This is a genomic window from Phaeodactylibacter xiamenensis (assembly GCF_965229835.1).
GTDB classification, from domain to species: Bacteria; Bacteroidota; Bacteroidia; order Chitinophagales; family Saprospiraceae; genus Phaeodactylibacter; species Phaeodactylibacter xiamenensis.
The window spans coordinates 3458955-3516625 of record NZ_OZ245931.1 but is presented as its reverse complement, the minus strand read 5'-3'; the positions used below and the strand labels follow the sequence as shown (position 1 = coordinate 3516625).

The following is a 57671-nucleotide window of genomic DNA, read 5'->3' as shown; positions in this document are numbered from 1 at the left end:
CATCGCTCTGCCATACATTCTTGAACTTCCCTTTCAGCCCGAAATAGATGACCGTATAGTTGGTACCTGCCAGGAACATGAAGAAAATGATGGGGTATTGCACCTGCGGCAGGTCGTAATAAGCCATGCTGGCATTCTTGGTAGAGAAGCCGCCGGTCGCCATCGTAGTGAGAGCATGGTTGATGGCTTCATAGAAATCGAGGCCAGCAATCAGTAGTACAATGCACAAGAGCCCGGTCAGACCCACATAAATCTGCCACAGCCGCTTGGCCGTTTCCCGTATGCGGGGGTGAAGTTTGTCGGAGGTTGGGCCGGGCGCTTCTGCTACAAATAGCTCAATACCACCGATTCCAAGCAGCGGGAAGATAGCCACTGTAAGCACGATGATCCCCATGCCCCCAATCCATTGCGTTAAGCTGCGCCAGAATAAAATACCCTTAGGTACTGACTCAATATCAGTGAGGACAGACGCACCGGTGGTGGTCATGCCTGAGACCGTTTCAAAGAACGCTCCGATCACGTCAGGGATCACCCCGCTGAGCAGGTAGGGCAGCATCCCAAAGGTGACCATGGCCAGCCAGCCCAGGGCAACGATCAGATAGCCCTCTCTTTTTTTGATATTAGTCGTGCCGGGTATAGGGATAAGCCAAAGAGCCCCTCCTGTAATAATACTGATCAGACCGCTGTTGAGCAGTGCCCAGAAGTCCCCGCTTTCGTAGTAGAGCGAAAAGGGAATACCGAACAGCATCATGCCCCCGATGAGCATGAGAAGTACGGCAATAACGCGGGCGATAGGTCTGAAATTAATCATGAGCAGCGGCTGTTGGTGCTGAGCTTAGTGGAATAACTGTTCAAGTTTGTCAATAGCCTCGGGCAACGCAAACACAATAACCTTGTCGTTGAGCTGCAATTGGAACTCCCCATCCGGGATAAGGGCTTCTTCTCCCCGGATGACCCCGCCGATGAGCGCAGTATCCGGGAAGTGCAGGTCTTTCAATGGTTTGCGGGTGGTCTTATTCGATTTATGGATAAGGTATTCGATGACCTCAGCATCCACACCGTGCAGGCTGGTAATGGCTTCTACTTTGCCTTTGCGGATAAACCGGAAAATATTATTGGCTGCAATCAGTTTTTTATTGATAAGCGTATCTACGCCAATGTTTTGGGAAATATGGATGTACTCTTTGTTCTCTACCTGAGCGATGGTTTTGTACACGCCGTGGTTCTTAGCGGTAAGACTGGCAATAATATTGGTCTCAGAGTTGCTGCTCAATGCGACAAAAGCATCCATGTTGTTTAGCCCTTCTTCCACCAAAAGGTCAATATTGCTGGCATCGCCGTTAATGATGAGGCTGTTGTTGAGCTGTTCGGCCAGGACTTTACAGCGCTCCTTATCGCTTTCGATCACCGTGATATTGTACTCGTTCTCCAGCTGTTTCGCAGTGGCCAGCCCCAGAGGGGTGCCACCAAGGATCATAACGTTTTTGACCTTGTACTTCTGTTTGCCGATCAGATTATTGAGTTTCTCCATGTTTTTCTTCTTGGTGATAAAGTAAACATGGTCACCTCTTCTGAGAATGGTTTTGCCCCTTGGGATGATGGTCCGGTGGCCCCGCAGGATAGCGATAGGACGAAGGTTGAGGTCCGTGTCCTGCTCGTCATCAATATTGAACAGTTGCTGGTTGACCAGCGGGCTGTATTCGTCCAGGGTAACGCCAATAAGGTTGATTTTGCCATCCTCAAATGCGAAGTGGTCTGTAAAGGAACACTCCCGGATCAGGCGCCGGATTTCCTCCCCTGCCAGCAGTACCGGAGAGATGAGAGAGTCTACACCCAATTCCCGGAAGGTCTCCCTTTGAGAGTCTTCAAGGTATTCGTGATTGCTCACCCGTGCGATGGTCTGACGTGCACCCATCTTCTTGGCCAGGATAGCAGTGACAAGGTTGGTTTTTTCAGAAGTCGTGACTGCCAGTACCAGGCGGGCTCGGTTGACATCGGCCTGCCGGAGGATGTCAATGGAGGAGGCGTCGCCGCGCAGGGTCATGACATCGAGGTGGGTGGCTGCATAGTCGAGCACCTCCTGATTGGTGTCAATGAGGACGATATCCTGCTTTTCAAAGGACAGCAGCTCGGCCAGGTGGAAACCTATGTCGCCGGCTCCTGCGATTACAATCTTCATGATTAGAACTTTTCAAAATCGAGGGCAGTTGTTTGTACAACGAGCCTTTCCAAGCTGCAAATATAGGCAGGGTAGTGGAAAGTAAGATTACTTTGGGTTTTAAATGCTGGTCTCTATGAGAATCTTGATGGTTTGTTTGGGAAATATCTGCCGTTCCCCACTGGCACAGGGGATTTTGGAACGTAAAGTGGCGGCCCAGGGTTTAGATTGGGAAATTGACTCCGCCGGTACCGGCTCCTGGCACATCGGCGAAAAGCCAGACCCTCGCTCGGTTTACACGGCGGGGCAGCACGGGCTTGATATCTCCGCACAGCGTGCCCGGCAGTTCGGCCGGCAGGACCTGAAAGACTTCGACCTCATCCTGGCGATGGACCAGTCGAATTACCGGGATATCCTCCGTTTAGCTCAATCGCCGGCCGAAGCAAAAAAAGTTAAAAAAATACTGGACTACACTTCTGATGAAAACGGCGGAGACGTGCCTGACCCCTATTGGGATGACGATGGCTTTGAGAAAGTGTATCAAATGCTGGATCAGGCTTGTGATGCCCTGATCGAGGCTCACCGGTAGGTAGGAAATGGGGGGATTCCGGCGAATACTGCCTTGCTGTATGCCAATCAAAAACGGCTGGTAGATGCGTTAAGCCTGTACCAGCCGTTTCTTTTTCCAGACAGGTGGGAAAGGATGCCTTTACCGGGCTTTAGCTGTCAGGTCAATGACAAGGGCCACTTCATCCTTAATGATGTTGTCCTTGACCACGCCAAGAGCGGATGCACCGTACATGACTTCCCACTGTGTACGATCGATGACAAACTGGGGCGTAATTGCCTTGATCATGCCGTCTTCCATACTGATGTTGGCAGGAATAGTTACGCTTTTGGTAATGCCCTTCATCATCAGGTTGCCTGTGATGGTATGAGTGGCATCTGGTTTATCCGGAGCTGGTTCTACCTGGGCGATTTCAAAGGTAGCAGTAGGGTGGGCGCCAACGTTGAAGAAATCATCACTCTTCAGGTGCCCTTCCAGGTCCTGGCGCTTCTCCGGGTTCTCTATATCCGTATCCGTAATGGTATTCATGTCTATCACAAACTTGCCGCCTGTCAGGTTCCCTCCCTCGACGTTGAGCTGGCCTTCTTTCAGTTGGATATAGCCTGTGTGTGAATTGCCCACGAGTTTGCCGCCTGTCCAGTTGATTTTGCTGGCTTCAGTATCTACACTGTATGCCATTCCTGAAGTATTTTCAGAGGTAGTGGTTTCCACCTTTTCCTGCGCTTCTACTTTTTCGCCTTCAGGCGTTTGTCCGCAGGATACGAATACTGCGCTCAGCAACAGTGCTGCGCCGTAAAGGAGCATTGCCTTTTTCATAATAGAGGTTTAAAGTGTTGAACAATTATAAAAGGAAAGGTCAGTTGTCTGAAATAGGTTTTAGTGGCGGGCTTTTATTTTTTCTCCACTGGCCTGCAGCGTTTCCAGGAAAGACATCGTTTGATCAAGACTCTTCAGTATTTCTATATTTTCGGACCGCTCCACTTTCTGGGCCACTACCTGATACCCGGAAAGGAGAATGCGGCAATCCTTAAAGTTTTCTGCAAGCCGGTCCACATATTGCTGCAAAGGCTCTCTGGAGAAAGTCTCCGTGATCATCGTGAAAATGAAGTCCGGCTGGTAAATAGTGCAGGCGTCCTTGAGATCGGCAAGGGTAATGTCCTGTCCGATATAAGCAACGTGGTTGCCTCTGGATTTTAGCAGATAGTGCATGAACAGCATGCTAAGCTCCTGCTTCTCACCTTCCGGTAAATAGATGAGGAACCGCTTCACATCCTTGCCACTAACCAAAGTCTCATTGTCAATAGCAACAACGATTTTCTGCCGGATCAGGTAACTCATGAAATTCTCCTGCACCGGGTTGATAGAGCCGGTAAGCCATAAAACACTGAGCTTATCCAGGAAAGGGTAAATAATCTCAAGCATGGTCCGCTCAAAACCAAGTTGCTGGATATTGGTACTAATGATCCGGTCAAATTTGTACTCGTCCATTTCAATCATCGAAATGGTGAGCGCATCGAGCTGAGTGCCATACTCAAAATTGATTTCAGAAATAGCAGCTACTTTCTCTGCAATCTCCTCACGGCTCATCTCCGCTATTTTGGAGATTTTGATACCGTTTTTGTTAAGCAGCGCAATATTCAGGATGAATTTCAAATCATCGTCCAAATAATACCGGATATTTGTTTTAGTCCGTTTTGGCTTGATGATATCATAGCGTTGCTCCCACACCCGCAAGGTATGCGCCTTGATGCCCGAAAGCTTTTCTAAATCTTTTATAGAATAAACGGCCACGCTATAATTTCTTTTAAATCAGTGTCTTAAGCTGCTGCAGAAGCTGTGGTTTACAGACCCTCCTGGTGAACAAAAATCCTAACATTAAACAAGATAAAAGGTTTAAATAAAATCATTTTCAATGAATTCCTGCTGCTTTGGCAGGCAGGTGACGTGAAGAGGCTTAAGGGTATTGGAATTTTTGCTTAATTTTAGCACTCCTATAACAGGGCAAGAAATATGGTGGTTGAAGGTGCCGCGAAGGCGGGCTAAAACCATATTGCATAGCTGCTATAAGACTTATCAAAAGTTAAAAAGAAAACTATATGAAGCGGAGTTTTACCCTGCGCCCCTTTTGGTTCATCCTGTTGCCGTTTTTGTTAGGCAGCAGCACCCTGAACGCCCAAACATCCTGTGAATATACGCTCAATCTATTCGATAGCTTCGGTGATGGCTGGAATGGCGGCTTCCTTGATGTAACGATCGGGAATACCACCACCACCTACACCCTTGATAATTTCAATGATGACGGTAGTTTCAACTCCTTTGCGCTGACCGTAACGGAAGGAGATACGATTATACTGGACTTCACAGTTGGCGGGTTCGGTCCGGAGGTTTCCTATAACCTCGTCGACGCCGAGTTTACTGTTATTTTTGAGGATGGTCTGGTTGGTGCCCCTTTGTCTGGTGTTGCCTTTACTGCCAGTGCGGTGTGCCCTTCCTGCCCGCCGCCGCCTACCGGGGGGATTGATATTGAGAATATCCGCGCCTTTCGTGCCGATGTCTCTTTGATCCCTTCTGACCCGGAAGGCTCCACGATCATTGAGCTTGGCGAAGCGGGCTTTATGCCGGGCATGGGCACTTTCAAAACTATATCCGGGGCTTCCACAACTCTTTTCAACCTTTCGGAAAATACCGGTTACGAAGTATACCTGTCCGCTGCATGTGCGAATGGTGATACAAGCATTACAATTGGCCCCTACCCTTTTTTCACTCCATTTGCGAATGACGTGGGGGTAGTGGAATTGCTTGACCCGGTTACCGCTTGCAACCTGGGGATAGCAGACAGCATTACTTTAGCCATTTCCAATTTTGGAGGTGCGCCTCAGACACTCATCCCTTACAACTTTGCCGTCAATGGCATTCCCGGCGGCGTGAATATGCCCACGGATGGCCTCTTCACTGGTGTGATTGGGACGGATAGTACGGATATCGCTCAGTTTGATGCACCTTATGACCTGTCCGAGCCCGGCGAGTACTTATTTGAAATCTGGACGGACCTGGAAGGTGATAGCGTACGTACAAATGATACCACCCGTGTCCTTATTGTCAATATTCCGGAGGTAACGACTTACCCTTACTACCAAACTTTTGAAGAGTGGGGCGGTGGATGGACCGTTGAACAGAATGGCACCGGCGAGGCTACCTGGGAATACGGCGTGCCGGCTGGTACGCTGATCAATAGTGCTGTAAGCGGCGAAAATGCCTGGGTGACCAACCTGGATGGAGACTACAATAACAGCGAGATTTCCTATCTGATTTCTCCCTGCCTTGATTTCAGTTCGCTGGATGAAGACCCCCGCATCGCCTTCTTTATGAATTTCGAGTCAGAGTCTTGCTGCGATGAGCTTTGGCTGGAAGTTTCCACTGATGATGGCGAGACCTGGTCTAAAGTCGGTGTGGCAGGTACTGGTGTGAACTGGTACAATGATACGTTCAACAACTGGTGGGATGGCACTGCTGGATTTGAGGGATGGGCGTATGTACAAAATATCCTCGCAAATACTGCGGGAGAAGCTGATGTAAAGGTGCGTTTCGTTTTCTCTTCTGATGGTTCTGTTCCGCGTGAGGGGATTGGGCTCGACAATATCCTGATCGGGCCAACAATTGCAGATGATATGGCCGCTTCCGGTATCACAACGCTGGAAGATGTAGCCTGCGGTAGCCCTGACGATCAGGTGACGTTCACCATCCGGAATGTGGGTGATGAACCTCAGCAAAATATTCCGGTAGCCTACTCCGTGAACGGCGGCCCTGTGGTGATGGAAACCACTGGCTTGCCTATCGTTTTCCCGGGGGATCAGTTTGTTTATACTTTCGAACAAACCTTCGACTCTTCCGTGCCGGGCATCTACGAAGTCCGCGCCTGGGCCATGCTCGACGGTGACGGCTTCCTGGCCAATGACACGACTATGTACCGTTTCCAAACGGCTTCTCAACTGCCTTACAAACAGGACTTTGAAGCAGGAGGTGTGCCGGATGACTGGGAGGTTAGCCCAAGTGTAACGGTTTCTAACGGGCACAATAACGCTTCCTTCGCCATCCATGCCAATATCTGGTCCTTCAATGATTCTATCTCCTTGGAAATGCCGGTCCTGGGGCCCGTGGAAGCTGGTGACACCCTCCGCTTTGATTACCGGTACGTTGAATATTTCGCAGGTACAGAGCCAACAGTGCTCACAGATATGGACAGCCTTAAGGTAGGCGTCTCTACAGACTGTGGAGAAACCTATACAACTGTTTTTACGGTTTCTGACTCTCTGCATGTTCCATCCGTAGATATGACAACCGTGACGCTTCCACTGGAAGAATATGCCGGGGAGTATATCCGCGTTCGCTTCCAGGGTATCTGGGGTGAAGGTGACTACTGGCTGGATATCGACAACATCAATATCCGCCGTTGTAGTGGTATTACCATTGATTCCATCATCACTGGTGCCAGTGCAGCGGATATGACAGATGGCAGCATAGCTGTCCTGCCAACAAGCTCCGAAGGCCCTTACATCTACGAGTGGAGCACCGGCGATTCGACCCGGGTGGTTTCTGACCTGGGCGTTGGCGAATACACCGTAACGATTACAGATGGGTTTGGCTGTCAGGACGTCAAAACATTCGCAGTGGATGTAATGGTCGGTACGATTGAACTGGACAACATCGGCAGCGTCAACCTGGCGCCTAATCCGACCTCCGGGCAGAGTACCCTGACCGTAGCCTTCAAGCAGCCGGTAGATGCGCGCATTCAGGTGCTGAATACCATGGGGCAACTGCTTTATGAAACTGTAGACCAGCAGGTGACAGAGGGGACCTACCCCATTGACCTGAGCCGCTACAACAGCGGTATGTACTGGGTGCGTATTTTCGCCAACGGGCAGGTCAAAACGGCTAAGCTGATCAAAGCCGGGCTGTAGTTTTAGTCCCTGATGAAATGTAACGGGGCGTTTCTGCTGAATGAGGCAGGAACGCCCCGTTGTTGTTAAAAAATAAACTATTTAAGCCCCCAAACGTATCAATCCTTAGCAAATCAAAACTTCAACCTGCTGCCCCGCGGCAGCGGGGCATGTCACCGCTTATGAAAATAGGGATTGTCTGTTACCCCACCTACGGAGGAAGTGGCGTTGTCGCTACAGAGCTTGGCCTTGGGCTTGCCCGCAAGGGGCACGAAGTCCACTTCATCACCTACAAACGCCCTGCACGCCTGTCGGCATTCCACGAAAATGTAGTTTTCCACGAGGTCGCTACAGAAGACTATCCGCTGTTTGAGTATACCCCCTATGATACCTCGCTGGCCAGTAAGCTGGTGGATGTGGTGAAGTTTGCCCACCTGGACTTGCTGCACGTCCACTACGCCATTCCGCACGCAGCAGTGGCTTATATGGCCAAAAAAATTCTGCTCACCGAAGGCAAGTACATCCCAGTGATCACTACCCTGCATGGTACTGATATTACCCTGGTGGGCAATAACAACGCTTTCGCGCCGGTGGTGGCTTTCTCCATCAATAAATCAGATGGTGTCACTGCGGTGTCTGAAAGCCTCAAGCAACAAACCTATGAGTACTTCGATATCCATAACGATATCAGAGTGATCAATAACTTCATTGACTTTGAGCGCTTCCGAAAGGTCAACAAAGACCACTTTAAAAAGGCAATTGCGCCAAACGGAGAGCGGATTCTGGTGCATGTGTCCAACTTCCGAAAGGTAAAACGCGTAGAGGATGTACTCAAGGTATTCGCTAAAGTCTACAAGGAAATACCTTCCAAGCTGCTGCTTATTGGTGACGGCCCGGAGCGGCACAACCTCGAAGAGCTCTGCCGCAAGATGGAGCTTTGCCATGAAACCCGCTTCCTGGGAAAGCAGGACGCCGTGGAAGAGCTGCTGGCGATTGCGGACCTGTTTATCATGCCTTCGGGCAGTGAGAGTTTCGGTCTGGCTGCACTTGAGGCCATGGCTTGTGAAGTCCCTGTCATTTCTTCTGATGTAGGAGGCCTGCCGGAAGTGAATATTCATGGTAAAACCGGTTACCTTAGCCCGGTTGGTGATGTGGAGGATATGGCCCGTAATGCCCTTAGCATACTCCAGGATGATAAAAAACTACAGACCTTCCGTCGCCACGCTTTGGCACAGGCCAAACGTTTTGATATCGATAATATCCTCCCGCAATACGAAGCTTACTACGAAGAAATTGTCAAGACAGCTGTTTACTAAGGGGTGCCGGGCAACAAACCCGGCAGCGGATCATCTCAATTGATGACCATAATCTTAGCCACTGCTGCATCTGGCCGGGCGTTCAGGCTGGTATTGCGGGCATTGCTGCTACTAAATACCAGGTATACACCGGTTTGTACCCGCCGCCCGTTGTAGTCCCTGCCATTCCAGACCGCCTGCCCGCCCAGGGCATTGGTCTCAAAAACCAGCTTGCCCGTCACGTCTGTAATTTTCACTACCGCATCCCGGGCCAGCCCGTTGATGGCGATCGGGCCCTCATAGTCCTCTCGTACCGGATTGGGGTAAACCAGAATGTCCGAGCGGTGCACCCGGCCCCCTTCCACCGCATCGCTTTGGTAGGAGATAATGCCCTTTGCCGTACCGATAAAGACCTCTCCGGTTTGCTGATCTACGGCAATGTCTACAATATTGTTGTCGAAAAGTGGGCTGTTGGCTACCGTAAACCGGTCGACTTGTTCCTCACCAGAGGGAGAAAGCAGGAAAACACCATTCTGTGTCCCTATCCACTTCCGGTTAGCCCCGTCAACGGCTATATCGATTACATTTTCGGTCTCCAGAAGGCGGGCGCCAAAGCCATCCTGCTCAACGATACGCCTTGTACCAATACAGGACTCATCGAAGGCACTGCTGCCGCATTCAAAAATCACAACGCCTTCTGTCGTGCCCACCCAGATATCCCCGTCTATATCAGCAGTCACGCAATTGACATCATTACTGGGCAATTCGCTGTTGTTAGCGGTGAAGACGCGGCACCGGTCATCATTGGGGTCTTCCATATCGCCTTCATCAAAGAGGAGGAGGCCGGCACTGCTGCTGCCGAGGCGTATCCATTTGTACCCACTGCCATCTATGGCAATATCAAGCACTGAGTTTTGGGAACAACCGGGCTGAAAGCTCCGCCATTCCCCACCAGGCATCAATACGGACAGTGGGGCAGGAGCCGAGTTGTTGCTTACCCAGAGGTTATTGTCTTCGTCAAACGCAAGCCCGCCCACGCGCACGCGAATATCTTGCTGGGCAATTTGCAGAGTGGAATTATCCGTGTTGTAGGCGGTGATCTCGTCAGAAGCAGGATCGACTTCCACCAGGCCTTCGATGTAGCTGCCCATGTAGACTTTACTGTTCCCCGGGTTGATGGCAGAGGTGACAAAAACCTGAATGTCATCATCAGAACTGTTGAGGTCATCCCCCTTGAGTTCGTCCCTCAGATCCCGGTTGTATACCGTCCATTGCCCGTTGATAAGAGACGCAAATCCATCCCGGATAAAGATTGGGCCCAGGGTTTGGTCAAGTCCCCCGGAGGCCATCCAGAGCTGTCCGTTGGCAATGGACATATTCCAGACGGCTTCTGAAAAGGGCGAATTAAAGTTCAGGGATTCGCAGAAGCCTTGTTCAAAGTTTTCGGCGTAGCGAAAATCAGAACCAACGGCTTCATTACCGTACCAAAGCCGCCCCCGCTCATCTTCTATGGCATAATTGGGTGTGAAAATGCAGTTGAATGGCAAAGGGCCCGTCCGCCCGTCCGGATGCAAATAGACCACCCGCCCCGGGCGGAAGCCTACCAGCAGCAGCGTGCCCTCGTGAGACATGAACTGCAGCGTACTGCCTGTTTCGGCATAAAAGTATTCCAACTGCTGATTTTCATACCGAAAGGCCGTGTCATTAACGCCCACATAAAGCGCGCCCTCAAATGTCTCGAAACCCTGCGCGCTGTAGTCCATTGGGAAGCCCTCCGAAGGGCCCAGCAAGTCCCAGTTGCCAAAGTCATCCGGGTTGACGTTGTTGGTGGAAATGCGGTAGATGCCTTCTTCTGTAGCGGCGTAGAGGTCTTCTTCAAAAACATGCACGCTGCTGACTTCCACCCCTGTTAGTGTGGTGGACCGGAATTCCGTATTTAGAATGTCCAGCTCCGATACCCCGTAGGTGGCTGCCAGATAGACGATACTGTCATTGAGAATGTGCATATCATTGATCCGCTTCTCTCCGGAGAAGTTCTGGAAGTTTCGGATTTGATTGAGGGTCACCACCTCTCCGTCTTCGTAAAGGAGATCGATCACCGCATTTTGATAAACGATGATCAAAATGTTGCTGAACGAATTGTAACGAATGAACTCCACACCGGCATTGCTCAGCCCATCCACGGTGGAGAGAAAGTCAACAGCAAAGTCAGTCTTGTCTACAGAAAGCACAGATAATTCGGTGGAGAAGTAGATTTTTTCGGCACTCTGGGTAACATATTGCCCGGTCTGATAGGGTAGGTGGCTCCTCCACTGACCAATGGGCAGCGGGTTTTGGCTATGAGCAAATGTGCAAGTCAAACAAAGACCAAACGTCCACAGTAGAAATTGGCGCATCACATTGATGTTTATTGGTTTTCCGGCCTGTCTCGCCGTAAAAAAGCGGAAAAAGCTTCTTTTTACTGAAAAAGTCAATAAGGACTACAACAACTGACGTTGCATGAAGCCTTATATTGTACCTCGCCGCTAATTTAAGTAAACAATAGAAAGGAGCTGTTCAAACTATCAAGGGCTTCCATACCTTTAATAGAAGGGCTACCGGAAACAAATACGCACAATTGTGAAACCAACGTAGTACCCCTGATTTTTAAAACTAAACCAATCCTGAATCATGAAAATCATCATTCCCATGGCAGGCCGCGGATCCCGCCTGCGCCCACACACCCTTACCATCCCCAAGCCCTTGTTGCCGGTAAGCGGTAAGCCTATTGTACAGCGTATCGTGGAAGACCTGGCCGAAGCACTGGACGAACCGGTGGAAGAAGTCGCATTTGTCATTGGCGACTTCGGCGCAGAAGCGGAAGCGCAGTTGCAGGAAATTGCTGCTAAAGTTGGCGCCAAATGCTCCATTTACACACAGGATATCCCTCACGGGCCGGGCCATGCGATACTGTGTGCCAAGCCGAGCCTGAGCGGCAACTGTATTGTAGCTTTTGCGGATACGCTCTTCAAGGCCAACTTTTCCTTCGATCCTAAAGAGGACGGTATCATTTGGTGCCAGAAAGTTGAGGACCCTTCCTCATTCGGAGTCGTAAAGACCGACGAAAATAATGTTATTACGGAGTTTGTGGAAAAGTCGCCCACCTTTGTTTCTGACCTGGCGATTGTCGGGCTGTACTACGTGCGGGACGGTGAGCGCCTTCGTGACACCCTTCAGCATATGGTGGACAACGACATTCGGGACAAAGGGGAATTTCAGATTACCACGGCCCTGGAGCTGCTCAAAAATAACGGCGTGAAGTTTCGCTCGGCTCAGATTGAGGAATGGCTGGACTGTGGCAATAAGGACAACGTGGTGGCTACCAACCGCCGTATGCTGCAGCTCAAGCAGGATAAGGAAAAATTGGTTGCCGACAGCGTAACGCTGGATAATGCCGTTATTATCCCGCCTTGTTTTATCGGAGAAAATACAGTAATTCGCAACAGTGTTGTAGGGCCTCATGTATCTTTGGGCCACAATTCAACGGTGGAACAATCCGTTATCAGTGATGCAGTCATACAGAATGACACCGTAGTCCGCCACGCCAACCTCAGCCATTCCATGCTGGGCAACAAAGTCGACTACGAGGGGAATAAGTCAGAAATTAGTATCGGCGACTATTCCGAATACAAGTAACAGAACGCTATGAGGAAAAAAATCCTAAAGGAAGGGACCGCAAACAGAATTGGATTGGCTGGCCTTTTCGGGCTGATCGTCCTGATGTTGCTGAGTACTGCTCCGGGGCTTATGGCTCAGGTAGACCGGGTAGATGAAGAAGCCGTCAAAATACAGGAGCTGTTTATCGATGCGAGCCGGGAGAAGCTTCTGGGCAACTATGATGAAGCGATTAGTATGCTGGAGAATATTTTGCGTAAGGATCGTGAAAATGCTACTGCTGCTTTTGAAATGGCTCGCATTTATGAAGCCCAAAGCGACCGCGACAAGAGCCTGAAATACGCCAAAGATGCTACCGAATGGGATGCAGATAACATTTGGTACCACAAATTTCTGGCCGATTTGCAACAGCAGGCCGGACAATTTGAAGAGGCTGCTGCAACCTACGAGCGCGTGGTGGAGCTGGAGCCCAACGACGAGCAAAGCTACTATCGCCTCGCCTTCCTTTTGGTCAAAGCCAACGAGATTAAGGACGCCCTGAAGGTCTATGACGACCTGGAAACCCGCCTGGGGCTTAACGAGGAAGTCATCCGCCGCAAGCATACTTTATACCTGAGCCAACGGCAGGATAAAAAAGCGGCGGAAGAACTCCTGCGCCTCATTGAGGCTTTTCCGGACAACGTGCAGTACCGGCATCTGCTGGCGGGGTTTTACGAGCAAATTGGGGAGGGCCAAAAAGCACGCTCGGTCTATAGCGATATCCTCAATATTGACCCGGACAACGCCAAAGCCAAAATGGCACTCGCTGGGCAGTCCGGCCAGGAAACAGACGAAATCCGCTTTCTTAATCAATTAAAGGAACCTTTTTACAGCCCGGATACAGATATTGATGTCAAAATCAGGAAAATCATACCTTTCATTCAGAAAGTAGCGGACACCGGAGATCAAAGCCTGGCTGATGCGTTGCTGGAGCTTACTGATATCCTGGAGGAAGTCCATCCCGGCAGTGCAAAAGCGTCCTCAGCAGCGGGCGATTTGCTCTATCATTCGGGCCGTAAGGCAGAAGCCCTGCCCAAGTACCTGCAAACGATAGAAGAAGACAACGCCAACTTCATGGTTTGGGAGCAAATCATGCAACTCTACGAAGAAACTTTTCAGTTTGAAGCCCTAAGGGGTTTTAGCGAGCGCGCCATGGACTACTACCCCAATCAGCCTCTTGTGTACTATATGAATGCGCTGGCGGACTATCATCTGGGCAATCATGATGCTGCTCTTTCCACCTTGCAGCAGGCAGGTTTTATGGCCGGGGGGAATGTCAGGGCGATGGTGCTGATCTACTCTTTGCAAGGCTTACTGTATCAGGCCACCGGTGATACAGGCGCTGCTGACGAAGCATTTGGCAAAGCGCTGGCTACCGATGATACCGCACCACCTGCATTGTCCCGTTATGCCTATGCCCTGGCACAGCGGGAGGAACGCCTAAAGGATGCTGAACAAATGGCCCGAAAAGCCAACGAGCTGTTGCCCGGTCAGGCCGCTTTCCAAATGCAGCTTGGGTGGGTACTTTACAAACGGGGCGACTATCAGGAAGCTCGCGCATGGTTGCAGCGTGCCGCAGAAAACGAGGGGAGTGCCAGCCCGGTCATCCTGGAACACCTGGGCGATACCCTCTATCAACTTGGTAAAGTCGAAGAGGCCGTAGCAAACTGGAAGAAAGCACGGGCTGCTGGCGCCGGTTCTTCCGCGCTGGAACAGAAAATTGAGCAGCGAAAGCTGGTAGAGTAACCCAAACCACTCTCGCCCCGTCGGTATTCATAAAGCCGTAAGCCGGCTTTTTTTCATCAACAAACGCTAACATGAAGTATACTTCTTATGCCATTTTGCTGCTGGCTGTCCTCTCGCTAAACAGTTGCGCTTCTATCCGAAAATCCAAAGGCGTTGCCGATAAAGATATGACGGCATCCGGTCTGCTAAAGCGCATGGAAAAACAACGCTTATCGCCGGATTGGTTTGAGAGCCGCCTGCGTTTAGATTATGCTGATGAAGACATGTCGGTGTCTGCCAGTGCTACAATTCGCATGAAAAAGGACAGCCTCCTCTGGTTAAGTGTGAAAAAGCTGGGCTTTGAGGTTGCCCGGGTGCAGGTTACCCCCGACTCCGTCTACGTAGTGGACCGCTTCAACAAGGAATATACCATAGAGGGGCTGGCTTATCTGGCGGAGTCCTACGGCCTGCCGGCAGGGAGCTTATCCGAACTTCAGGATTTTATACTTGGTAACCCAGTCTTTTTTGGCGGCGATGAACTGGGTATCGAGCCGCTGGGGCCTACTTATCGCCTTAGGGGCGGGAGCGACGAAATGTCGGCTGAGTACCTGATCGGCACTTCTGACTTTTTGCTAAAAAAAATGGTATTTAAGGACTTGCGCAACGAGCAGGAAATGAGCGCCTTACTGGAAGGATACGAGGAGCTGGAAGGGGAACAGAAATTTCCCTATATTCGTAACCTTATGCTGGAAAGCAAGTATTCGGGTCAGGCGAATGTGACCTTGCAGTTCAGCAACATAGAACTAAATGTCCCAAAACCAATTAAATTTGATATCCCATCCAGATATACACGGGCCAAATAAACTGATGCACAGGCTGCCTTTCAGGTGTGGCATATTACTCGCCCTGGTACTGCTTTGCCTTCCGGTGCTGCTTAGCGGGCAAAACCGGGAAGAGCTGGAGCGTAAGCGGGAGCGCCTGCTGCAGGAAATAAAGGCCACCGAAACGGCCCTCAACAATACCAAAAAGGATAAGGAAGCAACCCTTGAGCAATACATTGCTATAAGGACCCAGATCCGCAACCGGCAGGAACTGGTCCGTACCCTGGAGCAGGAGCTGAAGCAGGTAGATGCCAGTATTCGCCGGTCTGAGGTGGTGCTTCTGGCGCTGCAGGGCGATATTGAACGCCTCAAGAAAGAGTATGCCCACACTATGCGGGTCGCCTACCGGCACAAGCTTAGTCAGAGTATGCTCGTCTTTCTGTTCTCAGCCGAGAGTTTCAACGATGCCTTCAGCCGCTGGCAGTATATTCGGCAGTACGACCGCTTCCGCAAAAAGCAGGCGGTCAACATCATCGAAACCCAGGAGATGCTCACTGAGCGCACGGCACAACTCGAAGCCCGGCGGGTAGAACAACAGCAGCTGCTGGCGGCACAACAACGGCAGACGGATCTGTTGCAGGAAGAATTCCAGGAAAAAAACCGCCTTCTGAAGAAACTTAAAACCAGTGAACAGCAGTTAATGGCTAAACTGGACGAGCAACAGGCTGCGCATGAAGGGCTCAATCAGGCGATCGAGGAAATCATTGTCGCCGAGATGTCCCGAAAACGGCGGGAAGCCCGGGAGCGTGTTCCGGCTGGTGCCACCTCAACAGCGCCGGAGGCCCCGGCTGCCACAGTGGAAGCCGCTGCAACGCTTTCCCGTAATTTTAGCAATCAGCGCGGGCGTTTACCGTGGCCCGTCCGGTCTGGCCAGGTAAGTAAATCCTTTGGCAACGCAATCGTCATGGAGGATACCGGGCTAAAGCTGCCTAATAATGGCATTGAAATACAGGCTCAAAACGGAGCGGATATTTTCCCGGTCTTCGAAGGGGAAGTGACACACATCACCTTCGTACCCGTATATCAAAATGCTATATTGGTTAACCACGGGGATTTCTTCACGTTGTACTACCGTATTGAAGAAGTGCTTGTGGAGAAAGGGCAGCCCGTTGGGCCCAATCAGCCGATAGGCCGCCTGGCAGAAGATAACAATACGGTGCATTTCGAAATTTGGAAGGGCACTCAGAAGCTAAATCCGGAAACCTGGTTACAAAACCGGTAAACTCAAAGTACAGGCAATACCCTGTACCCATTATTCACGACAAAGATTTTATGGCACACGACTGGACAATAGGTACAAAAGACAAGAAAGGTTTAAAGCAGAATAAAGAGTATGCCATTTTGGTAGGCGTAGTCCGTCAGCTGCAAACCGAAGAAGAGGTAGAGGAGTACCTGGACGAGCTGGAATTCCTGGCCCTTACTGCTGGTGCGAAAACCAGAAAGCGTTATATTCAAAAACTCAGCCAACCCGATAAGCGGACCTTTGTAGGTAAGGGTAAGCTGGAAGAAATCAAAGAATACATTGACGCTCACGAGGAGGTCAGCATGGTTATTTTTGATGATGACCTTTCCGGTAAGCAGGTGAATATACTCGAGGAGTTTCTCAAACTGAAAATTGTAGACCGCAGTACCCTCATTCTGGATATTTTCGCCAGCCGTGCGCAAACGGCTCAGGCTAAAACACAGGTGGAGCTGGCGCAGCTACAGTACCTCCTGCCCCGGTTGAGGGGGCTTTGGACCCACCTTGAGCGGCAGCGTGGTGGTATCGGTATGCGGGGCCCGGGTGAAAAGGAGATCGAGACGGACCGCCGTATTGTGCGGGATAAAATCTCCCTGCTTAAGAAGAAGCTGGAGAAAATTGATCAGCAAAATCAGACTCAACGCAAACAGCGCGGGGAAATGATTCGCGTAGCCCTGGTCGGTTACACCAACGTAGGCAAGTCGACCCTCATGAATCTGCTGAGCAAGTCAGAGGTGTTTGCCGAAAATAAGCTCTTCGCTACGTTGGATACTACGGTCCGGAAAGTGGTCATTGACCGTATGCCTTTTCTGCTTTCTGACACCGTTGGGTTTATCCGGAAGCTTCCGCACCATTTGGTGGAAAGCTTTAAATCTACCCTGGATGAGGTGCGGGAGAGTGATATCCTCCTTCATGTTGTAGATGTAGCGCACCCACTGCATGAAGATCATATCCGTACCGTAAACAGCACCCTGAAAGACCTGCAGGCCGTTGATAAACCCACCCTGCTGGTCTTTAACAAAATTGACTTGTACCGGGAGCGCAATTACGATGATTTGCTGACGGAAGAGGGCAAGCGCGAGATTGAAGAAGGACTGCTCGGTAACCTGCGCTACATGTTTGACCAGGAATGTATGTTCGTTTCTGCTGCTACCGGTGAGCATATTGATGAACTCCGCAAAAAGCTTCAGCAGATGGTGCACGAACAGTATATGATACGGTACCCCTATAGGGCCAAGCAGTGGTAGATGCCGCTGTTTTGGTGCCAAACTGCAACATTCTAACTCAGGCAGTCGTAAAAAGCGAAGTGTAGCTGGTTTTAGTTTCAGCTCAGCAATATGCACACAACCTGGGTAAACAGGAAGAAACTAAGGGGCCTGGAGCCCATAGCGAAACTTGTTTGTCCCCCCATAATCCCAGTCAGACTATGAGAAGAGAAATGCAAAAACTTACCGCATTGGCCATTGGGCTGATGCTTGTTTACTGTTCCGCCTCGGGCCAGGGGCGCTATGTACGGCTACATGGGCATATTTTAAGCAGTATGCCCGGTGCTGAGTCAACGCCTTTCCACCTTGATGCCTATAAAATTTCCGGAGACGGGCAGCGGCAGCTTGTCCGGCTGAGCCGGTTTGCCGGGCCGGACTATCATTTATACCTCGAAACCGGCTCTGATCACGAAGTTCTGATTCAAATGGCGGATCATCCTTCATATTCGGTACATATCCCAGCCATTCACCCGGCTCCGGGGACTACCGGTCAGTTGGTGATGGAAAAGAACTTCTTAGTACCAACGGCTGAGGAGGCCAGCATGCCGGCCATTGCCAGCAGCGCCCCACCGCCTCCTGGCCTGCCGGAACCGAAGATCCATCCAATACTTATTGAGGCAGAGCCCCCGGGCTTGTTGCTGGTTTGGGGCGATACTAATGCAGTAACGGTGCCGGTTCCCAACGAGCTGGTCCGGCCTTTAGAGATCGCCTTTGAGGAGGAGGGCTTAAATACAGGCTTGGGTTATCCGGTTGAGGCGGGTCTGCCCAGGCATCAAACATCTAACTCGGTTCCCCCGCCCACCTTGTCTGAGGAACCGGTCTCATCGGTTTTTATCGAAGAGGAAAGGCTATCCTCAGCGGACTACGGCCCTTCAGTAGCGCATTCGTCGGGGGAATTGGCAGATACCAGCCAGGATTTTCAGGTTGTTGCAACTATTAAAATCGCGACCGATAGAGACGCCCCTGAACACCCAGGCATGCTGCAGCATATTACTGATGCAGGTCTGCCCCCCGCACCACGGCGGGTCCGCCTTCGTAACCCTGCCAATATGGTAGCGGGGCTAGTGGGGCATCAGCAGGGGCAGTGCATTGCCCGCTTACCGGAAGGACAGGAAATACAGGTGATAGAGTATACCACACCAGATTGGTGGATGGTCGCCCATGGCTCCGTGATTGGGTGGGTGAAGGCGCAATACCTGGAGTAGGGCAGAGCTGTTGGTGCAATTAGAGATTCGAAGTAATCAGGAGGTCCAAATCTGTAGACTTGATCGAGAAGCGTTCTCCCAGGTAGCTGTTGGTTAGGCAACCTTTGTAGGTGTAGACACCGTGGCGTAGCCCATGGTTATTGAAAAGCAAATGTTCAATACTGCCTGTACTGCCCGCTTTAAGAAGAATAGGCGTCAGGATATTACTTACAGCCACCGATGCAGTCCGGGATACCCTGGAAGCAATATTAGGCACGCAGTAGTGAATGACTTCGTGCTTGCTAAAAGTAGGGTGGTCAAAGGTCGTCACCTCAGAAGTAGCGAAGCACCCGCCCTGATCAATGCTCACATCGATAATAACGGCTCCGGGTTTCATGTTCATCACCATTTCTTCACTCACAACGATGGGCGTGCGGCCCGATTTAGAGTGCATGGCTCCGATGGCCACATCGGCATAGATGAGTTCTGCTTCCAGATAGTGCGGGTTGATAGCAGAGGTATATAGAGGGCGGCCTACCTGGTTTTGCAGGCGCTTCAGTTTGTAGATGTTGTTGTCAAAAATGCGGACTTCCGCACCTAGTCCCAGAGCCGTTCGCGTAGCGTACTCGGCCACGATACCAGCACCCAGGATGACCACCTTAGCGCTGGGTACACCAGAAATACCGCCGAGCAAGACCCCTTTGCCGCCACTCGTTGTAGCCATCAGCTCCGCTGCCGTCAACATAGCACTAATACCGGCCATCTCGCTCATGATACGCACGATCGGGAAGGTATCAGACTCATCCTTGATATACTCCATTGCGAGCGCAATGACCCGTTTTTGCCGGAGCTTATTGATGTAGTCTGCATTGATAATGGGAAGCTGAAGGGGCGAAATCAGGATTTGATTGGGGTGCATAAGCTCAATCTCTGCCTGCGTGGGGGGAGCTACCTTAATGATAACATCAGCTTTATAAACCTGCTCAGCACTATAGGCAATATCAGCGCCCGTTTCGGAATAGTCGTGGTCAGAATAGCTGGACTCCTGACCTGCCCCTGATTCTACAACCACGCGGTGCCCATGCCCGATAAGCGTTGCAACCGAAGAAGGGACAAGGGCTACCCGGTTCTCCTGCATAGTGATTTCCTTTGGGATACCAATATAGAGTTTATTGGGCTTGTTGCTGACCTGCAGCATTTCTGCCTGAGGCATAAACTGCTGTTCGGTGAACTCCTTAGGAATAGGGATCTTCTTCTTTTGCTTATCGCTCATAAAAGGCTTGGCTTTCCTGAGAGACGGAAACAAAACAAGTGGATCCATTTTTGAGTTTGTGTCCCGGTTTGACCGGGATCATAAGCAACTGACAACCTTAGAGTTGCGTTGAGATGTCACAAAAGCTTTAAGAAAAAATGGATCCGCTTGTTTCCGTCAAACTACTTATAGCTTACAAAAATATAATTTTCCGGCTGGAATCAGACCCTATCTCAAGCTTTATTCGGAAAGTATCTTCCGGGAGCAAATGCTCAATCAGGCCAGGCCACTCAATCAGGCAGCGCCGGCCACTGTCGAGGTACTCTTCGATTCCGATGTCCAGAGCTTCCTCCACGTCATTTAAGCGGTAGAGGTCCATATGGTAGAAAGTTTCCCCCATCTGGTCTTCGTATTCATTGACGAGGGAGAAGGTAGGGCTGCTGATTGTCTCTTCGGAGCCCAGTGTACGGCATATCGCCTTGATCAGTGTCGTTTTGCCTGCGCCGATTTCTCCGGTGAAAGTCCAGATGGACTGTTCAGGAGCCGCTGCCTTCAGTAGCCTTTTGGCAATTTCTTCAACCTCCTCCAATGAGTATACGATCGTATTTGGCATAAAGCAGTTCAACCGTTTTATGGTGAATTTAGCAGGCAGATGCTGCAGAATGCTCCCTGCAGCTATGAGAGAACAGTAGTAGCCTGATGGAGGTTTAATCATTTTATGCTAAAAGGCCTTGCAATTTTAACAGGTGTCATTTCAGCACTCTATCATCAGGCAAAAGCGGCTGTTTACTTGTGTTCATTGCTTTTGTGAGGCAACCTGCCCAATCAAATTTTAGCCTTTTTGAAAAAATATTCCTATTATTATGGTCATATAGCGGGCAAAACCTTAGATTTGAATCCCGACTGAGAGAGAGATTATAATTAGCTGACTATCTATATGAGCCGAAAAATCCGTATGGGAATGGTGGGTGGCGGTCGCGGTGCCTTTATCGGTGCTGTGCATAGGATGGCTGCTACCCTGGATGGTGAAATAGAGCTGGTTTGCGGAGCTTTTAGCAGCGACCCGGAAAAGTCTAAAGCTTCCGGTGCTGACCTTTATCTTCCTCCTGACCGGGTATACGGCAGTTTCGGGGAAATGATCCTGAAGGAAAAAGCCCTGCCCGAAGGCAAGCGTATGGATTTTGTGTCTATCGTTACACCTAACCACGTACATTTCCCACCGGCAAAAATGGCCCTGGAGAACGGCTTCTCTGTTGTATGCGATAAACCTCTTTCCTTCAATACTGACGAAGCCCTTGAGCTGCAACAACTTGTCGAATCGACAGGGTTGTTGTTTGCATTAACCCACAATTATACCGGGTACCCTATGGTCAAACAGGCGCGGGCAATGGTCCGCAACGGTGAGTTTGGGGCTATCCGAAAAGTTATTGTCGCCTACCCGCAGGGGTGGCTTTCCACTCGTCTGGAAGCGACGAACCAAAAACAAGCCTCCTGGCGTACCGACCCTAAGCGTTCGGGTGCAGCAGGGGCAATGGGCGATATAGGGACCCACGCAGAAAACCTGGCAGAGTACATTTCAGGGCTTCGGATCACCAAACTGTGCGCAGACCTCCACACTTTCGTGGAAGGGCGGCAGCTGGATGATGACGGTAGCGTGTTGCTTCGCTTCGACAACGGCGCCCGGGGTATTCTCTACGCGACTCAGGTTGCAGCTGGAGAAGAAAATGCTCTGCATATCCGGGTATACGGAGAAAAAGGTGGCCTGGAATGGCATCAAATGTACCCCAACGACCTAAAGGTGCGCTGGCTGGACAAGCCCGAACAACTGCTCCGAACCGGCGTGGGGGATCTTTACCCTGCCGCTCAGTCTGCTGCCCGTATCCCCGCCGGGCACCCGGAAGGCTACCTGGAAGCTTTTGCAAACATTTACCGGAATTTTGCTCATTGCCTGCGTGCTAAACTATCCGGACAAAAAGCAGACCCGGTGTATGAAGATTTTCCAACCGTTGAGGATGGGGTCCGGGGGATGAAATTTATCGACCGGGTTATTGAATCTTCCGAGAGCGATCAAAAATGGCTGCCGGTGTAATACACCGAGAGCTACGTTAACAACCGATTATTTACCAAGGTGGAAAACACCTGAAGCATAAAAAAGCACAAACATTAGTATGAAAAAACGCTACACTTTCTTCTTCCTGATTGGATTGATGAGTTTCACCCTGAATGCGCAGGTCACTTGTGATGAGCCGGGAGTTTTATTGATGGATGACCTGTCGGCCTATGCCACAGGCGATATTACCTTTCAGTCAGACGACTGGGATACCTGGCCAGGTGCAACCGTCGGGGCAGAAGTCTCTGCCGAACAAGCCAATACAGGCAGTAATTCCATCAAAATTGATGGAAACATCGATGGGCAGGATGCTCTGCTGCTGCTTGGCGGGCAGGAAAGCGGGCACTACGTCCTGTCCTGGTCAATGTTCGTATACGACAGCACAAGTGCCTATTTCAACCTGCAGCACGAAGCCCCGACCGATACAGAGGGGTTTTGGGCGTTTGATGTACTCTTCGAAGGCGGGAAAGGCATACTCGAAAAGTATGATGGCAGCGACGACGCCTCCTTTGTATACCCATCCGGTACATGGTTCCCGGTGTATCTTTTTATAGATATAGACAGCGACTACGCCCGCCTCGTCATTAATGAAAGAACAGTAGACACCTGGCCGTTCAGCAGCGGGAGTACGGAATCAAGCCAGATGCACAGTATCAACTTTTACCCGCAGAATACCGGACATTCTTACTTCATCGATGATATTAGTTTGCTGGAAATTCCGGCAGCGGAAGCAGGGCAATACTGTTACACGGCCGAAGTTCTGGAAGAGCCCGGCTTCTATGCTGTACCGGAGCTGACTTGTTATGGAGGCAGTTATGATCAGGGCGGCAGCGGCAGTGGCTTCAAAGCTCACTGGTATCAATATACGCCTTCCACAGATGGCATCATGTCTGTTTCCAGTTGTGGGGGTGGAGTAGATAGCCGGGTTTGGATCTTTAAAGGTGCTGATTGTGAAAATCTAGGCATCGTTGGTGTGAACGACGACCGCTGCGATACAGGTGATGGTGATGATTATGCCTCCTACAGAGAGGCCGTGGTCACTGCAGGCGATACTTATTATATAATGTTTGATAATGCATGGTCGGACTCTGGCTTTGGGTTTGAACTTGCATTGGTGGAGGAAGCTCCTGCTGAAGGTCAATTCTGCGAATCTGCCGAAGATATTGAGCCGGGTGAACACGAGGTGGGCGCAATCGACGGAGAGTCTGCGGTGGCTGGCCCCAATATCAACAACACCTCTGGTTCTACGACCAACTACGCACAATCCAAGTGGTATCAGTTTACGCCTGGCTCAGACGGCTATATGAGCATTTCCGCCTGTGATTTTGCAGCAAGTGATACGCACTTTTTTGTGTATACCGGGGATTGCTCCACTTTCGAGGGGCTCAACCTGGTGGCTCAGAATGACAATGGATGCGGAGAAGGTTTGCTGACCTCCAGCCTGGACAGCATTGAGGTCACAGGTGGCGAAACCTACTACATCGAGTGGATCGACCGCTGGATGGACGGGCCCGGCGACGAGCTCTACATCTGGGAGCTTGGCTTCGATGCGTTCGTGGGTGTGGAGCAGGATGAAGTTCTTAAGCAGAGCTTTACCGTTTTCCCAAATCCGGCATCAGATGTGCTGAACATCCGGCTGGAGCAAAGTCAGTTCAAGGGGCGCACACAAGTCACCCTGCTGAACATGCTGGGGCAGCCGCTAGCCGAAAGGCAACTGGACGGCGGAGAGGTACAGCTTCAGCTGCCTGTCCATAGTATTCCTGCAGGCACCTATCAGTTACGTGTACTGATGGGAGACCGGCAGGCGACGCAAACGGTGCTAATTAAATGATAACGCAGGGGTGCCAGGGGTACATACATGGCCTCAGCGCCCTTAAAGATAAACAGTGGAAAATTGCAGGCTTCTAACCTGCTTTTCTACTGTTCAACCGATTGTTAACTTTTATTCCATTCACTCAATTCAATACGTTTCGTATGAAAAAAACTTACATGAACAAGCTGCTTGCACTACTAGCAGTCATGGCTTTTGCGATGACCTCTGTGCAGGCACAATCGTTTACTGTAGATGCTCCGGCAAGTGTTGCTGGTAGCTACAATCATGGTATTGCGGTGTTTACGAACCCCACTGCCACACCAAGCTTCTCTGGCCCTGTTACTGTTGTGTCAGATGCAGACGGCCTTTCGACCGCCTGTGTTGAAATCACTGATGACCTGTCTGGTTCTGTAGCCTTGATTGACCGCGGTGCTTGCGGCTTCGATGCCAAAGTAGCCAATGCACAGGCTGCGGGTGCCGTAGGTGTAATTCTTTGTAATAATGACACCGCTAACCCAGATGCTATCCTGAACGTAGCAAGTGGTGCTGGCTGCCGCCCGGATATCACCATCCCTACGGTGGTGCTGAGCTACAACAACTGCCAGACCATCCGCATGGAAACTGGTTTGACAGTAACCTATGATGTGCCTGCAGGCAGTACCTTTGAATCAGCTATTGAGATCGGCGAAGGCACCTTTACTGTTGATGAGATCCCTATGGACTCCAGCAACACTTTCGTAGGGGCTACCGGCGAAGTTTGGTACAAGTATACGCCTTCTGCAACTGGTGTGGTAACCGTTAGCTCCTGTGGAAGCGCAGCCGCCACACGTTTGCTGTTCAACAGCGTTACAGATTGCCGTGCGACTTTGACCAACCTTATATTTAACCAGGGTGGCTGCCCAGACGATGATGGCTCCACACTGGACTGGCTGGTATTTGAAGGCGAGGAATATTACATCCTCTGGGATGATGCGAACTCTTCTGACGGCTTTGACTTCACCGTCAGCCTGGGTGATCCTGAGCCTGTTGATGTTACGCTGAATGTAGACATGCAGAACGAAACGGTAGCAGCAGAAGGTGTTAGCGTGGTTGTTGGCGGTCCTGGTGTAGCTGACCTCAACGAGGTGATCATTCAGGCGATGTCTGACGATGATGGCGATGGTATCTACTCAACAACTATTCAGGTAACGACACTGGATACTATTGGCTATGCTTTTGTGAACGGCGGCGTAGACCCTGCTAACCTGGAAGTTGTCCCTGATTCCTGTGGCGTGCCAAGCGGCTTTGGCTTCAATGTGCGTCCGTTCATCAATACTTCAATTTTCCCGGTAGAGGTTGATGCGGTATGTTTCGCTGCTTGCGAAGCTTGTCCGCTGGACATGGCTACCTGCGACGAGCCTACTGTAATCTGGACTGAAGACTTTGAGGGGCAGACCGTAGGTGCACCACCGGTGAACAACTTCATTATCCCCTGGCCTGCTGCTGGTATCATCCTTGGTGATGTAAGCTCTGATCAGGCGGCAAGTGGTTCTAACTCTCACCTTATCACGGGTGACGGTACAGACGTAGACCCGGTTTACCTGTTATCTAACCAGACATTGACTACCGGTCACTATGTCGTTAGCTGGAACATGTACATACCTGCCGATTCCACAGCCTACTTTAACTTCCAGAAGGATGCAACACCAGCCGTAGAATGGGCAGTAGAGGTGTTCTTCAATGGTGATGGCACTGGCGACCTCAATGCAGGTGCAGCTGACCCTCGTGCTAACTTTACCTACCCGGAAGGAGAATGGTTCTCGATTGTAACGGTGATTGATATCGATAATGACCTCATCCGCATGCATATTGATGGGCAGTGGGTATCCAGCTGGCCGCTGAACTTTGATGCCAGCAGTACCGGAAACTTGCAGTCAATAGGCGCAGTGAACTACTACCCAAGACCAAACGAACCTGATTTTTGGTATGTAGACGACTTCACGGTAGCGCTGATCCCTGAGCCAGGTGACGGACTGTACTGCCAGACGGCTACAGTTGTGGAGCCAGGTGTCATTACAGCAGAAGAACTGGACTGCTTTGGTGGTGGTCTGTTCTATGATCCATCTGACGGAGCTGGTCTGCAGGCCCGTTGGTTCAGCTATACCGCTACCGCTGATGGCTACATTAGTGTAAGCGCTTGCGGAGGCGGTGTGGATACCCGCGCATGGATCCTGGCGGGTGACTGTGGTGATCTTACACCAGTAGGTGTGAATGATGACCGCTGTGAAATTTCCGCTGGCGGCAGTGCATGGGCTACTTACCGTGAGGTGCCAGTTACTTCCGGCGAAACCTACTACATCGTTTGGGATGATACCTGGGAAGCTGCCGGCTTTGACTGGGAACTGACGCTCAACGAAGGCGATCTGCCTGTGGGCGATTTCTGTGAGTCTGCTGAAGCTGTTGATCCAGGTACCTACACTGTAGAGGAGTTCGGTGAAGCTTCTGTTGGTGGCTATCGCCCGGGTTACTTCACGACTTCTACTACTCCATACTCTGGTGGCGCATGGTACTCCTTCACGCCTGATAGCGATGGCACTATGAGCATCAACTCTTGTGGTACTGACGCTGATACCTGGTTGTTCGTTTACACTGGCGATTGTGGTTTACAGTCTCTGGAGCTGATCGCTGAAAGTGATGACGACTGTATCATCGCTTCAAGTGTGGAAGACATCGAAGTGACGGCAGGTACGACTTACTACATTGAGTGGATCGACCGGAATGACGCTGCTGGTTTTGACTGGGAGCTGATCTTCAACCCACCAACTGTAAACGTACAGATGGCTGTTGATGTATCCCTGCTCGTAGAAGCTGGCGAACTCAGCCCGGACGGTGTATTCCTGGCCGGTAGCTTCAGCGATTTCAATAACGTTGAGATGTCTGACCTGGATGGAGATAACATCTACACGGTTACTGTACAGATTCCTGAAAACTCTACTGCGACTTACAAGTTCAAGAACGGTCCTGACGGATGGGAGAACATCGATACCAGCATTGGTGACGACTGTACGACCGGCGAGTTTAACGACCGCTTTGTGGAAACCGGTACCATGAACATTCCGCTTGATCCGGTTTGCTTCGGCTACTGTGTTTCCTGCCAGACGGTTGATGTGAGCGATGTAGCGCTGGAGCAGGGCGTATCTGTATTCCCTAATCCTGCGAAGGATGTGCTGAATGTACAGATCGATCTGCCGGAAGTAGCCAGCCGCCTGAACATCCGCCTGGTGAATGCATTGGGTCAGGTGGTACTGAGCCGCGACCTTGGTACACTTCAGAGCGACAACATCGAGCTTGACGTACGCAACCTCGCTGCCGGCACTTACATGCTGCAGGTGGTTGATGGACAGGCGCAGTTCACGCAGTCTGTTATCATTAAGTAATAGCCTTTGGGCATGCTGAATAATTAAGTTCAGCGACTCATTGACTACAATAGAAAAGCGCCGCCCGGCCGCTCTCGTAGCGTGCCGGGCGGCGCTCTTTTATATGCTGCAGTAGCCCCTGTAATTTACACCACTGGTGCTGCAGTAGCCCGAACTTTTACCCTGAGCAACAAAAGCAGCCCAACCAAAAAGAATCCGCTTAGCACCAGCATACTCAGCCGCATACTGCCGGTAATCTGCTCCATTAACCCAAAGGTGAACGTGCCGATAATAATAGCTACCTTTTCCAGTACATCATAAAAACTAAAGTAAGAAGTCGTATCATCGGAGCTCTCGGGGATTAGCTTGGAGTAAGTAGACCGGGACAGGGACTGTATCCCTCCCATAACGAGCCCAACGGCTGCCGCGATGGCGTAAAACTGAGCTTTCTCCTGCACAAGGTACCCTACAATACAAATCGCCATCCAAATCAGCAGCATGGTAATCAAAGATATTTTATTGCCTTTCCATTCTGAGAGGCGGGCGAAGCTATAAGCCCCCAGGATGGCGACGACTTGGAGCAGCAGGATGATGATGATCAGCTCGGAAGTCTCAAAGTTAAGCTCTTTGCTGGCGAAGGTGCTGGCCAGGAATAGCACCGTCTGCACGCCGGCGCTGTAAAAGAAAAAGGAAAACAGGAAGGAACGAATGTTTTGCTCCCCCTTCACCGCACGCCAGACCTTTTTCAGTTCCTGAAACCCTTTGCGCAGCATTTCAGGAGATGCCTTTTGCTTTTCATCCGAAGGAAGCCGCCGGAACGGGATAAGTGCAAAGCCGATCCACCACAGCCCTACGGAAAGAAAGGCATAGCGTGTGGCCGTGCCCTGATCAGGAAAACCCAAACCTTCCCAAAACTGCACCATCACCAGGTTGATAATGAGCAAAATAACACTCCCGATATAGCCAAAGGAGAACCCCCGTGCACTCACCCGGTCGTAGAGGTCCTCGGTGACGATCACGGGCAAAAAGGCATTGTAAAATACCAGCCCGCCGGCAAAACCAATCATAGACAGCATGAAGCCGACCGTCCCCAGTTCGAGCTGATCCATACCTTTAAAGAAAAACAGGGAAAGGCAGGATAAGGAACCCAAAATGGTAAAAAACTTAAGGAAAAACTTCCGCCGGCCCCCATAGTCTGCTATGCCGGATAAGAAAGGGGAGAAGAGGGCAATGATGAAGTACGAAGCCGATATGGCAAAAGTATACAGGGAACTATTGGACATTTCCATCCCAAGGACGGAGAGGTCCTCATCCGTTACCGCCACAAAGTAAGCCGGGAAAATTGCAGCGGTAATCACCAGCGCAAAAGCGGAATTGGCCCAGTCAAAAATGGCCCAGCCATTGATGATGCGCTTGTCATTAATCGGGAAATCTGTAGAAGATGGAGCCATAAGATGTGGTGAGCGTGAGGAAAATTGGATTACCTTTGATCAGTGCGTAAATTACGAATAACCATTCGGAATTATGAAAATCGCGATTCTTTCCCGTGGCCCGCAGTTGTATTCCACCCAGAGTCTGATCAGGGCAGGGATCAAAAGAGGGCACGAAATGCATGTTGTTGATCATACCCGCTGTTCTTTAGTACTGGAGCGCGACCGCCCCCGTATCCTCTATCAGGGGTATCGGTTGGAACGGTTTGATGCGGTCATTCCCCGTATTGGAGCTTCCGTAACTTCCATCGGAGCTTCTGTCATCAGCCAGTTTGAGAATATGAATGTCTTTGTGGCCGCTAATGCCGCCGCCCTGATTGAAGCCCGGGACAAACTGCGCTGCCTGCACCGCCTTGCGCAACATGGTATACAGATCCCTAAAACGGTCTTCGTCGCTTCCGGCCAGAATATGCAGGCGGCGGTCAGTCAGCTGGGGGGATTGCCGGTAGTCGTCAAGCTTTTGGAGGGTACTCATGGCATAGGGGTCATACTTGCAGAAACCTTCCGTACGGTAGAATCTACCGTGGAAGCTTTTCAGCGGTTGAACAATCGCGTGATGCTGCAGGAGTTTATCCGGGAGGCAAGGGGCAGGGATGTCCGGGTGCTTGTGGTCAATAATCAGGTGGTGGCTGCCATGGAACGGCAGGCCCGGCCCGGTGAGTTTCGCTCCAACCTGCACCGCGGCGGCTCTGCAAGGCAGGTGAAGCTTACCCCCGAAGAGCAGGAGCTGGCCGTAAGAGTTGTACAAATTATGGGGCTCCATGTCGGTGGGGTGGATTTTTTGCGTTCAGAGCGCGGCCCACTGATTATGGAGGTAAACGCCTCTCCCGGGCTGGAAGGGATAGAAACCGTCACCGGTATAAACGTTGCCGGAAGAATCATTCAATTTATCGAAGAAACCTTAGCGCAATCATCCTGACTATGAGTGAAGCCCTGCCATTAGAAATCCACAAGTCAAGTATCGCTCCGGGGGAGGATGAAGTGGTTAAAATTCCGGTTGGCCAGTTACCCTCCGGCAACCCTATCCGGATCGAGGCGCATGTCTTTCGTGCGGAGGCCCCCGGCCCGGCCCTGCTGGTTATGGCAGGTATCCACGGGGATGAGATCAATGGGGTGGAGATCGTGCGCCGGGCACTTCAAAACGGGCGCTTTGCTGAACTGCAAAAAGGAAGTGTCGTAGCGATTCCACTGGTGAATGTCTATGGTTTTGTAAACCGGTCGCGGGAAGTGCCGGATGGTAAAGACATCAACCGCTCTTTTCCGGGCAGCAGCCGGGGCTCTCTGGCCTCCCGCCTGGCGAATGCCCTGGCTAAAAAGGTGCTGCCTGGTGTCGATATTATACTCGATTACCACACAGGCGGAGCTAATTTGTACAATTACCCGCAGATACGCTACAGCAAAGGCGATGAGCGCAGCGAGGAACTTGCTAAAGTGTTCGGTGCACCCTTTAGTGTGGCCAAAGCGCCCATTCAGAAGTCTTTCCGGAAAATTGCCCTGGAGTACGGCAAGCCCGCCCTGATCTTCGAAGGTGGAGAAAGCCAACGCTATGATGCCGCCTCCATCGAGTATGGCCTGGCGGGGCTCGACCGCCTGCTGAGCTACCTGGGTATGGTTCCGGGGGAAGCAGCCGGGCAGCCCTATCTGCGGCAACACTTCAGCCACCAAAGCTGGGTACGTTCGCCTAAAGCCGGGCTCTTCCTCTGGGAAAAGTCATCAGGGGATCAGGTGGAGAAAGGAGAAGAGATCGGATGGATTAACGATCCCTACGGCAGCAAAGACAGTAAAGCGGTCAAAGCCTCTCATACCGGCTGCATCATAGGGCACAGTAATGCTGCTGTGGTTAATCAGGGGGATGCACTATTTCATATCGCCTACGAATAACAACAGGCCTTACTCAATAACCCGTTTTTCAATATAGTCGGAATTAAGCAGGCTCAGCGCGCCCATGTATTTGAGCTGAAAGGATATCTCATCGCCTACCTTGTAGTTGGGGCTTTTGTCACCCAGGTCTACCACCAGCATATCTGAGCTGGCATTGACGATATTGATGTCTTCATCATCCGGAATGAGGTACTCCACAGAAATATCGAGCGTACCGATATCCAGTATAGCCCGGTAGGACTCCTTACCATAGTCCTCTTCATTTACTTCAAAGACATCACCGGATGGGTTGGCAGCCAACTGTCCGATGGGAACTTTAGGCTTTTTAGTGATCTCGATAATCTGTGTGAACAACCGCAGCACATCGGGCTTCATCGCTTTTATAGGCTTTTCCTCAAACAGGTCCACTCCAAAGTAAAGCGTTTCGCCAATACGGAAGTGGTTGATGCCCGAGGGTATCTGCTGACGGAACAACAGCGGCAGCACTACAGAAGTACCACCGGTAATCCATTGAATTTTCTTATTGAACTTGGCTTCCACGAGCTGTTTGTAAAGGCTAAGCTGTATCAGCTTGTCTTCTGAGGGCATAACACCGTGCAGGCAGTTCAGGTTAGAACCGATAGCGACGATTTCGATATTCGGCAGTTCGAAGATTTTCTCATAAAATTCGATGAGGTTTTCTCCCATAATGCCCTCCCGCAGGTCGCCGAGCTCAATCATGATGGTCACGCGGTGCACCTTACCCTGCCGCTGTGCCTCTTCGGACAGAAGTTTAATTGTTGCGCTTTCTGAGTTGAAGCTTACATCTGCGTAGCGGATCACATCCTCCACTTCACCCATAGCTGGCGGTTTGATATACACCGTTTGCATATCCGGGGCTACCTTCTTAATCTTGGCAAGGTTGAAAATCCGGCTGTCGCAGACCTCTTTGATGCCCAGATTGACCACCTCTTTCAGGAAGTCCTCGTTACCGCACAGGAGTTTGGTAACGATTGCCCAGTCAATATCATGCTTTTTGAATATCCTGTCAAGGTACTCATAATTGTGCCGAAGGTGACTTTTGTTAAGTGTCAGGTAAGCCATGGTGATTTAGTGAAGTTATAAAGTGAGTGGCTTTACCGGCAGGCGCAGAGGCCATGGGTTAAAGCAGAATTTCCGGATAAAGCAAAGGAATAGTGCTTCCGCTGAGCGGAAAATGGAATGGACAGCGTGTTGTAAAAAGCTTCGATTACTGTAAGGCTTAATTTAAAGATTGCTTTCTATCTTCAAATTGGTAAACAAACGTATGTTATCTAGGTTTAATCATGTTAGGCTAATCTACAATTTCCCGGGGGATATCCATAGGCAGGCGGGTCAGCAACTCGTAGTTGACTTGCTGGGAAAACTCTCCAAATGCAGAGACGCCAAGCTCCAGTTCTCCCTGATTGCCGATGATAACCACCTCATCACCTCGTTCCACGTGATCCACCTGGGAAATGTCCACCGTAATGGCATTCATGTTGACCATGCCAATGACGCCCACCCGCTTGCCCCTGATGAGGACCCGCCCGGCGTTGCTTAGCGAGCGGGTGAAGCCGTGGCCGTAGCCAATCGGGATGGTGGCTACTTTCATCTCCTTTGTTGCCATGTAAGAGGTGCCATAGCCTACGTATTCTCCGGTTTTTACCGTTTTGGTGTCCATCACCTGGCTTTTCCAGGAGATCAGGCGTTCCAGCGGGTTGTCCTGCCGGTTGACTTTGCTGTTGTGCTCAATGAGGGTTTCCCGGCTGGGCCAAAAACCATACTGCAGAATGCCGATCCGGACCATATCCAGCCGGGTGGGCGGATAGCGTATTGCTGCGGCTGAGCAGGCCACATGCTTGATATCCGGCTGCAGCCCCTGATTGGCAAACCAGTTGAGAATGCGCTTGTAGGTCTTGCGCTGTTGCGTGACCCGTACGTAGTTCGCAATGCTCTCTGCCCCGGCAAAGTGGGTGCAGAGCCCCTGAAACTGCAGGAGGTCCGGGTGTTTCAGCAGCAGTTCTGCCACATGAGGCAGCTCATGCGCTTCGTAGCCAATACGGTTCATGCCTGTTTCAACCTCAACGTGAACTTTTGCTTTTTTGCCAACTTTACGCGCAGCCCGCACAGCGGCCTCCAGCCGCTCCGGCTCAAAAACATAAAACTCGATGTTGTTCTCGATTGCCCATTCCAGATGCTGGTCTTCCACCATCCCCATGATCATAATTTGCACTTCTTTGTCCTGAAGGCTTTTCCTGACCCGATAGGCCTCACTGGCATCAAACACACTAAAGTGCTCTGCGCCGCAAGCCACGGCAAGCGGGGCGAACATTTCGATACCGTGGCCGTAGGCATTTCCCTTGACCACCCACGAGATATTGGCATCATCGCCAATCTGATTGCGGATAAACCGGTAGTTGCTTTCCAGTGCCTTTCGGCTGATAGTAATTTTTGATGTCGCTAGCATGGGCAGAGTTGTTGAGCGTAAATTAAGGAACCTGGCTGAGTTTTACAGCGGCGGGGAGCTCCTTATTTTGTGTTTATTTCTGACGTTAAAGCTGCCCTTTGTGTTCGAACAAGACTTGTCTGTTTTCTGATAGCAATAGAAATGTTTTAATTTTGATCAGTCTGTGCGCTCTAGCAGATGCTCCAGAATGCGCCGGTACATGTCAATGCCAACCGGGGTGATGGCGTCGGGGAAATCGTAATCAGGGTTATGCAGTGCAGGGTGGTCCTCTCCCGCCCCAATGCCAAACATGGCCCCTTTGAATTGTTGTGTGAATGCCCCAAAGTCTTCTCCCCACTTGAATGCCCAGTCTTTGGCATGGTACTCCAATCCGTTATCCGCGGCAGCTTGCTGAATGATGCCGGCCACTTCGGGGTCATTTTGTGTTGTCCGGAATACATTGGTCCACTCTGTATCGAGCTGCAATCCATACTTTTGGGAAACCCGCCCGGCGTAGCTCAGCAGCCGGTCACTCAGGGCCTGCATTTCCTCCTCTGTTTTTGTCCTGATGGTCAGGTGTATTTCACCATAGCCGGCAGAAACACCGTATGCGACTTCGCCCATGTGTATGTGCACCGGGGTCAGGATAGCAAAGCCTTCTTCCTCAATATTGGGCTGGCAGGCAATGTCCGCTTCTTTGATAATTTCGGCAATAGCCATGGCTGGATTGATGCCGTTTTCCGGTTCTCCGGCGTGGGAGGTCTTGCCATTGAGGCGGATAATGAGGCTTTGGACTGAAGAGCTGAACGGGCCTTCTTTGCAAACGATAGTACCTAGCGGAAAACCGGGTAAATTGTGGAAAGCTACTGCGTAGTCAATGGGCAATACCTGATCGAAAGTTTCGTCTTTCAGCATCCATTCGGCACCGGCTCCAATCTCTTCGGCAGGTTGAAAAAGGAGCAGAGCCCGCCCTTTCTCCGGTGGATGGTGATACAGGGCTCTTGCAAACCCCATCATGACCGCCATATGCCCATCGTGCCCGCATTTGTGCGCGATATTTTCCTTCGTAGACCGATAGTCGAAGTCATTAACCTCCTGAATAGGCAGGGCATCCAGCTCTGTCCGGAACAGTACGGAAGGGCCAGGGTGCCCACTGTCGAAAACAGCAACCATGCCACAGCCACCTATGCCTTCAATGAGTTGTGCAGGCTCCAGTTTCTGAAGAGACCTGGCCAGAAATGCCGCTGTTTCATGCTCCTCGCCACTTAGCTCAGGGTACTGATGCAGGTAGCGCCGTAGCTGATCAATATCACTCATCCAGGAAGGCTTGGTTTGGGTCATAGCGTACGGGTTGTATCAGATAGTTTTACCGCAGCCGGTATATCCGGCGGGGTGGTTACGTAGCTCAATATTATGAAGGATAGGGCAGAAATAGAAATCCCCGCAATATTCGCATCCAAATCGTAAGGCAGCTGCCAACTGGTCAGAATAAGCAGGAGGGTAGTGCCCCCGCCCAGGAGCATGGCCCAAAACGCTGCAGTCGGCGTTGCTCGTTTCCAGTACATACCACCAATGACCGGCACAAAGAGCCCGGATACCATGAAGGCATAAGAGAGCAACATAAGCTCCAGCACATTTTGCATACTCATGGCAATAAGCAGGGCGACTGCACCGATCGCAAAGGTAGCAACCTGAGAATAACGCAGGATTTTCTTTTCATCCCCTTTTAATGGCAGGAAGCGCTCCAGGATATCCGTGACCACATTACCGGAGGCTGCCATCAGGCAACTGTCTGCCGTAGACATGATCGCGGAGAAATAGGCAGAAAGCATAAGCCCGGTCAGCCCGGCAGGCAGCACCGTCCGCAGCAAGAGTGGCAGCCCCATCTCCGCGTCCATCGCCTCAGGATCGGTGTACCCCAGGTCCACAAACATACCCTGATCGGCACCCACCCGGGCAAACAGCCCCAGCAGAACGCCCATAAAAGCCATAATCGGGTACTCAAAAAGCCCGGCGGTATACCAGGCCCGCTTTGCCGTCTGCTCGTCCCGGCAGGCATAAATCCGCTGGTAGAGCGTCATGCCTACAAACCAAATGGGGATGATGGTAACGCCCCAGTTGACCAGTTGCGACCAGGAGACGTTGGTCAGCTGCAAAAACTCTGGCCGGACCACCTCCCGTATACCCTCCATACCACCAACAGCGAAGTAACCCAATGGGATACCGATGAACACCAGGCCTGCCATCAGGATAATCCACTGTACCGTATCCGTATAAATAACAGCTTTCAAACCGCCTGCTACGGTATAGACCACCGCAATCACGCCCATAATTACAAGAGCCTGAGTCAGGCTGAGGCCCGTAAAGGTAGCTGAGGCTAATTTGGCCCCTGCCAGCAGTTGCGAACTGGTGAAACCCAGGTAGCCAATAGCAGAAATAATGCCTGCGAGAAGGGCTACGTTTGGGTTGAAAAGGAAGTCAAAAAGTTGCGGAAAGGTCAGCAGGTTCACCTTCTTGGAAAGCCGGTTGACCTTTGGGATGAGAAAGACGGCGCTCAGCCACGCACCAATAAGCCCTGTGAATAGCATCCAGGAGCCGGAAATGCCCATCAGGAAGCCCAGCCCACCAAGGCCAATGGAAAAACCGCCCCCAACATCGGTAGCGACCACGGACAGACCGATGTGCAGGCTGCCCATATCCCGGCCACCCACATAGTAGTCGTCGGAGTTTTTATTTTGCTTGAAAAAGAAAAAACCTATCCCCAGCATCGCCAGGAAGTAGACGATGAAAATAACAATATCAATCCAATGCATAAAATGGGTTTACTTGTTCTTAAGGCGCATTTCCAGGTACTTATTCGTGAAGCCCAGCTTCTCATAAAGGTGGCGCGCCGGGTTGTCCGGCTCTACATGAAGGGCAATATCCCCCTGTGCCAGGTCGATGGCTTTTTGCATGAGGGCCTTACCGATACCTTTGCCGCGCTGACTACCGTCGACAGCGATGTACACCAGGATATTTTCAGGAATATACCCTTCCATACCTGTACGGTTGATGACCACCGCCCCCACAATCTCGCCCTCCAGTTCTCCGGCAATGACAAAGCCGCCATGGGAAGCGGTTTCCTTCAAAGCATATTGGATAGCTTTGTGGATGTCCTCCCGGGCATCGCCGTATTGATCGAGGTGATGGAACAGAAAATTGACGATATGTTCCTTTTCCGAAATAGTGGCAGGTTCAAAAGGGGTATATACCTTAATATTCATAAGTGGTTGTAAATGATTTAATTCAATGATAGAACGTTGCCTGCGCCCTCAGGTTGAGGAGCATCAGGCATATGGCGGAATATAAGGAATATCAGCTGAGGATAAAAGCTCGGAGGGAAAGGGCCTGGCTTTAGGGCTCAAAACTTAAATCAGGTCCCGAAGTACGAATGAGGTCTTGATGCGCTCCTTATCCCGTCTGACCACAATGCGCAAACGTTTACCGGAAGGTTTCTGCAGCCGGTTGATGATACTGCTCAGCGTAAGGAATGAGGCGGGGACCCAGTTGATGCGCCTGATCTCATCACCAGGCTTCAATCCGGCTTCATGAGCCGGGCTGCCTTCAATAACGCTGTAGATTAAGAAGTCTCGAAGCCCGGGCCCCGTGGCGATGACGAGCATACCACTGCGGTCTACCTTAAATTCGTCATCATAGTTTTTATTGGGCTCAAGGTAGACTTCCTCCCGAACGTAATCCAAAATAACAGTAAACCGCCTTAATATTTCATTGCCCAGAATGCCGTTGCGCTGGTCCAGGCTGCTACTGTCTATTGCCGTTCCCAGCATGATTTCCTGATAGCTGGTGACCACGCTTGAGAATTGATAGGGCGGGATTTCCAGGCTGGAGACTTTGCCCTGATAGCCCCTCAGGAAGCCACCCAGCCCTGCACCGAGATTACTGGGGATGACCCGCTCGGGAAGCACCAGCCCCGGGTCGCTGTCGGTGTTGATGAGCAACGGAAGGGCAGCTCCGGTATCGAGAAGCAGCTTCAGCGTACTGGTGTCTCCCTGCCGCAGGGCCACCTCAGGAAAAACGTAGGGCTTGCTTTTTCTGAAATTCGCTGCAACCGGAGTAAAACCCTTTCCGGGCTTTACAAATTCCCGCGGATCATACAGCGTAATGAGCTGCCGGCGATAGTCGATCTCCACTACAAACCTCCGGAAAAAATCAGCCCCCAGAATACCGTGGATTTCCACACCCGTGTAATCTTCAAACCTTAGGTAGTCTTCCTCCAGTACCAGAATGGACCGGTTTTTGGCCAGTACCGAGCCAGCCTGCAAATTGATGCCTGAAACCAAATAGGCATAAAACTCGCGGCTCAGGTCGGAGCCAATCAGGGTAAAACGCCGGCGGTATTCGAGTTGAAGCAGATCGGTGATTTCCCGTTGGCTGAGAATGGTATGCTCGGCTCCCGTATCAAAGATGAAGTTTAGCGGGAACCAGTTTTCGAACACAACCGGAACAACTATAAAGCCATTGGTATACCGGAACGGAAGATCGATTTTTGTTTTCCCGCCGGTGATTTCCAGATCGGTGTACTGTGCATATGAAACGGGGCCGCCTGCCAGCCAGAGCGCCGTCAGCACCACCCGAAGGCAACGGAGGAACGGAGTTGCAAACAAATCGTTGGGTTTTGGCATGTGGCAGGTATTCTTTGCTAAGATTCAGAACAGTATATTTCCGTAGGAGTTCCGGTATGCCCGACATTTGCTCAGCATCTGCAGATATCTTTTTTGCGCAGGCAGCGGAAAATAAAATTGGGGCGTTTTCCTTGCAGGAACAAGCGGTTAACGTTATTTTAACATCATAATTTAATTTGGTTTGAAGCTTATTTGTAAAAAACTGTTTGCTGATCTTTGTTTTTTCCTGCTAAATTGAGACTTTTACGGACTAGTTAGTGTAAAACAGACACAATTTGTCTATGACCTTGATTTTTATCCCATTGATCCCATTGAACAAATGAAGCCCCGGCTTCAGCAAAGAAATTGCAAGCGCTGCCCTCAGGGTTTGACGGCTTCGTTTGCAGTAACAGGATTTATTAATCAGACATAGTTTTTACTAACTAAACCAAAGTAGTGTATGAAACTTAACATCAACTCCATGACAAGGGGCGGTCTCCTTGTCTTGGCGCTCCTGCTGTGTAATTTCACTTTTGCACAGCGTACCATCACCGGTACGGTTACGGATGCTGAGACGGGTGAGCCTCTAATCGGGGCAAACATACTCGTTGTTGGCTCCAGCACTGGTACCATTACGGACTTTGATGGTGCTTATTCCCTTAACGTTTCAGAAAATGCCAAAGAGCTGGAATTCTCTTACACAGGATACAGCTCTCAGCGCGTTGAAATTGGCAGCCAAACCAAGATCGACGTTACCCTCTCTGCTGGTCAGCAGCTGGAGGAGGTCGTTGTTGTAGGTTATGGTTCTCAGAAGGAGAAGGAAATTACTTCTGCGGTTACTTCAGTGAGCGCTGAAGATTTCAACCAGGGGCCTATCACCGACCCTTCCCAGTTATTACAGGGTAAGGTGGCTGGCCTTCAGGTGTACAACCGGGGTGGTGACCCCAACGGGCAGAGCGTTATCCGCCTGCGCGGTATCTCTACTGTAGGTGCCAACACTGAGCCACTTGTAGTGGTAGACGGTATCATTGGTGCTTCTCTTGATAACGTTGACCCCAACGATATTGAGAACGTAACCGTCCTGAAGGACGGCTCTGCCGCTGCGATCTACGGTTCACGGGGTTCCTCAGGGGTTATCCTGGTGACTACCCGCTCCGGTAGCCAAAGCAAGGGCGTCGAGTTCTCTTATAATGGTCAGACTGCTGCCTCAACGGCATTCAACAGTGTGCCGGTTATGAGCCCTGACGAATTCGTTGCAGCCGGAGGTACAGACCTGGGCAGCCAAACCGATTGGATCGATGAAGTGACGCGCGTTGGTATTAGCAACGTACACAGCTTGTCTGCTTCCGGGGGATCAGGGAATACCACTTACCGTGTTTCCGGTAACTATCGTAATGTGGATGGTATCCTGAAGAACTCTGGTTTTGAGCAGTTCAACGGGCGTGTGAACCTTTCTACAAAAGCTTTCAACGAGAAAGTTAGCATCGACTTCAACTCTTCATTTACCAACCGGAATTCTGATTTTGGCTTCAACGAAGCCCTCCGCTATGGTGTACTGTACAACCCTACTGCTCCGGTCCTTGGTGCCAACGCGCCATTCCCATTTGCAAGCGAGCAGTATGGCGGCTTTTTCGAGACACTGGGCTTGTTTGATAGCTTCAACCCGGTTTCTATCATCGAGCAAAACCGCAATCAGGGACAACGTACAGAAGTTACTTATGGTGCACGGGTAGGCTACGACATTACGCCTAATCTGGAAATTGCTGGCCGCGTGGCAAACCAAAAGACTACTGTGGCTAACGAAGAGTACTATCCCACTACTTCACTGTTCAGAGGTAACGCAACCAGCCCAACCCGCAAGGGCCTTGCTGAGTTTTACGATGAGATCACCTCTTTCCAGTTGTTTGAAGGTTACCTGACTTATGTTGCAGATGTAGGCAGCCGTTCTAACCTGCGTGTTACAGGTGGTTACTCTTATCAGCAGAACAACTTCGAGTCTAAGTTCCTCAGCCTGGGTGACTTCCCGGACAATACGCTGGACTTTGGCAACTTGATTCAGACTTCTCAGGACTTGCAGAATGCTGGCTTTATTCAGGCCAACAGTGCTGTTTCTCCTGATGAGAAAATCATTGCCTTCTTCGCCCGTGCGAACATGACAATTGATGATGCGATCTTCCTGAACGCATCTGTTCGACGTGAAGGTTCTACCAAGCTTGGTGCAGACAACCGCTGGGGTATTTTCCCTGCGCTGGGTGTAGGTGTCGACGTTAACCGCTACCTTGATATCAATAACGTAGACCTCCTGAAAGTGCGGGTAGGTTACGGTGTAACAGGTGCCCTGCCTGGACCAAACGGACTATCTCAGCCCATCCGCCAAGTTGTAAACGGAGATGACGGTAGTGTCTCCACAGAATTGGTCCGTGCTGCTAACCCTGACCTCAAATGGGAGGAAAAAGGAGAGCTGAACCTCGGTGTGGAATTCACAATGGGTCGCTTCAATGCTACTTTAGACCTGTATGATCGTAATATTCAGGACTTCATCCTGGAGCGTACGGTTGATGTAGCTGTATTTGGTACAGACCGCCGGTTTGAGAATGCTGGCTTGCTCACTACTCAGGGCGCTGAGCTGACACTGGGTTATGATGTGGTCCGCAAGGATAATATGATTTGGAACACAGGCCTGATCCTTAGCACTTACAAAACTACACTCGAAGAATACGTAGTACCTGAAGAGCAGCGCGCTAACCTCGGTGCACCTGGTCAGAACGGAACCAACATGGTTGTCATCCGTGAAGGTCAGGAGATCGGTCAGATCTGGGGGCCTGTTTTTGAAGGTGTAGGTGAAGATGGATCTCCAATCCTTCAAGACATCAATGGTGATGGCCAGGTGATTGGTGATCAGGGTAATGCTTTGAACCCTGACGCAGACTTTACCACATTGGGCAATGGTATCCCCGATTTGGAATTCGGCTGGACAAACCAACTTTCCTTCGGCGATTGGTCGGTAAATGCCTTCTTCCGTGGGGCATTAGGCCATAGCCTTGTAAATACTTTCCGTGCGTTCTACGAGCCTCGCATTTCTTCGCAGACTTCTTATAACTTTGTTAATACAGAGTTAGCAGAGCCAGGATTGACTTCTGCTCAATTCAGCTCACTCTATGTGGAAGAGGCTGACTTCTTCAAGCTGGACAACCTGACGATCTCCAGAAGATTCAGCTTTGAGAAAGGAAGCGCGATTCGCGGTCTTACAGTGTCGCTTACCGGACAAAACCTGTTCGTACTGACGAACTATACCGGTACAGACCCTGAACCATCATTAGTAGACTATGGTTCATCAGATAACGGTGGAGAAGTAGACTTCTCTAATCCTGATGTACTTAGCCCTGGTATCGACCGCCGCTACAGCTACTTTGCTTCGCGGACATTCACACTGGGCGTAAATCTTAATTTCTAACTTGAAAACTAAAAAGTAATGAAAAGACTTTTTAAATATTCGTTAATCGTATGCCTGGGTCTTTCTATGGCGGCTTGTACCGACCTGGAAGAAGATCTGGTAGGCGATATCACTGAAGATATCGTTGTGGAAGGCATCAATATAGGAGGCCCCGGCAGTAGTGACGGGGCGCTGACCGCCCTTTATGGTGAGCTCCGTAACGCCGGTACAGCTAACCACGGTGGATATTACTCCATTCAGGAAATCACCACTGATGAAATGTTCATCGGTGCGAAAGGTGGTGACTGGTTTGATGGTGGTGACTTGATTCGCTTGCACCAGCATACTTACACACCAAACCATCCATTTATTAACGGTACATGGGTGCAAACCTACAACGCTATTGCTACTGCCAATGATAACCTGGGTAGTGGTAACCTGAGCGATGCAGAAGTCGCACAAGCCCGTGCAGTACGTGCCTATTTCTACTGGCGCTTACTGGACTCCTATGGCCGGGTGAAGCTGGTAACTGAGACCAATCAGGACCCACCACAAGCTTCCCGTCAGGAGGTTTTTAACTTTGTTGAAAGTGAACTCCTCGCAGCCCTGGGCATATCTGAAGTAAGTGAGTCTATGGATTTGTCCAACAGCCAGCTTGCCGACGGTGGCTCTGCTTACTCCATGAATCTCTATGGTGCTATGGGAATCCTTGCTAAGTTGTACCTCAATGCAGAAGTATACACGGGTACGCCTATGTATGACAAAGCTGAGATTGCAGCTTCGTATATTATCGACAGCGGTCAGTACGTACTTTGCGGTGAAGGCTGCTCTGTACCTAACCTGGGCAAGCGCCCACGGGTAGACTCAGACCCTGCTGAACTGGAAGGTTATGCAGCTGTTTTTGCAGCTAATAACGAAGGTAACCCAGAGCATATCTTCTCTGTACGCTATGACGAAGCTACTGGTGCCGGTATGAACTTTAGCCAGATGAACCTGCACTATTCCAGCCAGTTTACCTGGAACTTCCAGGAGCAGCCCTGGAACGGATATGCTACCCTCGAGGAATTCTACAATTCCTACGAAGATGGTGATGCCCGTAAGGAGAATAACTTCATCGTTGGTCCTCAGCTGGACTTCAGTGGTTCTGCCTTGCTGGACTACGCTGCTGATGATGATGATATTCAGCTGAACTATACGCCGGAAATCAACGAGCTGGCTCCAAACTCACTGCGCGAAGCTGGCGCTCGTCCGGCGAAGTTTAGCTACAAGCAGTTTGGCCGTGCAGATATGGACAACGACTTCCCCATCGTTCGTTTGGGCGAAGTTTACCTGATCCGCGCAGAAGCGGTTGCACGTCAGGCAGGTAACTGGTCTGCAGCTGAAGCAGATGTGAATGTACTGCGTGCCCGTGCCGGTGTTGCGGAGTATAATGGTAACCTGACTGAGGAGGAATTCCTCGCAGAGCGTGGCCGTGAGATGTTCCAGGAAACAGCTCGCCGTACGGACCTGATCCGTTTCGGTAAGTACAATGGAGAATGGTGGGAGAAGCCAACTTCCGAGCCATTTGTAAACATCTTCCCAATCCCGCAGGAGCAAATCAATGCCGGTGGTGGATTGACACAGAACCCAGGGTACTAATCCCTGAAGTTTGATAAACCTTGCTATCCCGGGCCCCTCCTTTATGAAGGGCCCGGGATACTTTTTGATACCCTAACCATCATGGTTTATGCACTGCTTAATTCTTAAATGGGCTTTGAGAAAAATGTATAGTGTAAAAGGGATCACTATTCTGCTCGCTGCTGTATCCCTGTTCACTGGCTGCTCCGATCAGTCAGCAACGGTTTTCTCCGCTCTCGGCCCCGAATCCACAGGCATTCAATTCTCAAATGACCTCCACTACACGGAGGACTACAACCCCTACACCTACCGAAATTTTTACAATGGCGGCGGCGTCGCTGTAGGCGATATCAATAACGATGGCTTACAGGACCTCTATTTCGCGGGCAACCTCATGCCCAATAAATTATACCTTAATAAAGGCGGGCTGCAATTTGAAGACATTACCGAACAGGCAGGTATAGCTTGTGCTGATGTCTGGACATCCGGTGTCAATTTTGTCGATATCAACGGTGATGGCTGGCTCGATATCTATGTCTGCAAAGCCGGGAAACCCGGTGGCCCCAATCGCCATAATGAACTGTTTATCAATCAGGGGGATCTCACCTTTACCGAGGAGTCCAAAAAATATGGCTTAGACTTTACCGGCCTGTCGATTCAGTCCGCTTTCTTTGATTATGACCTTGACGGCGACCTTGATTGTTACCTCCTCAACAACTCCCTGCGCTCCGTAGGCGGGTTTGATATGCAGGAGGGGCTACGTGATGAATATGACCCCGAAGGCAACAAACTGCTCGAAAACCGGAATGGTACCTTTGTCGATGTGACCCGGGAAGCCGGAATTTATGCCAGCCGGATTGGCTACGGGCTGGGTATCACCCTGGCGGATTTTAATCAGGATGGCTGGCCGGATATTTTCCTGTCCAACGACTTCTTCGAGAAAGACTACCTCTACTTCAATAATCAGGATGGCACCTTTACCGAATCTTCGGACTCCAGCTTTATGGCTTTGTCTATGGGGTCTATGGGAGCCGATGCCTGCGATCTGGACAACGATCTGCTCTCCGAAATCTTCGTTACCGAAATGCTGCCGCGTGACCCTGCCCGCAAAAAGACCAAAACAGTGTACGAAGAGTGGGACAAATACCAGCTCAGTGTAAAGAAAGGCTACCACCATCAGTTTGCCCGCAATGTGCTGCATAAAAACCTAAATGGGAAGGCCTTCGCAGAGGTAGGGCGACTGGCTGAAGTAGAGAGCACGGATTGGAGCTGGTCGGCTTTGATGCAGGACTACGACGCAGATGGCTTGCGGGATATCTTTGTCAGCAATGGCATCCGTTCTGACCTGCTCGATAAAGACTACCTCAACTATATGGCTAATGAGACCCAGGTGCGGGCCATGATCAATGAAGATGCGGAAGTACTGAAAAAACTTATTGAGATCATGCCTTCTGCTCCGGTCCGAAACGCCCTCTTCCGCAATGAAGGCAATCTGCAGTTTTCCTACCAAAGCCAAAACTGGGGCTTTGAAACCCCAACGTTCAGCAACGGCAGTGCCTACGGTGACCTGGATAACGACGGCGACCTGGACCTGGTCGTCAACAACATCGATCAACCGGCAACAATTTACCGAAACAATACCCTACGCAGCCACGCTCATAGCATCGCTTTCCGGCTGGAGTTCACCGGCGGAAACAGGCAGGGTATTGGTACTAAAGTACTGATTGTGGCGGATAGCCTGCGCAGCCTTTTTGAATACTATCCTACCAAAGGTTTTCAGAGTAGCTCCGCCGGCCCCGTCTTTTTTGGGCTGGGCCATCGGGCTGAGGTCGACAGTGTTTACTTTATCTGGCCTAACGGCGAAGTCAGCCTGCGTACCTCTCTGACTGCCGACCGGATTTATGATATCCGTTACGATGGCCTCGAAGTGGAGCCGGTTAGCCCCGGGCTCTGGAAAACGCCCAAACCATTGCTGAAACACGTAGAAGCCCCGGTCGATTTTGAACATGAGGAAGTCGATATCAACTTCTTTGGCAGAGAGCGTATGCTATTGACTATGCCCGGTGGGCAAGGCCCTGTTTTGGCAAAGGCTGATGTCAACGCGGATGGGAGGGAAGACTTCTTTGTGGGCGGAGGCAAGAATCAGGAATCAGTTTTGTACCTGGCTACAGAATCGGGCTATTTGCCTCAGCTACTATTTGCGGATACCCGTCGTTCTGAAGTGACTGCTGCGGTCTTTTTTGATAGCGATCAGGACGGTGATCCTGACCTCTACCTGGGGCATGGCGGCAAAGCTTTCTCGGAGTACTCGCCGGAATTACATGATGCGCTTTACCTCAACGATGGCACCGGCTACTTTGAACAGGCCGAAGGCGCACTCGATTTTCCCGGTCCACTGTCTACAGGGGCAGTAAGTATAGCTGATTTTGATCAGGATGGACTGCCGGATATTGTGGTCGGAGAGGCAATGAAAACCAACACCTATGGCCTCCCCGGCAGTTGCCTGGTCTGGCGCAATACTGGTGACAACCACTTTGAATTACTGGACGTAAAAGCCGGTCAGGATGTAGGCATGATCAAAGCCTTGTCCGCTTCAGATATTGACGGCAATGGCTGGCCGGATATTTTACTGGCCGGAGAATACATGCCTCTTACTGTTTTGTACAACGAGAATGGCAATTTTCAAAAAAAAGTGCTGCCCGGTACAGACGGATGGTGGCAGGTTATTGAAACCACGGACCTGGACGAAGACGGCGACCCTGACTTTATCCTTGGCAATATGGGCACCAACAACTTTTTCCGAAGCGGGCATATGGTATTCATCGCAGATTTTGACCAAAACGGAACGCCCGAGCAGATTGCCTGCATCAAAAGGGAGGACGGGCATTATCCCATTCAGGCGATCGATGAGCTATACATGCAAATGCCGGTCCTTAAGAAAAAATACCGCCGCTACGAGGCTTTCTCAAAAGCCCCGCTGGAAGCCCTGATCTCGGAAGAACAACTTACCGAGGCGTTACAGCTCCACCTCAAAGAGCGCCGTAGCGGCCTGCTGTGGAACGAGAGTGGGAAACTTCGCTTTCAGCCATTACCAATCGAAGCGCAATATAGCAGTGTTCATGCCATTATGGTCAGAGATGTGGATGAGGACGGCACTCCGGATTTGCTGCTCGGTGGCAACGAATACCGGGTCAAGCCGCAGTTTGGCCGTCAGGATGCCTCCAAAGGCTGCCTCTGCAAAGGGCGCAGGGCAGGAGAGGGGGGCGTGTTTGATCAATGCCGCATGCTGAGTCTCAACGGGCAGGTAAGAAGTTTTTTAGACCTCAACGAAAATCAAATTATTATTGGCTTAAACGATGAGAAAATTCAGTGGTATGAGTTGGATTAAGAGCTTCTCGAAAAAGCATATGCACAACTGGTTTTGTTCCAACGTTGCACAAAACCAATCAGCGGGCAGCTTTCGTGCAACGTTGGGGCAAAAGCTTTTTGAAAGTTGTACATTTTCTTTTTGCCCCACTACCAGCCGCCTTTTACTTTTGGGAACACTGGTGTTGGCTTTTCAGAGCTGCAAGTCAGAGTATCAGCAGTATGTGGACCGGGAATTGGGTACAGGGGAAATCCGGGACAGCCTTATTTTTGGTATGCAGATGGGGCAGACCAAAAAGGAATTTTATGCCATTTGCTGGGAGCTGAACAAGCAGAAAATTATTACGGCAGGCACCGGCAATCAGTATGCTAAATACGTGGTGGATGCGGATACCATTAGTGGTGATTTGTCAAGAGCCAAGGATATGCTGTTCTATGGTATTTTTGATGAAGACGACGTGATGCGCGGTATGGATATGAAGTATGCCTACCAAACCTGGGCGCCCTGGAACCGCGACCGGCATGCGGACAGCCTGATGAATCAACTACGCGAGCAGTACCTGCAGGGGTATCCGGGCAACGATTTTATTGAGCTGGAGGTAGAAGGGCTCAAGACCCCCGCATTGGTCAAAATTGATGGCAACCGTCAAATCCTGATGTACCCCGTCAATAATAAGGATGTAAAAGTACGTATCGAAGACTTACGCTATAAGCTTGACAAATAATGAAAGCACCTACTGCATTTTGGATCATTCCCTTTTTGTTCTTCCTGAGCTGTCAGCCGGATGGTTCCGGTACTCAGTCCTCTTCCGCTTCGCTGTTTACGTTGAGGGATAATGCTGAGGTGGGGATCAATTTCAGCAATGACCTTACCTATACCAACGACTTCAACGTCTACAAGTACCGCAACTTCTACAACGGCGGTGGCGTCGCGATTGGGGATATTAACAACGACGGGCTCGCCGATGTCTACCTGACCGCCAATCAAACGGGCAACAAACTTTTCCTGAACAAAGGCAACTGGCAGTTTGAAGACATCTCTGAACAGGCTGGTGTAAGCGGGCAGCGGGCATGGTCTACCGGTGTCACTATGGTAGATGTAAATGGTGATGGGCTGCTAGATATCTACGTTTGTAACTCTGGTGACGTAGCAGGCGATAACAAAGAAAATGAGTTGTTCATCAATCAGGGCAATCTGCGTTTTGAGGAACAGGCAGAGCAGTACAACCTGAATGATAAAGGCTATTCTACTCACGCCAGCTTCTTTGATTATGATAAAGACGGCGACCTGGACGTATACATTCTCAACAACTCCTTCCAGGCCATCGGCAGCTTCAACCTGCGCAAAAATGAACGCCCAAAACGCGACGAACTCGGAGGGGATAAGTTGATGCGCAACGAAGGAGGCCGGTTTGTAGATGTGAGCGAAGAAGCAGGTATTTATGGTAGTGTGATTGGATTTGGTCTGGGGGTTACCGTGGGCGATGTCAACAATGATAACTGGGAAGACCTTTTTATTTCCAATGACTTCTTCGAACGCGACTACCTTTACATCAATCAGCAGGATGGCACTTTCAAAGAAGACCTGGTCAATCAGATCAACTCCATCAGCGGGGCCTCTATGGGGGCAGATATGGCGGATATCAACAACGATGGATATCAGGATATTTTCGTCACCGAGATGCTGCCCTCCGATTACAGCCGCCTCAAGTCCGTAACGACCTTTGAAGGCTGGGATAAGTACCAGTACAACGTCACCAACGGCTATCATCATCAGTTCACCCGCAACGTGCTGCACCTCAACCGGGGCAACAGCACCTTTAGCGAAATCTCTCGCCTGGCGGGCGTAGAAGCCTCCGACTGGAGCTGGGGCGCCCTGTTCTTCGATATGGACAACGATGGGTACGAAGACCTCTTTATCGCCAATGGCATTTACAAAGACCTCACCGATCAGGACTACCTGCAGTACATCGCCAATGAATCCGTCATACAGTCCATTATTTCGGATAAAGGAGTCAATTACAAAGAGCTGATCGACATCATCCCATCCAACAAAGTGCCCAACCACGCCTTCAAAAACCTGGGCGGGCTTTCCTTTGAGGCATACGAAGCGAGCGGGCTGCAAACGCCCAGCTTTTCCAATGGCTCCGCCTACGGTGACCTGGACAACGATGGCGATCTCGACCTTGTGGTCAATAACGTGAGCATGCCCTGTTTTGTCTACGAAAACCAGGGCGCGGGCGGCAACTACCTGAAGTTTCACCTGCGGGGCGAAGGGCAGAATACCTTCGCCATTGGCAGCAAAGTAGAGATTCGGGCAGGCGATCAGACCTGGCGGGTGGAAAACCAACCTACACGGGGCTTTCAGTCGAGCGTAGACCCGGCCGTAGTGGTCGGTATCGGCAAGGCGGCGCAGGCTGAGGTGACCATCATCTGGCCGGATGGAAAAGTCACGCAACTTGGTACAGTCGAGGCGAATCAGACACTGACCGTGGCTTCATCCACAGGGCAGGCTGTTGCTTCCATGGCTTCCGAAAATACCGTCTCCGGCAAGGCTTTCGAGCCTGTAGTCTCTCCCATTGACTACACGCACGAAGAAAACAACTATGTGGACTTCAACCGGGAGCGCCTCCTTTACCACGGGCATAGCACCGAAGGCCCCCGGGCAGGGCAGGGTGACCTGAATGGCGATGGCTATACGGATATCGTCATACCTGGCCCAAAGGGTGCGCCCTGTGTAGCTTATTTCGGGCAGGCAGACGGCAGCTTTTCCAAAACCGTGCTGGAGCAAATTGACGCCGGGGCAGAACACCTCACTGCCCACCTCTTTGATGCGGATTCGGATGGTGACCTGGACCTCTATCTTGCAAGTGGAGGTGTGGAAATCACGGAATTCTCCAACCTTCTGCACGACGAGATTTGGTTCAATGACGGGCGCGGGCGGTTTACGGAGCACCGACAGGTCTTCCCCAATGACCAAAAAATGAGCACCCTCGCAGTGGATTCCCGGGACATCGACGGCGATGGTGACCTGGACCTCTTTGTCGGAGAGCGGATCAAAGTCGGGAAGTATGGTGCCAAATGCTCAGGCTTCATCCTGGAAAACGATGGAGCAGGCAACTTCCGCGATGTGACCGCGCAGTACTATCCTGAATTGTCCAATATAGGTATGATCACTAGCGCCCGGTGGTGCGATCTCAATAATGACGCCCTCCCGGATCTGGTGGTGGCCGGAGAATTCATGGAAGTACAGATTTTGATAAATGAAGGGTCAAGCCTGCGCAGGCAGCCGCTGCCCTTTCCCAATGCCGGGCTTTGGACGGCACTGGAGGTCGCAGACTTGGATGGCGATGGCAATGAAGACCTGGTACTTGGCAACCTGGGCACCAACAGCCGTATCCGCGGCACCGCCGAACACCCGCTGCGCCTGTACTACAACGATTTTGATAACAACAACTTCCCGGAAAGCATTTTGACCTTCAACGCAGACAACGGGAAAGACTATCCCTACGCCCTGCGGCATAACCTCACCAAACAGATGCCGTACCTCAAAAAGCAATATCCGGATTTTCAATCCTTTAAAGAGGCAGATATCACACAGATATTCAATAAGGAACAGCTGGGAAGTACAGAAGTACTGGAAGCCAACGAGCTTAGGTCTGTGGTACTGCGCAACCTCGGTGGGGGGCAATTCGAAAAGCAGGCCCTGCCGGTAACGGTGCAATTCAGCCCGGTATACACTATTGAAGCAGCAGATGTGAATAAGGATGGGCAGCCCGATTTACTGCTCGGCGGCAACCTGTATAAAGTACAGCCTGAAATAGGCATCTACGATGCTTCTTACGGGAATTGCCTGATCAACGATGGAAAGGGGCAGTTTACCGACCGCTCTGTCGAACTTGGATTTGGCGTTAAGGGCGAAATTCGTGACATTCAGCTCATCAACGGGTTGGTTTATATTTTTCGGAATGACGATGAGATTAAGACATATCAGATTAACTATGAATAAAGTTGGGTTTTTTCAGGGGCTTGCTGTTTTACTGTTAATGTTGTTGAGCGCCTGTGGGGGAGAGCCCTCGTCTGCAGGTGAGACGGCCCCGGGTACTATGCGGACGCTCGGGCCTGAGGAAACAGGTATTGACTTTGTCAATCAGTTGTCTGATAACCTGGACCGCAACATCATCGAGTACCTGTATTACTACAACGGTGGCGGTGTTGCAGTGGGCGACATCAATAATGATGGGCTGGAAGACCTCTTCTTCACGGCTAATGAGCAACCCGACAAGCTCTACCTCAACAAGGGCAATCTTCAGTTTGAAGACATTACAGCACAGGCGGGCATTTTGGCCGATGATGCCTGGTCAACCGGAGTGGCGATGGTGGATGTCAATAATGATGGCTATCTGGATATCCACGTTTGTAAAGTGGGCGTAGGCATTATGCCGGCTGCGCACAACCTTTTGTACCTGAATCAGAAGGACGGCACCTTTGAAGAAAGTTCAAAAGACCTGGGATTGAACATTCAGGCTTTTTCGACTCAAGCCTGCTTCCTGGACTACGACCTGGACGGCGACCTCGATCTATACCTGCTCAACCATAATGTCCACTCGGTACGCAGTTATGGCTCAACCAAAAAACGGAAAGAAACAGATCCGCTCGCTGGTGACCGGTTCTTCGAAAACCGCGTCAATGAGGCAGAAGGGCAGTTTGTAGATGTAACGGCATCAACCGGCATATACAGCAGCCCTCTCGGGTACGGGCTGGCTATCTCTGCCGCAGACCTGAATGGCGATGGCTACACCGATATCTACATCGGCAACGACTTTCACGAGAACGACTACATTTACCTCAACAACGGCGATAAAACTTTCCGGGAGGTGATCAAAGACTGGACCGACCACACCACGCAGTTCAGCATGGGCGTCGATATTGCAGACCTCAACAACGATCAGTTGCCGGATATTTTCAGCACTGATATGTTGCCCTTTGACGAGGAGATTTACCTCAAATCCGGGGGCGAGGATACCGATCAGCTTAAAAGGATAAAGGCAGACCTGGGGTATGAGGAGCAATACGCCCGCAATCACCTGCAGCTCAATTCCGGCAAGGCTTATTTTACAGACCTGGCTCTGCAAACCCGCACCTTCGCCACCGACTGGAGCTGGGGCGTGCTGCTGCAGGACTTCGATAATAACGGCTGGAAGGATATTTTCGTCACCAATGGTATTGTAAAGCGGCCCAATGACCTGGATTACATCAACTACCTCAACAGTGAAGCCATCGCAAAGCTGGACGAAGATGACCCGGAGCGCACCCGCAAACTGATTGATATGCTGCCTTCCGAAAAGCTGCATAATGTGCTCTTTTTGCAGCAGTCTGAACTGGAATTCACTGACCTGGAAAGCTCCAAGGTAGGAACCCCGACTTTCTCCAATGGCGTAGCTTACGCCGATTTGGACAAAGATGGCTATTTGGAAGCCGTCGTTAACAACATCGACGAGCCCGCTCAAATACTGACCTGGAAGAGCCGTGCAGAAGGCGGCAACTACCTCAGCTTACATTTAAAAAACAGTGCCGGGAAAACCGCACTGGGCACCAAAGCCTATATTTACGCCGGTGGGCGCACACTCTATCAGGAGCTACAGGTGGTCAAAGGCTATCAGTCCTCTGTTTCCCACCGTTTACACTTTGGGCTGGGCGATGTCAGTAAGGTTGACTCCGTGCGTATCATCTGGCCGGGGCAGAGGGTACAGGTCTTGTCCGGCTTGCCCGTCAATCAGCATTTGGAGGTGGAAAGACCGGTGGCTGACCTGCCAATAGCTACAGCGGGTAATCTGATAGAAGCTCCGGTTTTTGAAGTATTTCCACTACAGCACGAGGAAAACCCCTACGAGGACTACGAAAAGGAAAAGCTTATGCCCGAGCGGCTTTCACAGGAAGGTCCGGCTGTTTTGTACGAAGACCTGAATGCAGATGGCATAAAGGACCTGCTCATTGGTGGGGCACATGGCTATCCGATGCGCTTGCTACAGGGGCAGGCGGATGGGTCGTTTCAGAATCTGGAGGTCGATGCATTCACCCGTGATGCCGGTTACGAAGATGCCAGTTTCGCGGTCATTGATTTCGATGCCGATGGTGACCTGGACCTCTATGCCGTAAGTGGGGGAGGAGCGGCCAAAGAGCTGGAAAAGGCGCTGGAAGACCGGTTGTACCTCAACAACGGTAATATGGACTTCCGCCGCGTGCAGCTTTCCCTGCCCCACACCAACGGCAGCGTGGTGGCGGTTGCAGACTTCAATAAAGATGGGTACGAAGACATCTTCGTAGGCGCCCGCTCGATCCCGGGGTCCTATGGGCTATCTCCCTATAGCTTTATCCTGACCAATAGGCAGGGGATGGGCGTAGATATCGCCTACAAACAACGTTTCGGCATGGTCACTGATGCCAAATGGGCCGACTTTGACCAGGACGATGACCTGGACCTCATCATCTGTGGCGATTGGATGCCGGTGACGATACTGGAGAACGACGGTGAGGGCGCGCTGGAGTACCTTCCGGAAGAAGCCAACGGCCCTGCGCTGACCGGATTCTGGACGAGGCTTGCCGTGGCAGATGTCAATCAGGACGGGCAACTCGATATTTTTGCGGGCAATCTAGGCACCAACAGCCTGATGCAAGCGAGCCCGGAGGCCCCCATCAAACTCTACCTTGGCGATTTTGATGAGAATGGCTTTGTGGATCCTCTGGTCTTTTTTAAGTATTACGACCGCTACGTCCCGCTGGGTTCCAAAGATAAATTACTATCGCAGCTACCCGGGCTGAAAAAGTATTTCGTGTCCTATTCCAAGTATGCTGAGGTGGCCAGCTTTGAAGCCCTTTTGCCGGAAGGGCAGGACTTTCTGGTAGAAGAAAAACAGGCGGAAACCCTGCAGTCCATGCTATTCCTCTCTACAGCTGATGGAGGCTATGAGGCGCAACCCTTGCCTGCACAGGCGCAGTGGGGCACCATACAGGATCTGTGGTGGGAAGAAGAGGCCCGGCAGTTGTACTACATCAGCAGCAATGCTGAGCTGATGGCCGTACACGGCAACAGCCAATCCGCCCGGGGCGGAGTGCTCGGAGACTACGATGCGGCAGCTTCCGCTTTTCAAACGGTCCAATCACTGGACCTGCCGAGAGGGGTTCAGGCGCGGGCGCTCCTGCCGGTAAGCGGGCGGCAGTTGTTGCTGATTACGAATAACGATTACCCTTACTTGCTGAGCAGCCGTTGAGGCGCTGCAACAAAAACGGGTTTTTAAGGTTGCCTTAATGTACCGCCCGGTGCGTGAAAGCTTGTGCGACCAGACCGGATGATTTGATCGTATTTCCACGCTTAAGCCTTCCCTGGTGCGTGGTCTGTCGGCACAGGAAAGTAGAAGCTTTTACCACCTTGGAGCATTGAACCTTCAGATACCGCCATGCCATGACTACTTCCTTGAAGTTGATTTCGTTGTTTTGCCTTTTCCTCTTTGTGCTGCCGCAGCATGCCGATGCGCAGCGCCGGGGCAAACGTATTAAGCAGCGCTTCCGGGCTTCCCTGATTACTGGTTTCAACCTTTCTCAAATTGACGGCGATAATTATAATGGCTTTGACAAGTTCAATCCGCAGTTTGGCATCGGTGGTACTGCGGTCATCAACCGGCAGTCAGAAATAGGCATAGAGCTGCTTTACCACAATAAAGGTGCCCGTACGGAATCAGACCCCCGCCGCCTCCTCAACACCAAAGATCGTTTGGTGGACCTTTCTTACGTAGAAGTACCCATCTACTTTCGTCACAACCGGCGGGAAACTTTCCCCACCGTCTACTTTGAAGGCGGAGGTGCCTTCGCCCGGCTAATTGATGCAAAGATCGATGAGCCAGCGGTTGTACAAGATGGCCTTATACTCAGCGGATTGGAAAATGACCTGCAGGAAAATGAATTGAGTTTACTGTTGGGTATTGGCTATCAGTTCACCGAGCACATTGGAGCCCGCTTTCGTTACAGTTTTGCCCTGACACGGGTGTACAATACGGCAGACCTAAGTGAGGAAGCCGCCCTGCAAATTGAGCAGGAACGGGGGGTCATGCAGCTGCGCAACTATTATATTAGTCTTGCTGCCTTCTATCGTTTTTAAACGCCAATTGCTGGTGTTGCCTGTAAGTGTTTGATTTACAGGTGTTTTTCGATACGCTTTGATTGTAGCCAAATAATATTCGCTGGTATAGAAAAAGGGTTGCATTGATCGAATATTCCCGCCTGTTTATAGAAGGTACCCATTTCCAAAGATCATTTCGTGCAACTTCCTCGTTATATAACCGTCTTTGATAACGAAGACATCAATAAACGATTTAGTTGATAAGCACCCGCTGACCCGGGCCATTTGCCCAGCGGTCAGTTTATGCCTTATTGCCTGATTGTTAGTTTTTTATCCCGATTGTTATACCTAAAATCAGTTTTGTTATGAAAACCTTTCGCATTGTTTTTTCCGCCCTTTTGCTTACTGCATTCGTCACGGCTTCCTTTGCTTCTACACCCGACAGCGCTACTGCCGCCAAAGACCTGCGCCGCGAGATTTCCAAAATGATCGAAGCGCCAAACCTGGAGCAGCTGGGCATGAAGGAAACCTTTGTATTCATTAATTTCAAGGTGAACGAAAATAACGAGATCATTGTCCTCAATGTACTCGGCGTGACCGACGAAATCTGTGAACAGGTAAAGGAGAGTATCAACCACCGCAAAGTAGAAGGCCTTGGCCTGGACAAAGCGCAGGAATACAACCTGCGGGTCAACTTTGTAGCTGAGGGTGCACTCGCCAAACGCTAACCCCTGGCTTCTTTAGTGAAGGTAATGCCGGGTTGGGCCACGCGCTCCGCCCGGCATTATTTGTTGAGCAGTAAGCGCACAGGAAAGCTTTGGCCCGCTGGTGCAGAGCTTAAGTTTTGGTCTTTCCAGGCGCTCTGCCCCAGCTTCGCCCGGCGCACTCTCCGTCCGACGTAGTCGGGTCTTTCGCCGGGCGTACCCTTCCTTGCAGATCAATAGCGCACCGGGTGAATGCCTTGGCTCCGGCATGGGCTTAGTGCACCCGGTGAGCCCTTCAATGACCGACGAAAGTAAGCAGAGAGGCGGAGTCGGGGTCCGTCCGACGAAGCAAGTAGAGACGCGAAGTCGTGAAAAGCATAATGCCACAAAACCTTCAGCCCCTTTGCCAACTCTTTCCGCCTACGCTCTTGCAGGTCAAGTTGAGGCCGGCAATGCGCAAAGGCTAAGCCGAGGTTGAAGTCCAGCCAATGGGCCTGATTAAAGAAAGGAATAGCCCGCTATTCCCGCCCTGAAGCCATCGCCAAGCCCTCAACCTTGACCGGAGTCTAAACCCTGGTCATCGCCCGGCAACCATAAAACCCACAGCCCGCCAAAGCCACAGGCAACGGCGGGAAAACGCCACAAAACCCTCTTTCCGCTGCGCACAAGGCGGTTACTGAACCACCACCCTTTCCACCCAAGCCTGCCCTTCCACTTCCACGCGCAGGGCATACATGCCCGTCGGCAACTCCGGCAACTGTAGCGGTACTTCAGGTGCAGATGGTTTTATTACTGACCACACCGGCTGCCCCTGCATATTGTAGAGCGTGAAATGTCCGGTGCCCGTGGGCACTGCGCCCGCCCAGGCGACCGTAAGGTAGCGGGAGGCGGGGTTGGGGAAGACGGATAGCTGTGAACTGGAAAGCGGCGGGGCCCACTCCTCAGAAGTAACCACATAAGCGCAGGAGTCCAGGCTTGGGCACCCTTCCGCATCGGTGCGGACCAGCCAGCAATTTCTGTCCCCATCTCCGCGCGACCACCCACCTGCTACCAGATCGCCATTGGGCAGCTCCCCAAAGCGGCCAAATTGCCCGGAAACATTTTCGCCTGACAAGTCGAATGGGGGCAGATAGTAACGGGACCACAGGGTATCCCCCTCCGGCGTAAACTTAAACAGCCACCCGGCCAGCTTTTTCGACCCTCCAACCCAGGTGCTGTGCTCTCCGGCACTCACAATGTTTCCATCTGAAACCAGTTTTAGCTCCCGGGAGCCTTCCTGTCCATTACCAAACAAATGGGGCGGTCCTACAGGATTAGCCCATTGTACACTATTAATAGGAGAAAGCCTGGCAATAACTGACTGTACCATGGAGAATAACCAGCCATCGGGGTAATACTCTTCAAATACCTCCCCGAAAGTGATCAGGCTCCCATCCTCCAGGGCAACAACCTGCCGGATCAGCCCCGTTTCAGGATATACCTCCGAGGCCCATTCGGATTGTAGCGTACCATCGGTTACATTTATCTTGTATATTATGTTATAAAATTGCTCAGACTTTGTGCAACTAATCACTAAAACGGAGTCTCCCTGCATCGTGCCGTCCTGTACGATTTCCGTGGCACCTTCTTCTCCATAATACTGTACCCATTGGGTCTCCCCAACTTTATTAATCCGGCGGGCATAAGGGGCGCCGGAGCCATCAAGCGCCTTAGCCGTGCCGTACAACAAGTACCCCCCCTCCAGTTCGATGGGCTCTACTACCGTAAAATTATTCGTCACATTACTGTCCTCGTACTCATAGCGGAATTCCTCCTGCAGGTCGCGGTTGAGTTTGACGACAATGGAGTTCCCCCTACTTGTCATTGCATTAAACAAATATCCGTCATCTCCGGTCGGGATCAGCCCACCATAGAGAAAACTTACCGATAAATGATTATATATAGCAGAGGTTGTTGCGGTATCCGTAATAAAACCTTGAACCTGCACTTCATTGGATGGGCCATACCGGGTCAGTAAGACCCCTGTCTTATCAAACCCGCCGATTTCCTGCATGGCCCTGCCAAAACCGATCATCGCTCCATTGTGCCCAACTACCGCATCAATGTAATAGTTGAATTCAAACCCAAAATCATCCGCGCGGTTGGCCGGTTGGGCAACAGAAAAGGTATAGAAAAAAAGGGAAAGGGCTCCAAAGAGCCAAACTTTATATGACTTTATCATGGCTGCTTCTTTAGCGTTAACGCAATACTACTTTTTGGCGCAGTGGGGCTGCACCGGAGGCTGGCGCTACGGCCAAAAGGTATATTCCTGCTGGCAGCGAAAGCTTTACCCTGGATATTTCGCCTGCCAGATATTGGGTGTGTAGCTGTTGCCCCTGCAAAGAAAACACTTGTAGCTGCCCGCCCGGAACCCCCTGGGGCAGATGGACATTTATGGTGCC

Annotated in this window: 38 protein-coding genes (2 of these 38 cut by a window edge); 22 read left to right on the top strand and 16 right to left on the bottom strand. The window is 51.0% G+C overall.

Features of this window, described 5'->3' with window-relative positions:
* Positions 1–811, bottom strand: partial view of a TrkH family potassium uptake protein gene (locus ACO08I_RS13060; RefSeq protein ID WP_282780540.1) — the 5' portion only. Its footprint begins 641 nt before the window's first position; 811 of the gene's 1452 nt are visible here — the first part of the coding sequence; it begins with the start codon at positions 809–811; its stop codon lies beyond the left edge, outside the window.
* Positions 812–835: 24 nt separating this feature from the next.
* Positions 836–2179: a Trk system potassium transporter TrkA gene (trkA, locus tag ACO08I_RS13055; protein ID WP_044220396.1), complete on the bottom strand. Its 1344-nt coding sequence runs from the start codon at positions 2177–2179 to the stop codon at positions 836–838.
* 115 nt (positions 2180–2294) lie between these two features.
* On the opposite strand from trkA, the gene ACO08I_RS13050 reads away from it, so the two are divergent.
* Positions 2295–2747 (top strand): low molecular weight protein-tyrosine-phosphatase, encoded by a 453-nt coding sequence (locus ACO08I_RS13050; protein ID WP_282780537.1) that lies wholly within the window; start codon positions 2295–2297, stop codon positions 2745–2747.
* 120 nt (positions 2748–2867) lie between these two features.
* On the opposite strand, the gene ACO08I_RS13045 is transcribed toward ACO08I_RS13050, so the two are convergent.
* Positions 2868–3542: a YceI family protein gene (locus tag ACO08I_RS13045; RefSeq protein WP_282780535.1), complete on the bottom strand. Its 675-nt coding sequence runs from the start codon at positions 3540–3542 to the stop codon at positions 2868–2870.
* Between the two features lie 60 nt (positions 3543–3602).
* Entirely contained in the window at positions 3603–4517 is a 915-nt protein-coding gene (locus ACO08I_RS13040) for a MerR family transcriptional regulator (protein WP_044220401.1), read from the bottom strand.
* 305 nt (positions 4518–4822) lie between these two features.
* On the opposite strand from ACO08I_RS13040, the gene ACO08I_RS13035 reads away from it, so the two are divergent.
* Together ACO08I_RS13035 and bshA are read left to right on the top strand one after the other, a co-directional pair.
* On the top strand, positions 4823–7684 hold the full coding sequence (locus tag ACO08I_RS13035) for a T9SS type A sorting domain-containing protein (protein ID WP_421949534.1): 2862 nt from the start codon (positions 4823–4825) through the stop codon (positions 7682–7684).
* Between the two features lie 161 nt (positions 7685–7845).
* Positions 7846–8979: an N-acetyl-alpha-D-glucosaminyl L-malate synthase BshA gene (gene bshA, locus ACO08I_RS13030; RefSeq protein ID WP_044220771.1), complete on the top strand. Its 1134-nt coding sequence runs from the start codon at positions 7846–7848 to the stop codon at positions 8977–8979.
* A 35-nt stretch (positions 8980–9014) separates the two neighbouring features.
* Here the strand turns inward: bshA and ACO08I_RS13025 are convergent, their stop codons facing one another.
* The gene (locus ACO08I_RS13025) at positions 9015–11354 is read right to left on the bottom strand and encodes a two-component regulator propeller domain-containing protein (protein ID WP_081968713.1); all 2340 of its coding nucleotides are present in this window, start codon (positions 11352–11354) and stop codon (positions 9015–9017) included.
* A 274-nt stretch (positions 11355–11628) separates the two neighbouring features.
* Here ACO08I_RS13025 and ACO08I_RS13020 point away from each other — a divergent pair, with 274 nt between their 5' ends.
* The 6 genes from ACO08I_RS13020 (at position 11629) to ACO08I_RS12995 (ending at position 18967) form a co-directional block, all read left to right on the top strand.
* Positions 11629–12633 (top strand): sugar phosphate nucleotidyltransferase, encoded by a 1005-nt coding sequence (locus ACO08I_RS13020; RefSeq protein WP_044220408.1) that lies wholly within the window; start codon positions 11629–11631, stop codon positions 12631–12633.
* A 9-nt stretch (positions 12634–12642) separates the two neighbouring features.
* A complete protein-coding gene (locus ACO08I_RS13015) occupies positions 12643–14397 on the top strand; it encodes a tetratricopeptide repeat protein (protein ID WP_421949533.1) in 1755 nt (584 codons plus the stop codon).
* Between the two features lie 71 nt (positions 14398–14468).
* On the top strand, positions 14469–15239 hold the full coding sequence (locus ACO08I_RS13010) for a DUF4292 domain-containing protein (protein WP_044220414.1): 771 nt from the start codon (positions 14469–14471) through the stop codon (positions 15237–15239).
* A 4-nt stretch (positions 15240–15243) separates the two neighbouring features.
* A complete protein-coding gene (locus ACO08I_RS13005; protein WP_282780524.1) occupies positions 15244–16479 on the top strand; it encodes a murein hydrolase activator EnvC family protein in 1236 nt (411 codons plus the stop codon).
* 50 nt (positions 16480–16529) lie between these two features.
* Positions 16530–17744 (top strand): GTPase HflX, encoded by a 1215-nt coding sequence (gene hflX, locus ACO08I_RS13000; protein ID WP_044220418.1) that lies wholly within the window; start codon positions 16530–16532, stop codon positions 17742–17744.
* Positions 17745–17923: 179 nt separating this feature from the next.
* A complete protein-coding gene (locus tag ACO08I_RS12995) occupies positions 17924–18967 on the top strand; it encodes a hypothetical protein (protein ID WP_421949532.1) in 1044 nt (347 codons plus the stop codon).
* A 19-nt stretch (positions 18968–18986) separates the two neighbouring features.
* Here ACO08I_RS12995 and ACO08I_RS12990 read toward each other — a convergent pair whose 3' ends face one another.
* Both ACO08I_RS12990 and tsaE read right to left on the bottom strand, forming a co-directional pair.
* Entirely contained in the window at positions 18987–20219 is a 1233-nt protein-coding gene (locus tag ACO08I_RS12990) for an alanine dehydrogenase (protein ID WP_044220773.1), read from the bottom strand.
* A 172-nt stretch (positions 20220–20391) separates the two neighbouring features.
* Positions 20392–20811: a tRNA (adenosine(37)-N6)-threonylcarbamoyltransferase complex ATPase subunit type 1 TsaE gene (gene tsaE / locus ACO08I_RS12985; protein ID WP_044220776.1), complete on the bottom strand. Its 420-nt coding sequence runs from the start codon at positions 20809–20811 to the stop codon at positions 20392–20394.
* 324 nt (positions 20812–21135) lie between these two features.
* On the opposite strand from tsaE, the gene ACO08I_RS12980 reads away from it, so the two are divergent.
* From ACO08I_RS12980 to ACO08I_RS12970, 3 genes are all read left to right on the top strand, one after another.
* A complete protein-coding gene (locus tag ACO08I_RS12980; RefSeq protein WP_421949531.1) occupies positions 21136–22287 on the top strand; it encodes a Gfo/Idh/MocA family protein in 1152 nt (383 codons plus the stop codon).
* 79 nt (positions 22288–22366) lie between these two features.
* Positions 22367–24139 (top strand): T9SS type A sorting domain-containing protein, encoded by a 1773-nt coding sequence (locus tag ACO08I_RS12975; RefSeq protein ID WP_421949530.1) that lies wholly within the window; start codon positions 22367–22369, stop codon positions 24137–24139.
* A 143-nt stretch (positions 24140–24282) separates the two neighbouring features.
* Positions 24283–27537 carry a PA domain-containing protein gene (locus ACO08I_RS12970; RefSeq protein ID WP_421949529.1) on the top strand — a complete coding sequence of 1085 codons (3255 nt, stop codon included), beginning with the start codon at positions 24283–24285 and terminating at the stop codon, positions 27535–27537.
* Between the two features lie 125 nt (positions 27538–27662).
* On the opposite strand, the gene ACO08I_RS12965 is transcribed toward ACO08I_RS12970, so the two are convergent.
* Positions 27663–28967, bottom strand: coding sequence for an MFS transporter (locus ACO08I_RS12965; RefSeq protein ID WP_044220431.1), 1305 nt, complete (start codon positions 28965–28967; stop codon positions 27663–27665).
* 73 nt (positions 28968–29040) lie between these two features.
* Between ACO08I_RS12965 and rimK the strand changes: the two genes are divergently transcribed.
* Both rimK and ACO08I_RS12955 read left to right on the top strand, forming a co-directional pair.
* Positions 29041–29925, top strand: a complete 885-nt coding sequence (gene rimK / locus ACO08I_RS12960) for a 30S ribosomal protein S6--L-glutamate ligase (RefSeq protein WP_044220433.1) — start codon at positions 29041–29043, stop codon at positions 29923–29925.
* A gap of 2 nt (positions 29926–29927) precedes the next feature.
* Complete coding sequence (locus ACO08I_RS12955; protein ID WP_044220435.1) at positions 29928–30887, top strand: succinylglutamate desuccinylase/aspartoacylase family protein; 960 nt, start codon at positions 29928–29930, stop codon at positions 30885–30887.
* A 9-nt stretch (positions 30888–30896) separates the two neighbouring features.
* On the opposite strand, the gene ACO08I_RS12950 is transcribed toward ACO08I_RS12955, so the two are convergent.
* From ACO08I_RS12950 to ACO08I_RS12925, 6 genes are all read right to left on the bottom strand, one after another.
* Positions 30897–31970, bottom strand: coding sequence for an alanine racemase (locus tag ACO08I_RS12950; RefSeq protein WP_044220438.1), 1074 nt, complete (start codon positions 31968–31970; stop codon positions 30897–30899).
* A 229-nt stretch (positions 31971–32199) separates the two neighbouring features.
* Positions 32200–33354 carry an alanine racemase gene (gene alr / locus ACO08I_RS12945; RefSeq protein WP_044220440.1) on the bottom strand — a complete coding sequence of 385 codons (1155 nt, stop codon included), beginning with the start codon at positions 33352–33354 and terminating at the stop codon, positions 32200–32202.
* A 156-nt stretch (positions 33355–33510) separates the two neighbouring features.
* Positions 33511–34674 carry an amidohydrolase gene (locus tag ACO08I_RS12940; protein WP_052515959.1) on the bottom strand — a complete coding sequence of 388 codons (1164 nt, stop codon included), beginning with the start codon at positions 34672–34674 and terminating at the stop codon, positions 33511–33513.
* On the bottom strand, positions 34671–36146 hold the full coding sequence (locus tag ACO08I_RS12935) for a sodium:solute symporter family protein (protein WP_044220442.1): 1476 nt from the start codon (positions 36144–36146) through the stop codon (positions 34671–34673). The genes ACO08I_RS12940 and ACO08I_RS12935 overlap by 4 nt, the downstream gene beginning before the upstream one ends.
* A 9-nt stretch (positions 36147–36155) precedes the next feature.
* Complete coding sequence (locus tag ACO08I_RS12930) at positions 36156–36596, bottom strand: GNAT family N-acetyltransferase (RefSeq protein ID WP_044220445.1); 441 nt, start codon at positions 36594–36596, stop codon at positions 36156–36158.
* Positions 36597–36740: 144 nt separating this feature from the next.
* Positions 36741–38015 (bottom strand): aspartyl protease family protein, encoded by a 1275-nt coding sequence (locus ACO08I_RS12925; RefSeq protein WP_282780030.1) that lies wholly within the window; start codon positions 38013–38015, stop codon positions 36741–36743.
* Positions 38016–38454: 439 nt separating this feature from the next.
* Here ACO08I_RS12925 and ACO08I_RS12920 point away from each other — a divergent pair, with 439 nt between their 5' ends.
* The 8 genes from ACO08I_RS12920 (at position 38455) to ACO08I_RS12885 (ending at position 55254) form a co-directional block, all read left to right on the top strand.
* Positions 38455–41448 (top strand): SusC/RagA family TonB-linked outer membrane protein, encoded by a 2994-nt coding sequence (locus ACO08I_RS12920; RefSeq protein ID WP_421949528.1) that lies wholly within the window; start codon positions 38455–38457, stop codon positions 41446–41448.
* Between the two features lie 18 nt (positions 41449–41466).
* Positions 41467–43065, top strand: a complete 1599-nt coding sequence (locus tag ACO08I_RS12915) for a RagB/SusD family nutrient uptake outer membrane protein (RefSeq protein ID WP_421949527.1) — start codon at positions 41467–41469, stop codon at positions 43063–43065.
* A 124-nt stretch (positions 43066–43189) separates the two neighbouring features.
* Positions 43190–46432 carry a VCBS repeat-containing protein gene (locus ACO08I_RS12910; protein ID WP_421949526.1) on the top strand — a complete coding sequence of 1081 codons (3243 nt, stop codon included), beginning with the start codon at positions 43190–43192 and terminating at the stop codon, positions 46430–46432.
* Positions 46419–47135 (top strand): hypothetical protein, encoded by a 717-nt coding sequence (locus ACO08I_RS12905; protein ID WP_421949525.1) that lies wholly within the window; start codon positions 46419–46421, stop codon positions 47133–47135. The genes ACO08I_RS12910 and ACO08I_RS12905 overlap by 14 nt, the downstream gene beginning before the upstream one ends.
* Entirely contained in the window at positions 47135–50419 is a 3285-nt protein-coding gene (locus ACO08I_RS12900; RefSeq protein ID WP_282780021.1) for a VCBS repeat-containing protein, read from the top strand. The genes ACO08I_RS12905 and ACO08I_RS12900 overlap by 1 nt, the downstream gene beginning before the upstream one ends.
* Complete coding sequence (locus tag ACO08I_RS12895; protein ID WP_421949524.1) at positions 50412–53681, top strand: VCBS repeat-containing protein; 3270 nt, start codon at positions 50412–50414, stop codon at positions 53679–53681. The genes ACO08I_RS12900 and ACO08I_RS12895 overlap by 8 nt, the downstream gene beginning before the upstream one ends.
* 191 nt (positions 53682–53872) lie before the next feature.
* Positions 53873–54565: a porin family protein gene (locus ACO08I_RS12890; protein ID WP_421949523.1), complete on the top strand. Its 693-nt coding sequence runs from the start codon at positions 53873–53875 to the stop codon at positions 54563–54565.
* A gap of 326 nt (positions 54566–54891) precedes the next feature.
* Positions 54892–55254, top strand: coding sequence for a hypothetical protein (locus ACO08I_RS12885; protein WP_421949522.1), 363 nt, complete (start codon positions 54892–54894; stop codon positions 55252–55254).
* A gap of 649 nt (positions 55255–55903) precedes the next feature.
* On the opposite strand, the gene ACO08I_RS12880 is transcribed toward ACO08I_RS12885, so the two are convergent.
* Together ACO08I_RS12880 and ACO08I_RS12875 are read right to left on the bottom strand one after the other, a co-directional pair.
* Positions 55904–57451: a T9SS type A sorting domain-containing protein gene (locus tag ACO08I_RS12880; RefSeq protein WP_421949521.1), complete on the bottom strand. Its 1548-nt coding sequence runs from the start codon at positions 57449–57451 to the stop codon at positions 55904–55906.
* A gap of 16 nt (positions 57452–57467) precedes the next feature.
* On the bottom strand, positions 57468–57671 hold the 3' portion of the coding sequence (locus ACO08I_RS12875) for a zinc-dependent metalloprotease (RefSeq protein ID WP_421949520.1). The gene runs 2904 nt beyond the window's last position; the window shows 204 of its 3108 coding nt (coding positions 2905–3108); its start codon lies off the right edge, out of view; its stop codon occupies positions 57468–57470.

Coding starts and splice junctions, on each gene's coding strand:
- trkA (WP_044220396.1), bottom strand. CDS start 2,179: ATGAAGATTGTAATCGCAGGAGCCGGCGACATAGGTTTCCACCTGGCC.
- ACO08I_RS13050 (WP_282780537.1), top strand. CDS start 2,295: ATGAGAATCTTGATGGTTTGTTTGGGAAATATCTGCCGTTCCCCACTG.
- ACO08I_RS13045 (WP_282780535.1), bottom strand. CDS start 3,542: ATGAAAAAGGCAATGCTCCTTTACGGCGCAGCACTGTTGCTGAGCGCA.
- ACO08I_RS13035 (WP_421949534.1), top strand. CDS start 4,823: ATGAAGCGGAGTTTTACCCTGCGCCCCTTTTGGTTCATCCTGTTGCCG.
- bshA (WP_044220771.1), top strand. CDS start 7,846: ATGAAAATAGGGATTGTCTGTTACCCCACCTACGGAGGAAGTGGCGTT.
- ACO08I_RS13025 (WP_081968713.1), bottom strand. CDS start 11,354: ATGCGCCAATTTCTACTGTGGACGTTTGGTCTTTGTTTGACTTGCACA.
- ACO08I_RS13020 (WP_044220408.1), top strand. CDS start 11,629: ATGAAAATCATCATTCCCATGGCAGGCCGCGGATCCCGCCTGCGCCCA.
- ACO08I_RS13015 (WP_421949533.1), top strand. CDS start 12,643: ATGAGGAAAAAAATCCTAAAGGAAGGGACCGCAAACAGAATTGGATTG.
- ACO08I_RS13010 (WP_044220414.1), top strand. CDS start 14,469: ATGAAGTATACTTCTTATGCCATTTTGCTGCTGGCTGTCCTCTCGCTA.
- ACO08I_RS13005 (WP_282780524.1), top strand. CDS start 15,244: ATGCACAGGCTGCCTTTCAGGTGTGGCATATTACTCGCCCTGGTACTG.
- hflX (WP_044220418.1), top strand. CDS start 16,530: ATGGCACACGACTGGACAATAGGTACAAAAGACAAGAAAGGTTTAAAG.
- ACO08I_RS12995 (WP_421949532.1), top strand. CDS start 17,924: ATGAGAAGAGAAATGCAAAAACTTACCGCATTGGCCATTGGGCTGATG.
- ACO08I_RS12990 (WP_044220773.1), bottom strand. CDS start 20,219: ATGAGCGATAAGCAAAAGAAGAAGATCCCTATTCCTAAGGAGTTCACC.
- tsaE (WP_044220776.1), bottom strand. CDS start 20,811: ATGCCAAATACGATCGTATACTCATTGGAGGAGGTTGAAGAAATTGCC.
- ACO08I_RS12980 (WP_421949531.1), top strand. CDS start 21,136: ATGAGCCGAAAAATCCGTATGGGAATGGTGGGTGGCGGTCGCGGTGCC.
- ACO08I_RS12975 (WP_421949530.1), top strand. CDS start 22,367: ATGAAAAAACGCTACACTTTCTTCTTCCTGATTGGATTGATGAGTTTC.
- ACO08I_RS12970 (WP_421949529.1), top strand. CDS start 24,283: ATGAAAAAAACTTACATGAACAAGCTGCTTGCACTACTAGCAGTCATG.
- ACO08I_RS12965 (WP_044220431.1), bottom strand. CDS start 28,967: ATGGCTCCATCTTCTACAGATTTCCCGATTAATGACAAGCGCATCATC.
- rimK (WP_044220433.1), top strand. CDS start 29,041: ATGAAAATCGCGATTCTTTCCCGTGGCCCGCAGTTGTATTCCACCCAG.
- ACO08I_RS12955 (WP_044220435.1), top strand. CDS start 29,928: ATGAGTGAAGCCCTGCCATTAGAAATCCACAAGTCAAGTATCGCTCCG.
- ACO08I_RS12950 (WP_044220438.1), bottom strand. CDS start 31,970: ATGGCTTACCTGACACTTAACAAAAGTCACCTTCGGCACAATTATGAG.
- alr (WP_044220440.1), bottom strand. CDS start 33,354: ATGCTAGCGACATCAAAAATTACTATCAGCCGAAAGGCACTGGAAAGC.
- ACO08I_RS12940 (WP_052515959.1), bottom strand. CDS start 34,674: ATGACCCAAACCAAGCCTTCCTGGATGAGTGATATTGATCAGCTACGG.
- ACO08I_RS12935 (WP_044220442.1), bottom strand. CDS start 36,146: ATGCATTGGATTGATATTGTTATTTTCATCGTCTACTTCCTGGCGATG.
- ACO08I_RS12930 (WP_044220445.1), bottom strand. CDS start 36,596: ATGAATATTAAGGTATATACCCCTTTTGAACCTGCCACTATTTCGGAA.
- ACO08I_RS12925 (WP_282780030.1), bottom strand. CDS start 38,015: ATGCCAAAACCCAACGATTTGTTTGCAACTCCGTTCCTCCGTTGCCTT.
- ACO08I_RS12920 (WP_421949528.1), top strand. CDS start 38,455: ATGAAACTTAACATCAACTCCATGACAAGGGGCGGTCTCCTTGTCTTG.
- ACO08I_RS12915 (WP_421949527.1), top strand. CDS start 41,467: ATGAAAAGACTTTTTAAATATTCGTTAATCGTATGCCTGGGTCTTTCT.
- ACO08I_RS12910 (WP_421949526.1), top strand. CDS start 43,190: ATGTATAGTGTAAAAGGGATCACTATTCTGCTCGCTGCTGTATCCCTG.
- ACO08I_RS12905 (WP_421949525.1), top strand. CDS start 46,419: ATGAGTTGGATTAAGAGCTTCTCGAAAAAGCATATGCACAACTGGTTT.
- ACO08I_RS12900 (WP_282780021.1), top strand. CDS start 47,135: ATGAAAGCACCTACTGCATTTTGGATCATTCCCTTTTTGTTCTTCCTG.
- ACO08I_RS12895 (WP_421949524.1), top strand. CDS start 50,412: ATGAATAAAGTTGGGTTTTTTCAGGGGCTTGCTGTTTTACTGTTAATG.
- ACO08I_RS12890 (WP_421949523.1), top strand. CDS start 53,873: ATGACTACTTCCTTGAAGTTGATTTCGTTGTTTTGCCTTTTCCTCTTT.
- ACO08I_RS12885 (WP_421949522.1), top strand. CDS start 54,892: ATGAAAACCTTTCGCATTGTTTTTTCCGCCCTTTTGCTTACTGCATTC.
- ACO08I_RS12880 (WP_421949521.1), bottom strand. CDS start 57,451: ATGATAAAGTCATATAAAGTTTGGCTCTTTGGAGCCCTTTCCCTTTTT.